Raw genomic sequence first — 55,497 nt, forward strand, 5'->3', positions numbered from 1 at the left:
GGCGTGCGCAATCTGGAGCGCGAGATCGGCAAGGTGCTGCGCAACGTCGCGGTGCAGATCGCGGAAGGCAGCACGAGCCATGTCACCATCGCGCCGAAGGACATCGTGCCGCTGCTCGGCCAGCCGCGGTTCGAGAACGAGATCGCGATGCGAACCAGCATTCCGGGCGTGGCGACCGGGCTCGCCTGGACCCCGGTCGGCGGCGACATCCTGTTCATCGAGGCGTCGCGCACGCCGGGCAGGGGTTCACTGATCCTCACCGGTCAGCTCGGCGAAGTGATGCGCGAGAGCGTGCAGGCCGCGCTCACTCTGGTGAAGAGCCGGGCCTCCCAGCTCGGGATCGATGCCGGCGTCTTCGAGAAAAGCGACATCCACGTTCACGTGCCGGCGGGCGCGACACCGAAGGACGGCCCCAGCGCGGGCGTTGCGATGTTCACCGCCCTCACCTCGCTGCTCACGGAGCGAACCGTCCGTAGCGACACCGCAATGACCGGCGAGATCTCGCTGCGCGGCCTCGTGCTTCCGGTCGGCGGCATCAAGGAGAAGGTCGTCGCCGCCGCCGCGGCTGGCCTGACCCGTGTGATGCTGCCGGCGCGCAACAAGCGCGACTTCGACGATATCCCGGCGGGGGCGCGCGCCAAGCTGGAGTTCATCTGGCTCGAGCGCGTCGACGACGCGATCGCCGCCGCATTGGAGACCGCCAAGACGACGCCCGCCGCAGCGGAGTGACGGTCACCGACGCCTGGGCGGTTTGAAGCAACCGACGGTCGCGCGGTTGCGGACATGATCCGTTTCCGTGCTCGGTTGCGATGTCAGGAAAGCGAGCTGGAGATTGACCCATCTCGGTCCGTGTCGCATTTGCGAAGACGTGCTCGTTTCGCTTCGATTTTCCACTATGCAGATACCGCGAAGTTGATAGTCTTCGACGATGACCGACGATGGACAGCAAGACCGCCAAAGAGCGCTGCTCGACAATATCCCGGACATGGCATGGCTGAAGGATCGCAAGTCGCGCTATCTTGCGGTCAACTCGGCCTATCTGAAGGTCATCGGCCGACCCGAACGCGAGGTCATCGGAAATACCCCGTCCGCAATTTGGCCGCCTGAGATCGCCAATATCTATCTGCGCACCGACCGCGCTGTCCTGAAAAGCGGCAGACGTCGGCGCTACGAGGAATCCCGTCCCGGCAACAATGGCGAACCGCGTTGGTTCGAGACCATCAAAGCTCCCATTCGCAATGAAGCGGGGCGCATTGTTGGAACCGTGGGCATATCTCGCGACATCACCGAGCGAAGGGCGGCAGAAGACGAGCTGCTTCGTTCCCGATCGCAGTTGCGCGAGCTGTCATCCTACCTTCAGTCAGTGCGGGAGGAGGAGCGCGCCAGAATCTCACGGGAGCTGCACGACGAGCTGGGACAAACACTGACGGCGATGAAAATCCAGTTGACCTGGATCCGGGACCACCTGTCCTCACCGCCGGATGTTCTGGGCCTCCACATCGATCGTCTCGTTTCGGTTGCGGATCATTCGGTGACGAACCTTCGACGCATCGCCGCCGACCTCAGACCGATCATGCTGGACGAACTCGGCCTCGTCTCCGCGATCAAATGGTTGACTCAAAACTCCGCCGAGATGAGCGGACTCGACGTTTCCCTATCCTTTGATCGGGAGGACATCGCCTACAGCAAGGATGTGAGCACCGGCGTATTCCGCATCGTTCAGGAGTCGCTTACCAACGCACTGCGCCATGGGCACGCCAGGCAGGTCGACATCAGCGCACGGCATGTCGCGAACGAGTTCCGGCTCGAGATCGTCGATGATGGTTGCGGCATCGACAATGTGATATTGCCGCGAGACGGGCTTGGCCTTGTGGGCATGCGCGAGCGCGCCTTCTCGCTCGGAGGATCGATCGACGTATCCGGTGCTGCACACGGCGGAACGCGCGTATCGGTTCGCATTCCGCTCGACACGCCCGAGGTTAGAGCTCGACGATGACGCGCCTCATCATCACCGACGATCACACCATGTTCCGCGAGGGATTGAAGCAGATCCTCGCGGACCAGACAGATATGGACATTGTCGGCGAGGCGCGAAGCGGCGACGAACTGCTCAGGCTCCTGGAAACGACAGCTTGCGAGATCGTGCTACTGGACCTTTCCATGCCGGGACTCAGCGGGATTCCGCTTCTTCAGCTTCTCAAAGCAAGGCATCGCGAGATCCGTATCGTTGTCCTTAGCATGCATGAGGAGCATCAGTATGTCATCGAGTCGCTGAAGGCAGGCGCGGTGGGATACGTCACCAAGAACAGCGCCAGTCTTCAGTTGATCCAGGCTATCAGGACCGCCGCGCGGGACGAAATGTTCGTCAGCGCAGCGACGCGAGAAGCCACGCGGCGTCCGCCAGCCGCAGCATACCCGCATGTCCGATTGACGAAGCGCGAGCGCGAGGTCTTCGATATGCTGGTTCTCGGACGCAAGATCACCGACATCGCCCGCAGGCTCAATCTCAGCATCAAGACCGTAAGCACCCACAAGGCGAACCTGATGGAAAAGATGGGGGCTGCAACGGTTGTCGATCTGGTTCACTACGCGCTCCGAAATCAACTCGTCGAGTGACCGGCCCCGCATTGCGCCTAGCCAGGTCGCCGCATTCCGATCGGCGGCCGGCGGAATGATCGAGGTTACGAGCCGCCAAGCATCATCATTCCGTAGCATCTTCTCGCACGTGATTCCCGCGCCCCAGCACGCCGGCAGGTATGTCACACATCGGCATTCTAGGATTATTCCTAGTCGCCTCTTAGGAACCCACTGATTATCCGGCGACGCTTTCTGCTTTAGGCTTCACAAGGTGTCGCTCGGAATCGTTTCCCGAAATTCATTCGACGCGTGTCGGAGAAACAAGAATCAACGCACCGACGAAGCCAAGGAGGAAACCTCAATGGAGATGGTCGTTCGCCAGGTTCGGCTTAGCGACGAACAGCCCCTCATGGATATCGGAATTCGCGGCGGACGAATTGCAGCGATTGAGGAGAATCTCGACAGGACGGGCGAAGAGGAGATCGACGCGCAGGGCCGCGTGGCCCTGCCCGGCTTTATCGAGCCGCATCTGCATCTTGAAAAGGCATTCGTTCATCGCCGACTGCCCGCCCGCTCCGGGACCCTGGAAGAAGCGATCCGGGTCACCGGAATCCTGAAGGCGAAGCAAGAGCGCAGTGACGTGCTGGAGCGATCGCGCAAGGTCCTAGACATGGCGGTCCGCAACGGAACGGTCTTCGTTCGCGCCCATCCGGACGTCGACCCGATCCAGGGACTGATCGGCGTCGAGACCGCCCTGGAACTGAAGGACGAGTACAAGGATCTGCTCGATCTGCAGATCGTGGCCTTTCCGCAGGAGGGCTTGCTGAAGACGGCGGGCGTGATCGAGCTCATGGAGCAGGCGGTGGCGATGGGTGCCGACGTGGTCGGCGGCTGCCCCTACAACGAACTGAGCTGGAACGATACGTGCGCGCATATCGACAAGGTGTTCGATTTGGCCTTGAAGCACGATCTCGACATCGACATGCATGCCGACTTTGCCGACGACACCGACGACAAGCGTTTCGCTGCGGCGGAGTACATCGCGCGAAAGACCATCGATACGGACTACCGAGGCCGGGTCGCCTTGGGCCACATGACCAGCTTGGGTGCGTTGACGCCGGAACATGCGAAACCGGTGATCGACCTGCTGAAGGAAGCGGACATCACCGTTGTCACACTGCCCGCCACCGATACCTATCTCGGCGGCCGGAAGGACGATGCCCGGCCACGTCGTGGCCTGACCCCGGTGCGGGCGTTGCATGCAGCGGGCGTCAACGTCGCCTATTCATCCAACAATATCCGCAACGCCTTCACGCCTTTCGGCAAGGCCGACCCGCTTCAGATCGGCAATCTGCTGGCCCACCTGATCCAGTTTGGCACTCCCGAGAATCAACTCGAGGTTCTCAAGATGGGCACCTCGAACGCGGCGCGCGCAGTTGGACTGTCTGATCAGTACGGGCTGGCGGTAGGCAAGCCGGCGGACATCGTCATTCTCGATACCTTCGCTTTCGCGGACGTGTTGCTGGACATTCCGCCACGCTCGTGGGTCCTCAAGCGCGGGCGCGTGACGGTGATCACCCGGCACGAGAGCCGAATCTGCAGAGAGTGCGGCCATGCCCATCCGGGATGAGCGGGCCGTAGCAGAAGCCGAAGAATAAGCAAAAGCATCAAGCGAGGAAACCCCATGACAAAGCCGCCTGCGGAAGTTGTCGCATCACTTCTGGCCGTCACGACGATCTTCATCAGCATGACCTCCTTCCATTTCCCACCGTGGGCCATCTTCATCACGTGGGCGGGAACATTCGCGGCTGGTGGGCCTTCCATCGGCTTATTGAAGAAGTTCTGGCCCACCATGATCATCGGAGGGATCTTCGCCTACATCATTGTCGTTTGCTTCAAGTTCTCTGCGCAGCACTTGACGGGGAACGCCCAGATCCTCGCCGAGTGCGCTATCTTGTTCGTATTCAACGGCACGATGATGTTGCTGGGACGCATTCCTGCTCTCAGCTTCGTGCCGGGAATGTTCTTCGGGTTCGCATCGTACTTCGCAACAGTGTTCGGCGGATTTGGACCGGTGCCGGGCGATCCGCTCGCCGCGCTGGCGGCCTCGCTCTTGATGAACCTGCTGGGACCGATCTATGCTTGGCTCACGGCGCACCTCGGAGCTCACCACCACCCACACGCCGAGACCGCAGATCGGCGCCTGCCTGAGATCGCTTCCTAGAGCATGATCCGACCCCGTAGCCGCTTTCGCGCAAGAGTGGAGGCTGGTCCTCCCTCGCAACAAGCCGCTGCGCGGAGATCACGCCCGATGAAATCGTGATGCGATCGCGTGCAATCGCATCATGATTCCGAGGGCGCCTGTCTCCTGTTTGCAAATAAGCTGAAAGGACACGATGAATCTCCATGTCGATGAAAGGTCGAGCGGCAATGTCGCCGGCCGATCCGATCGTGCGGCCGAGGCGGTACTTGGATCGCGGACACAAGCCCATTCGACCGATGGCATGGTGACAAGCCCACACACGCTGGCCACCGAAGCGGGTCTCAACGTGCTGCGTGACGGTGGAAACGCAATGGAGGCGGCGATCGCCGTCGGAGCCGTGATCACGGTCACCTGTCCACATTTCTGCGGGATTGGCGGCGATGCCATCTGGATCATCGCCGACCGCAGCGGTCGCAAGAATGTCCTTATGGGGCTCGGCCAGGCCGCGGAGCATCTGCCGAACTTCCAGGATGCGATTCCCTTCCGTGGTCCGGCCTCCACGATCGTCTCGGCAGGTGCCGTCGATAGCTGGGAGAAGGCCCACGCCTATTCGAGGGCACATTGGGGTGGGCAGTTCGGGTTCTCGTTGCTGTTGGATGCGGCGATCGGCTACGCCGAAAACGGCTTTCCGATCACCGCCTCACAGTTGTACTGGCTGGATTACCGCAAGACCGAGGTGGACGGTTGGCCGAACTTCCGGACCACGTTCATGCCGAACGGGCGTCGGCCCAGGGAGGGCGAAACCTTCGCTCAGCCGAATCTGGCGCGCAGTCTCAAGGCGATTGCTCGACAGGGAGCACGAGAATTCTACGAAGGAGAGCTTGCCGCAAGGATTGCGAGGGGGCTGGAGGCGGCAGGGTCCCCGTTAACTGCAATCGATCTTCGCAACACCCGGTCCACGCTCGAGCAGCCGGTCAGCCTCGACTACCGGGGGCTCACACTGCTCGCCCCGCCGCCGCCAACGCAGGGCATTTCGACCCTCGCGATCATGGGAATCTTACGGGAATTCGACCTGAGCAACGTTGCCGAAGGCAGCGCGGACTACTACCACCTGTGCGTGGAAGCAGTGAAGCAAGCCTTTCTGGACCGCGCGCGCATTGCGGACCCGAATTTAGTTCCACAACCTCTCGACCAGTGGCTGGCTCCCGGTCACCTCGCGCGCAAGGCCCAATCGATCAAGCTGGATCGCGCGATGAACTGGCCGCATCCGTTCAAGACCGGCGACACCGTCTACTTCGCGGTCACCGACCGATTTGGGCATAGCGTCAGCGTTCTGCAAAGCACCTATTACGACTGGGGCAGCGGGATCGTTGTCGGGGATACCGGCATTCTCTGGCAGAACCGGGGCGCCGCCTTCAGCGTCGATCCACGCAGTCCGAACGTTGTTCGCGCCGGAAAGCGCCCATTCTATACGCTCAATCCGAGCATGGTGCTGAAGGGGGATGCGCCGTACGTTCTGTGCGGCACCCAAGGAGCCGACGGACAGCCGCAGACCCTGGCGGTGCTGCTCACCCGTCTTTTGGACTATCGCCTCGATCCGTGCGAAGCGCTGTCACGCCCGCGTTTCCTGCTTGGCAAGACATTCTCGGACCAACGCGACAGCCTCAAGCTCGAGGCCAGCGTGAACGACGCGACGGTCGATGATCTGGCCAGGCGCGGCCACAGCATCGCGGCCATTCCCGCGCTGAGCCCGCTGGCCGGCCAAGCTGGAGCCATCGTGATCCATGACGACGGCTTGATCAAAGGCGCACACGATCCGCGTGGCGACGGTTGCGCCCTGGGGCCTTTAGACTGATCGCGACGTCTCGCGGCGGAGGTTACTCCGCCGCCGAGCGAAACTCGGCCTTTTCGGCGCGCACCGCGCAGAACTTGAACTCCGGGATCTTGCCGAACGGATCGAGCGCCGGATTGGTCAAGAGATTGGCCGCCGCCTCGGCGTAGCAGAACGGCATGAACACCATGTTCTCCGGTACGTCGCGATCGGAGCGCACCTTGACCTCGACCGCGCCGCGACGGGTTTGCAGGCGGATGAAATCGCCCGGCCAGAGCTCCAGGCGACGCATGTCCTTCGGCGCCATGAACGCCACGGCCTCGGGCTCGATCTGGTCGAGCACGGAGGCGCGGCGCGTCATCGAGCCGGTGTGCCAGTGCTCGAGCACGCGCCCCGTCGATAGCACCATCGGATACTCGTCATCGGGCAATTCATCCGGCGGGATCACATGCGCCGGCACGATCTTGCCGCGGCCGCTCTCGGTCGGGAAGCCCGTGGTGAAGATGATCTCGTTGCCGGGCTGATGCGGGTCGTCGACCGGATAGGTCACCGCGCCTTCGCGCACTAGGCGTTCCCAGGTGATGTTGTTCAGCGAGGGCATCACCTCGGTCATTTCAGTGAACACGTCGGCGGGACCGCTGTAGTTCCACGGCAGGCCCATGCGCTTGGCGATCTCCTGGATGATCCAGAGATCCTGGCGCGCATCGCCCGGCGGCCGGATCACCTCACGCGCAAGCTGCACGCGGCGATCGGTGTTGGTGAAGGTGCCGGACTTCTCGGCGAACGCCGACGCCGGCAGGATCACGTCGGCATGGAATGCGGTCTCGGTGACGAACAGATCCTGCACCACCAGATGATCGAGCTTGGCGAGCGCCTCGCGGGCATGCTGCAGATCGGGGTCCGACATCGCGGGGTTTTCGCCCTCGACATACATGCCGTGGATCTCGCCGGCATGGATCGCGTTCATGATCTCGACCACGGTCAGGCCGCGCACGGGATCAAGCTGCTGCTGCCAGAGCTGCTCGAACGGCGCGCGCAGATCGGTGCGGCCGACCGGCTGATAATCCGGCAGGAACATCGGGATCAGGCCGGCGTCGGAGGCGCCCTGCACGTTGTTCTGGCCGCGCAGCGGATGCAGCCCGGTGCCGGGACGGCCGACCTGGCCTGTGATCAGCGCGAGCGCGATCAGGCAGCGCGCATTGTCGGTGCCGTGGACATGCTGGCTGATGCCCATGCCCCAGAAGATGATCGACGACTTTGCCTTGGCGTAGGTCCGCGCCACCTCACGCAAGGTCTCTGCCGGGATGCCGCAGATCGGCGCCATCTTCTCCGGCGGGAAGTCCTTGATCTTCTCCTTCAGCTCATCGAAGCCTTCGGTGTAGCCGGCGATGTACTGCTCGTCGGTCAGGCCCTCGGTGATGATGGTGTGGATCATCGCGTTCAGCATCGCGACGTCGCTGCCCGGCTTGAACTGCAGATGCTCCGTGGCGTGACGCGACAGCGTCTGCCGGCGCGGATCCATCACGAACAGCTTGGCGCCCTTCTTGGCCGCGTTCTTGATGAAGGTCGCCGCCACCGGATGGTTCACGGTCGGATTGGCGCCGATCACCCAGATCACCTCGGCATCCATCGCCGCCGAGAACGGCGCCGACACCGCGCCGGAATTGAGACCCTCCATCAGCGCCGCCACCGACGAGGCGTGGCAGAGCCGCGTGCAGTGATCGACATTGTTGGAGCCGAAGCCGGTGCGCACCAGCTTCTGGAACAGATAGGCCTCTTCGTTGGAGCCCTTGGCCGAGCCGAAGCCGGCGAGTGCCTTGACGCCCTTCTCGTCGCGGATCGTCTTCAGCCCCTTGGCCGCGAGATCCAGCGCCTCCTCCCACGAAGCTTCGCGGAAGTGGGTGTAAGGATTGGCCGGATCGACCTGGTCGTTCGGATCCTTCTTGACGTTGGGCAGCCGCACCAGCGGCTTGGTCAGCCGATTGGGATGATGGATGTAGTCGAAGCCGAAACGGCCCTTGACGCAGAGCCGGTTGTGATTGGCCGGGCCGTCGCGCCCCTCCGCATAGATCACCTTCTCGTCCTTGACCTGGTAGGTGACCTGGCAGCCGACGCCGCAATAGGGGCACAGCGAATCCACCTTGCGGTCCGGATAGGTGACGCGCTCCTGCTTGTCGTCGAGCATCACCGACGGCATCAGCGCGCCGGTCGGACAGGCCTGCACGCATTCGCCGCAGGCGACACAGGTCGATTCGCCCATCGGATCGTCGAAGTCGAACACGATCTTGGCGTCGTGATTGCGATACGCCATGCCGATGACGTCATTGACCTGCACCTCGCGGCAGGCGCGCACGCATAAGCCGCACTGGATGCAGGCGTCGAGATTGACGCGCATCGCCGGATGGCTGGCATCCGGCGTCCAGCGTTCCGCTGCCGGAAAGCGGCTTTCGGTGACGCCGGTCTTCTCGGCCCAATGCCAGAACTTCGAATCCGGATCGTGCGAGGTCTCGCGCGCCGGCTGGTCCGCGACCAGGAGCTCCATCACCATTTTCTGCGCGGCGACGGCGCGATCGCTGGCGGTCTTGACCTTCATGCCGACGGAAGGCGTGCGCTTGCAGGACGCTGCCAGCACGCGTTCGCCCTCGATCTCGACCATGCAGGCGCGGCAATTGCCGTCGGGCCGATAGTCCGGCGCCGGCGAGTAGCACAGATGCGGAATCTCGCTGCCCTGACGCTTTGCCACCTGCCAGATGGTTTCGCCGGGACCGGCTTCGACCTGCTTGCCGTCGAGCTCGAACGTGATCTTGGTCATTCGGCAGCTTCCTTGAACTCGTCGGGGAAGTATTTAATCACCGATGTCAGCGGATTGGAGGCCGCCTGCCCGAGGCCGCAGATCGATGCATCGCGCATCGCCTGGCTCAGCTCGTCGAGCAGCGCCCGGTTCCATACCGGCCGTTCCATCAGTTGTGCGGCCTTCTGAGTGCCGACGCGGCACGGCGTGCACTGGCCGCAGCTCTCGTCCTCGAAGAAGCGCATCAGGTTCAACGCCGCCAGCTTGACGCTGTCCTGCTGCGACAGGATCACGATCGCGGCCGAGCCGATGAAGCAGCCATATTTCTCCAGCGTGCCGAAATCGAGCGGGATGTCGTCCATCGTGGCCGGCAGAATGCCGCCGGAGGCGCCGCCCGGCAGATAGGCGTGGAAGGTGTGGCCGTCGGCCATGCCGCCGCAATATTCGTCGATCAGCTCGCGCACCGTGATGCCGGCCGGCGCGAGCTTCATGCCGGGGTTCTTCACCCGCCCCGAGACCGAGAAGCTGCGCAGGCCGAGGCGGTCGTGGCGGCCGTGGCTCTTCCACCAGCCGGCGCCCTTCTCGACGATGTCGCGCACCCACCACAGCGTCTCGACATTGTTGATCAGGGTCGGCAAGCCGAACAAGCCGACCTGGAACGGATAAGGCGGCTTGTGCCTGGGCAGGCCGCGCTTGCCCTCGATGCTCTCCAGCAACGAGGATTCCTCGCCGCAGATATAGGCGCCGGCGCCGCGGCGCATGCGCAGCTTCGGGCCGCCGGCGGGCAGCTTGGCGATCTCGCGGGCCAGGATCTCGCGGCAGGCCGGATATTCGTCGCGGATGTAGATATAGACCTCGGACGCCTCGACGACATGCGCGCCGATCAGCATGCCCTCGAGGAAGCGGTGCGGATCACTTTCGAGATAGACGCGGTCCTTGAAGGTGCCGGGCTCGCCCTCGTCGCCGTTGACCGCCATCAGCCGCGGACCGGGCTCCCCGAGCACCGCGCGCCACTTGCGGCCGGTCGGAAAGCCGGCGCCGCCGAGTCCGCGCAGGCTGGCATCGTCGAGCGCCTTCAGCAGGTCCTCCTTCGCAAGCTCGCCCGAACGCAATCGGTTGAGCAGCCTGTAGCCGCCATCGGCGATGTAGGCGTCGTAATCGATATAGGCCGGCAGATGCGCATGCGTGTCCTCGGCCTTCGCCGCCGCCAGCACGTTGTCGACCGTGGCGTGATCGACGAAATTGTGCCCGACCTCGGCGGCGGGCGCGGTGTCGCAGCGGCCGACGCAGGGCGCGCGCACAACGCGGATGCCGGGGCCGGCCGCGCTCTGCAGGTCCTGCAACAGCTTCTCGGCACCGAGCATCGCGCAGGTCAGCGAGTCGCAGACCCGGATGGTCAGCGGCGCGATGTCGGGCTCGCCTTCCTTCACCACGTCGAAATGCGCGTAGAACGTCGCGGTCTCGAACACCTCGGCAAATGACAGCTTCATCTCGTCGGCAAGGGCGGCCAGATGCGCCGCCGAGATCTGGTGGTAGCGGTCCTGGATCAGGTGCAGGAACTCGATCAGCATGTCGCGCTGCCGCGGCCGATCGCCGAGCAACTGCTCGATCTCGTGGGCCGCGGCCGGGTCGACCTGGCGGCCCTTGGGGGTGGATTTCGCGCGCTTCCGGCCCGCGCCGGGGTGCTCGAAACTGCGGACCTGGTGCACGTCATGCGTCGTCATAGGCGTCTCGTTACCGCTGTCAGATCAATAGTCTAGCGCCTTGGCATGCCAGATGCCAACTAAATTCGAAGCGTTCCAAACAGCATTAGGGGGCATGCAGCCGCCGCTGTCACGCCCCCTGATCCAACACGCTTGCGAAGCTCCAGTTCTCACGTCTTCTCCATGCAATCGGCGATATAGAACCAGCGGTCGTCGCCGGTCAGCCCCTTGGCCTTCACCTCCCTGCGACAGGCCTTCAGCTTCGGCTTATTGGCCTTCCACTGCGCCTTCATGCTCTTCAGCTTCTCCATCGTCAGCTTGATCTTCGCTGGCTTGGCCGTGGTCGAGGTTGCCGCAGGCGCGGCCGGCGACGCGGTTTGTGCCGATGCCATATGCAGCGTGCCCGAGACGAGCAGCACGGCGGCGAGGCAGGTTCCGATGCGGAACATTGAGGAATTCCTTTTGGCCTATTCGTTGATCTGAAAATGAGACAGTCCGCGGAACGAGCGTGCTCGTTCCGCGGTGACGTTAAATCAGAGAATCTTGACGGCGCTTTCCAGCGTCTTCCAGACGCCCCAGGCCAGCGGAATGCCGACGAACAGCCAGAACAGCGCCGCCCTTCCGTCGAGGCCGCCCTTGCCGATGCCAAACGACCCATGCTGGACGGCCGCGTCGCTCTTGGCGCTTGCCGCCTGCAACTTGGCGACCTCCTCCCCGCTCATATGCCATTTCGGATCGACCGGCTTGATCAGATAGTTGCAGATCAGGCCGGCGATCAGCATGGCGCACAGGATGTACATCGTCGTGTTGTAGAGATGGTCGCGCGGCACGCCGGCGGCGAGCTGGAATTCGCGGATATAGTTCACCACCACCGGACCGATGATGCCCGCCGTCGACCACGCCGTCAGCAGTCGTCCGTGGATGGCGCCGACGAACTGGGTGCCGAACATGTCGGCGAGATAGGCCGGCACGGTGGAGAAGCCGCCGCCATACATCGACAGGATGATGCCGAAGCCGAGCACGAACAGCAGCTTCGAGCCGATCGCCGCGAAGGTCGGCGCCAGCGCGTAGAGCGCGATGCCGAGGACGAAGAACGTGTAATAGGTGTTCTTGCGGCCGATATAGTCCGACAGCGAGGCCCAGAAGAAGCGGCCGCCGATGTTGAACAACGACAGCAGTCCGGCAAAGCCGGCGGCGATACCGGCGATGGCGGTCTTCTGCTCGACCGAAAGCTGACCGAACGCCAGCTCCGGATGTCCGATCAGCTTGCCCGCGAAGATCTCCTGAAGCATCGGCGAGGCCATGCCGATCACGCCGATGCCGGCCGAGACGTTCAAGCAGAGCACCCACCAGATCAGCCAGAACTGCGGCGTCTTGTGCGCATTGTCGAGATGCACGTGATGCTCCGAGATCATCGACTTCTTCTCGCTCGGCGGCGTCCAGCCGTCCGGCTGCCAGCCCGGCGGGGTCACGCGATAGGCGAAGGCGCCGATCATCATGAATACGAAATAGATGACGCCCATCGCGACGAAGGTCTCCCAGACGCCGACCGAGGTCGGTGTCTTGAAGTAGTTGATCAGAAGGTTCGCGAGTGGCGCGCCGATCATGGCGCCGCCGCCGAATCCCATGATGGCCATGCCGGTCGCCATGCCGCGACGATCGGGAAACCACTTGATCAGCGTCGAGACCGGCGAGATGTAGCCGAGGCCGAGACCGACGCCGCCGATCACGCCGGCACCGAGCCACATGATCCAGAGCTGATGCACGTAGATGCCGAAGGCGGCGACGATCAGTCCGCCGCCCCAGCACAATGCCGCGACGACGCCCGCCTTGCGCGGCCCGGCGCGCTCCAGCCATCCGCCCCAGATCGCAGCGGAAACGCCGAGCAGCACGAAGAACAATGTGAACATCCAGCCGAGACTCGCGACCTTCCAGTCGCACGTGGTCGTGAACAATTCCCCGAGCAGCGAAATGTCGGGGCAGGCCTTCGGCGCGTTCAGCCCGATCGCGCGTGACAGCGGCAACCAGAACACCGAGAAGCCGTAGGCCATGCCGATGCAGAGATGAATACAGAGCGCGGCGGGCGGCACCAGCCAGCGGTTGAAGCCGGCGGTCGCAATCGTCCGCTCTCTGTCAAGGATACCTGCGCCTGCTCCGGATACAGTTCCGGCGCTGCTCATCGTCGTCATTGGTGCCTCCCCTGCGGCCGCCGCCTTTGGCAGCGTGTCTGCCGTCTTCGATCCCGCTTCCGCCCTGTTCGCGGCGCAACTTTGATGTCGTTGTTCCGCACAATTCCTTTGCATGCGCCGGGACCACCACGCGCATTTTGGAATTCTAACACCCGATGCGGCCGGATATGCCCGCGGTCGTGCGGCCGATCTGGAGGGACGTCTGCCCTAGCCCACCCTCATGCCGCTTCGCAGGCACGACTCCGTCTCCACACCCCAGTGGAGATTATCAATTCGCGCAGAAGCCGGAACAGGTGTCGATAGGCAAAAGGTAGATATCAAGCGGCGCCTAGCTGATACGCGGCGATGCAGCATTCGACTTGTCTATCGCTCCATTCGTCTTCTCGATCAGGAAGACGATGCGGACGTCGCTGCGTTCGGTGATCTCGACCCTGTCGCCGGTTTCGCGGATGAGGTTTGGGATGTCGATCACTGAAAGCGGGTCGGTGCAGTGCACTTCAAGAAAGTCTCCGGGTGTCACGCTCTTGAGCGCCTTGCGCGTCTTCAACGCAGGCAGCGGACATTTCAAGCCGGTGAGATCGAGCTTTGTCGTGGTCATGGCTCGACCATGGCGAAGCGACTGTGCATCGTCAACGCTCACATCAGGTTCGCATAGGACAGAAAGCCGACCGTCTGGCCCGGCTCGACGCGCGCCACCTGCTCGCCGAGCTCGACCAGCCCGTCGGTGTCGACCAGTGACGACAACAGGCCGGCGCCTTCGCGCGGAAACTTGACCGCCTCGCGCGCACCGTCGTGCGTTTCGCGGAGATTGACGCGGACATATTCGCGCCGCCCGAGCTTCTTCTTGTAGGTGAAGGCCGCGCGCACCGGCAGCGCAATCAGCGGCTCCTGCCGCGCGCCCATCAGCGCCAGCACGGTCGGACGCACCACGTGGACGAAGGTGACGAAGCTTGCCACCGGGTTTCCCGGCAGGCCGATCAACGGCGTGCCCTCGATAATGCCCATCGCGACGGGCCGCCCCGGCTTGATCGCCATCCGCCACAGCACGAGCTTACCGACCGCCTCGACACCGGCCTTGACGTGATCCTCCTCGCCGGTCGAGACGCCCCCGGTGGTGAGGATCAGGTCATGCGCGGCGGCGACGTTGCGCAGCGCCGCTGCAAGTGCTGTGCGTTCGTCGCGCAGGATTCCGAGATCGCTGACGTCACAGCCGAGTCGGCGCAGCATCGCCATCAGCATGAAGCGGTTGGAATCGAACAATTGCGGCGCCGCGCGACGCTCGCCGGGCGACACCAGTTCATCGCCGGTGGAGAACACCGCAACGCGCAGCCGCCTGACGACGGCGAGCTCGGTCAGGCCGAGCGCCGCCGCGAGCGCCACGTCCTGTGGCCGCAGCCGCTGGCCGGCCGGCAGTGCCACGTGTCCGAGCGGAATGTCCTCGCCCGCCGGGCGGACATTGGCGCCGGGCTTCAGTCCGGCCGGCAAGACGACCTTGTCGTGCTCGAGGCGGACATCCTCCTGCATGAACACGGTGTCGGCGCCATCGGGCATCGGCGCTCCCGTGAAGATGCGCATCGCCTCGCCCGGCTTCAGCGCAGCCTGCGCCGACGCGCCGGCCTGCACCCGGCCGGACAATGCAAAGGCGCGTGCATCGGTCTGCGGCAGATCACCGCTCGCCACCGCATAACCATCGACCGCGGAGTTGGTGAACGGCGGCAAAGGCAAGGGCGCGGCGATGCCAGCGGCAAGCACGCGGCCATCGGCTGCCGCAAGCCTCACCGTCTCGACGTCAGCGACGGCGCTGACGCGCGCAGCGATCAGGCGCACCGCCTCGTCCACCGACATCATCGGCCCGCCAAAGGCAAAACAATCGTCCGACAGTTGCGCCATTCAGTCTCGTCAGCTCCCGGCCGAAGCCATCGCCAGCACGTCGGCAACCGGGAGCGCCGACCGCAGCATCAATTCAGCGACCTCCTCGATGTCGTCGAGGTGGGCCATCGGCAACGCGGTTTCAACCACGACGTCGCTGACGATGCCGACCACGCTCGCATCGTCGGGGAACAGCAGCGGCTTGCCGTTGGCCGCGCGATGCACCTCGATCTTGTTGACCGCCTCGCGCTTGAACCCCTCCACCACCACCAGATCGACCCGCGCCATCTTGGCGAGCAGTTCCGGCAGCCGCGGCTCGCTCGCGCCGCGCAGCTCGTGCATCAAGGCCCAGCGCCGTGTCGAGGACACCAGCACCTCGGTGGCGCCGGACTGCCGGTGCACCCAGGAATCCTTGCCGGGCACGTCGACGTCGAACTCGTGATGGGCGTGCTTGATCACGGAGACGCGCAAGCCGCGGCCGAGCAGATGCGGGATCACCCGCGACAGCAAGGTGGTCTTGCCGGCGCCGCTCCATCCCGCGAGGCCTATCACTTTCATCTTGCTTCGCTCTCCATCACGGAACCGGCTCTAACCCCGTCATTGCGAGGAGCCCGCGACAAGATTGCAAAGCAATTTTGCGCTGGAGCGACGAAGCAATCCATGCCTCCGCGGGCGGATCGATGGATTGCTTCGCTGAGCCTGTCATCGGGCGCGCGTTCGCGCGACCCGTTGGCTCGCAATGACGGTCCTGGTCGAGGTTTCATTCAATTCCTCACATGCTTATATCGGCTGCAAGCCCTTGTCATGCTAGCCTGACCGACATGATGAAGATCGAGAAAGCGCCCGTTCCCCTGATCGTCCCCAATCCGGACGATCCTCGCCTGACCGAGCGCGTCACCGGCACCGACCAGACCGGAGCTGCGGTCGAGATCAAGGTGCCGGTGGAGCGGCCACTGACGCTCTACCTCAACGCGCAGGAGATCGTCACCATGATGACGATCGGCGACTATCCGGAATATCTGGCGCTCGGCTATCTCCTGAACCAGAACATGCTCAAATACGACGACGTGGTCACCGAGGTCGAATATCACGACGATCTTCAGGTCGTGGTCGTCCGCACCGAGCATCACACCAATTTCGAGCAGAAGCTGAAGAAGCGCACGCAGACCTCCGGCTGCGCGCAGGGCACCGCATTCGGCGATCTGCTGGAGGCGGTCGAAAGCGTCGTGCTGCCGAAATCCGAGCTGCGCACCTCCTGGCTCTACCAGATGACGCAGACGATCAACACCATGCCCTCGCTCTATCTCGAAGCCGGCGCGATCCATGGCTGCGTGCTGTGCAAAGAGGGCACGCCCCTCTGCTACACCGAGGACGTCGGCCGTCACAACGCCGTCGACAAGATCGCCGGCTGGATCTATCGCCACGGGGTCGATCCCGGCGACAAGATTCTCTACACCACCGGACGGTTGACCTCGGAGATGGTGATCAAGACGGTGCGGATGGGAATTCCGATCCTGGTGTCGCGGTCGGGCTTCACGGCCTGGGGCGTCGAGCTGGCGCGGCAGGTCGGGCTGACGCTGGTCGGCCGCACCCGCGGCAAACGCTTCATCGCATTGTCGGGGCAGGAGCGCATCGTGTTCGACCAGAACCTCGACTATGTCGAGGAGGAATCGGCGCGACACAAGCGCAAGGGTGAAGCGCGTGACGAGTGATATCCCTGGTGTCCTGCTCGCCGGCGGCCTGGCGCGACGCATGGGCGGCGGCGACAAGCCGATGCGCACGATCGGCGGCCGCACTATCCTGGAACGCGTGATCGCGCGGCTGACGCCGCAATGTGACGGCCTTGTCCTCAACGCCAACGGCGATCCGGCGCGCTTCGCCGCGTTCGGACTACCGGTGGTCGCCGACACGGTAGCGGATTTCCCTGGCCCGCTCGCCGGCATTCTCGCCGCGCTCGATTGGGTGGCGACGAACCGGCGTGACGTCTCGCTGGTGCTGAGCGCCGCCGCCGACTGCCCGTTCCTGCCGCGCGACCTGGTGGCGCGGCTTTACCGGGCGCTCACCGAGCAGGACGCGCAGCTCGCGGTCGCCGCGTCCGGCGGCCAGTCGCATCCGGTGATCGGACTGTGGAGCGTGGCCTTGCGCGACGATCTGCGCCACGCGCTGGTCGACGAGGATGTGAGGAAGATCGACCGCTGGACCGCGCGCTACCGGCTCGCCACCGTCGCCTGGCCCACCACCCCGCTCGACCCGTTCTTCAACGCCAACACGATGGACGATATCGCCGAAGCGGAACGGCTGGCGACGCTGGACGAGGCGGGTGCGCGGTAGAGCCCGGCCTTGCGAGCACTTGCGCGCCGCGCTTCCAGTGCCTCGCCTATTCCGGAGGCCCGAAACCCATAGGGTCAGCCAACCCGTTGGCTGACGGGCCGTCCTGCCTTGGCGAGCCGTGCCGATCGGTTCTCTTTCGAGGCCGGATGGCGCGCCCGGAACCTCTTCCGAAGACGCAACGGGTCGCCCGCCAGGACCTCTTCCAAGGTTGTGTTCCTGAAACGAAGCCGTCTTAGCATGGCATTGCTCCCTGATGCAGGAGCTCATGGTCTCAGTCACAGGCGCCGACGTGGGTCCTGCATGCTGAACGATAACGTGCGACGGCGCGCTTTGCTTCAAGGGACCGATGACACCGGCCGACACCCTCCTACTCGGCTGATTTACCTCAAAATTTCCAGCGAATTCCCTGCAGGGGCACCCGCAATGGAGTAAGGTTCCATACAATTCGTCGCATCGGGAAGTTCACACATGCCTCGCGCGCCTTCGATCGCGCCTCCGCAAGCGGATCATGATACCTATTTGGTGCTGAACGATTTCGGCAGACTTGGCCGCGCCTGGTGCGAAGCGGATGAAGAGGGCACCGATCGCAAAACCCTGATCCGGCGTCTGATGGACGACCAGTACAGCCGCCCGGTGCGCATTGTGGCCTTCAACACCGCCGAAGGATGGTCTCGCGATGTCACCAAGGATATTGCCGACGAGCTCCGGCGCTGCATCGCGGAGTACGATGAAGTGCCACGCTCCGTGCAGGAATTCGTTGAGGCGGCCCTTCGGTGCTGAGCCGAGCACGGCCGATGTCGGTGACAATCGACGTCGTGTCTGAACACCGGGCCAGCTCATCGCAGCACCCGGGCACGCGCTCCGCGTCTTTACCCAAGATGCGACAACTCGACACGACGGGCAACTCAGCAAAACCCGTCAAGCCCTCGCAGCAAAAATATTTCGGTTTATCGGAATGGCAACTCGGTGTATGAATAACCCGTCTCACCCGCCTGAGGGGCGCTTCGCGGTCGTCACGAGTGCTGGGTCGAGATGCGGTGGACGCCGCTTGCGCAACTGACGAGTGCGCATACGGCGGACGGCGAAGTCGTGCAGGCCTGACGCCCTAGTGGCAGGTGTCCTGTTGCAAGACGCAATTGCGTCTTGCAACAGCGGTGACAACCAAGCCCAGTCTCGCCGGGGCGAGCACGTATAAGCCGTAACCCATCGCGCAGGGAAAGCCGGGATTGCTCCGGTTACACCTGTGGTCCTACCCCCGGTGCTACTTTTATTGCACCGGGCCCATGGGTGCGATCGGCACCCGGCTTTCCCTGCGCCCTCTCTTCACGAGAGGGCGGAACGAGATGCAAAACTCGGACAGTTCATGTCGCGAGAAGGCGAAGTTGTATCCTCATCATCATCTGTCATCGCCCGCGAAGGCGGGCGATCCAGTATTCGAGGCAGCAGTGATTGATCCGAGAGGCCGCAGCGTACTGGATCCCCCGCATGCGCGGGGGATGACCACGGGGGGAGTGGCGGCCCGGTCATTGCGAGCGAAGCGGCTTGTCCGCCGAAGCCTTGGCGAAGGCGGAAGCAGTCCATCGCACCGCATGCGCGGAAGGATGGATTGCTTCGTCGCGGAGCCTGTCGTCAGGCGCGCGCTCGCGCGACCCGTTGGCTCCTCGCAATGACGGCGTGAGACATCGCGTGAAACCTACCCCCAGCGTCGTCACGGCGAAGGCCGGGACGACACGAACGTGTTGCGCAGCATGCCCACCCCTCACGCGGCCATCGGAGCCGTCCACGCATCGTACGCCGGAGATCTGCTGTCGCGGCGGAATGTCCGGCTAGGCCGGCCTGAACCCGGCCTCGGTCAATGCGGCACGGCTTTCATCGGACGCCAGCGCGTCGAGGAACGCCCGCACCGCCGGCCGCGCTTTGCGCGCCGTCACCAGCGCGAAATCATAATGCTCTTCGGCGAGTGGAATGAAACCGAGTCCGGACGCATGGGCGACCGGGGCGATGGTCATGCCCCAATCGGCACGATGCTGCGCCACGGCGGCCGCGACCGCATTGTGCGAGCGCGGCTGATTACAGTAGCCGTCAGGCCTGCTGCCACCGAGCAGCCGGTCGATCAGGATGCGGGTGCCGGCGCCCTGATTGCGGTTGACCATGATGCAGGCGGGATCGGCGAGCGCGGCGCGCACCGCATCCTGCGCGCTCAATCCCGCAAAGCGCGTGTCGTCCTTGCGGAACACGATGCCCTGCATGCGCCGCCACCCCGGCACGAGCTCGAGGCCGGCGGCGAGATACGGCGTGTTGTAGGTTTCGGTCTTGTCGTCGAACAGATGGATCGGCGCGAGATCGCACTCGCCGCGCTTGGCGGCCGCCAGCCCGCCGAGGCTGCCCACCGCGATCGACCGCACAGTCAGGCCGGCGCGCGCCAGCGGCGCGGTGACGAGATCGAGCCCCGTGCAATGGCTGCCAACGATCACGAGATCAGGCACCCGCACATACGGCGTGAACAGCGTCACCTCGGCCTCACTGCCCGCCGTCATCTGATCGGCCAGCGCGTCGATCTTCAGGAAGCCATCGGCCTGCGCGAACGACGTGATCGCGCCGGAGCCCTTGCCGCTGGGATAGGCGATCAGGCCATCGGCGCCTTCGACCAGCGAGACCATGACGAACTCGGTGCGCCCAAGCTCGGACGCGATCCGCACCGGCACCTTGGCCATCACCTTGGCATCCGAGCGCGGCGGCAGACCGGCCATCCGCCGCAGCACCGGAACGATCATGTCATGGAAGGTGAACATCGCCGAGGTTGGGAAACCCGGCAGGATGACCACCGGCTTGCCGTCACAGACCGCGAGGCAGAGCGGCTTGCCGGGCTTCAGCGCCACACCATGCGCGATGATGCCGGGCTTGCCGAGCCGGCTGATGATCCGGTGCGAGACGTCGCCTGCGCCCTTGGATGTGCCGCCCGACAGCACGAGTATGTCGCTCTCGGCCAGCGTCCTGCGCATCGTGGCTTCGAGCTCGGCCTCATCGTCCGGAATCGCGCCAAGGAAACGCGCTTCGCCGCCATTCTCGGCAATTGCCGCCGTGACGATGGCGCCGTTGGTGTCGTAGATCGCGGCCGGCCGCAGCTTCTCACCCGGCTGCACGAGCTCGTCGCCGGTCGAGAGGATCGCGACCTGCGGCCGCCGTGCCACCTGAACCTCCGCGATGCCGCAGGCCGCGAGCATGCCGATCTCGCGCGAGCCGATGACGGTGCCGGCGCGCAGCAGCGCCTCGCCGCGCGCGATGTCGGAGCCGGCATAGGAGACGAATTGTCCGGGCGACGCCGCGCGACGAACCTCGATCGCGCGATGGCTGGCGGGCTGGGTGTGCTCCACCATCACAATGGCGTCGGCGCCGCGCGGCACCGGCCCGCCGGTCGCGATTGCCGTCGCGGTGCCCGACAACACCGGCCGCATCGGCGCGATGCCGCAGGCAATGACCTCATCGTTCAGCAAGAGCCACACGGGCGCCCCTTCACCCGCGCCGGCAATATCGGCCGAGCGCACCGCGAAGCCGTCGACATTGGAGCGATCGAACGGTGGCACGTCGATCGGCGCAACCACATCCTCCGCCAGCGCGCAGCCGAGCGCGTCGGCGAGCGGACGCGTCTCGCTCGGCACCGGCCGCGGAAACAACGCGGCCTCAAAGCGCGCGAGCGCGTCCTCGCGCGAAAGGATGGTCAGGAACTGGTCCTGATCGAGGTGAGAGCCATTGTCATTCCGGGATTGTGCGCCACCACCAGACCCGGAATCTCGAGATTCCGGGTTCGCGCTATCGCGCGCCCCGGAATGACGATGCTGCTTGCTGTCGCTCGATACGGGCATCTCGGTCATCTCGGGAACTCACTCTTGCAAGATATAGGGATCGACGGAGGCGCCCGCAGCAAACCCCTCCGCCGCGCCCGGCACGATCAGCACGGCCTCGGCGCGCGCAATCGCATCGAGCGACAGTTCCCCGATCGCGAGCGTCATCCAGGTATCCTGCTGCCGCGCCAGCAGCACGACCTCCGCAATGCCGACGCTCGAGGCGATCTTGCGCGCCAGCGGCAGCGCGAGCATCTCGCGCGGACGTCGTCCCGAGAGGCGATCGAGCACGGGAACCCCAATTGCCCACCACGCCGCGAAGGCCTGATCCGGCGCACCCGGCAAGGCGATGACCGGCGTTGCATCGATCCGCCCGATCGCCGTGGTACAGCCAGGCTGCAAGGCGATACCGTGCGTGATCACTTCGCCGCGCACAGCAAGCGCGGTCACGGTCGCATCGGTGCGGCCGACGCCGCTGCCGCCGATCGTGATCAGCAGATCGCAGCCATCCGCATCGAGTGCGCTTGCGATCGCCGCCGCATCACGGCCCGCCGCGTCGATGCAGACGACATCGGCGTCAACGCTGCGCGCCACTTCCGCGATGAACGGCGCGGTCACCATGCCGCCGGGACTCTTGACGATGCGAAGCCGCGGGCGCCGGACACGCAACCTCTCCAGTCCCGCGGCTCGCGCAAGCAAGAGGTCACGCGGCCGCACGGGCTGCCCTGCTTCCACCAGCGCCCGCCCCTCGGCGAGATCGCTGCCGGCGCGCCGGACGCCCTGCCCCGGGATCGCTTCGGCAAGCACCTGCGCAAGCGGACCGGAGCTGTCGACCGCGTCGGCGTCGACCACGCAATCGGTGCCATCGGGCATGGCCTGGCCGGCCTCGACCCAGACTGGGGCCGCGGCCAGCGGCAAGGGCGCATAGGACGACGCGCCGACCAGATCATTGGCGCGCATCGCCCAGCCGTCATGGACCGCGACATCGCGCGGCGGATGCGCGCGCAGTGGCGGCATCTCGGCGGCGACGCAGCGCAAGGCATCGGCGAGCGGCAACTCGATCGGCTCGACCGGCGCGATGTCGCGCAACAAGGCGGCGAGCGCTACGTCGAGCGGAGTGAGCGAAGGCGGCAAGCGTTGGGCTGTGACCATAACCCGCTATGGACTGAATCGACGCCGAAAGAAACCGCCCCGAGCCAGTCCGAACGCCAGCCATTAGACCGAAGGCGCGTTGACGCGGACACCAAAATGGTTGCAAAAGAAACCAATATGGCCACTCGGCAAAGCCGCGGCACAAAGAATAACGGGCCAATGCGCCAATTGAGGGAGGGAGACAGAATGATCGCCAGAAGACTATCCATGTTCGGGACGCTCGCAGCCGCGCTGCTGGCCTCCTCGGCCGCAATGGCGCAGATTTCGGATGACGTGGTCAAGATCGGTGTGCTCACCGACATGAACGGCCCGGCCTCAACGCCGACCGGACAAGGCTCTGTCACCGCCGCGCAGATGGCGGTCGACGATTTCGGCGGCAAGGTGCTGGGCAAACCGATCTCCGTGATCGTCGGCGACCATCAGCTCAAACCCGACATCGGCGCAACCATCGCCCGGCGCTGGTACGACGTCGATCAGGTCGACCTCATCGTCGACGTCCCGGTGTCGGCGGTCGGGCTCGCGGTGCAGAACATCGCCAACGAGAAGAAGAAGCTGTTCATCACGCATTCGACCGGCGCGACCGATTTCCACGGCAAGTTCTGCTCGCCCTATGCGATCCAATGGGTGTTCGACACCCGGGCGCTCGCGGTCGGCACCGCCAAGGAAGTGGTGAAGCGCGGCGGCGATAGCTGGTTCTTCATCACCGACGACTACGCGTTCGGCCACTCGCTGGAGAAGGACGCATCCGCCGTGGTGACCAAGAACGGCGGCAAGGTGCTGGGCGCGGTGCGGCCGCCCTTTGCAACGCCCGATCTGTCGTCCTTCATCCTGCAGGCGCAGGCCTCGAAGGCGAAGATCATCGGCATTGCGGGCGGGCCGCCGAACAACACCAACGAGATCAAGACCGCCGGCGAGTTCGGCGTGTTCGCCGGCGGGCAGCAGATGGCGGCGCTGCTGGCCCTGATCACCGACGTCCACTCGATCGGCCTCTCTGCCGCGCAAGGGTTGTTGCTGACCACCTCGTTCTACTGGGACATGGACGACAAGACCCGCGAATGGTCGAAGCGCTACTTCGCCAAGATGAACCGGATGCCGACGATGTGGCAGGCCGGGGTCTACTCCTCCGTCATGCACTATCTCAACGCCATCAAGGAGAGCGGCACCGACGATCCGTTGAAGGTCGCGGCCAAGATGCGCGAGAAGCCGATCGAGGATTTCTTCGCCCGCAACGGCAAGCTGCGAGAGGACAATCTGATGGTGCACGACCTCTGGCTGGTGCAGGTCAAGACGCCCAAGGAGTCGCAATATCCATGGGACTATTACAAGATCCTGACCAAGATCTCGGGCGAGGACGCGTTCGGCCCGCCGGACCCGGCCTGCCCGCTGGTGAAGAAGTGACGACCGGAGGTCGTCATTCCGGGGCGATGCGTTAGCATCGAACCCGGAATCTCGAGATTCCGGGTTCGCGCTCCACGCGCACCGGAATGGCCTTTCTGTAGGGCACCAAAGACGTCTAATGCGCTCTTCACTTCACCACCCCGATCTCGCGGAAGTATCTGAGCACACCGGGGTGGATCAGGTTGATGTCGGGTGCGGCGGCGACGGTGTTGGCCGCGGTGGTTTCGCAGGCCTGCGCGAGCTTCTTGCAGAAGGCCGCCTCGGCGCCGTGCAGCGTCTTCGCGAGCCGATAGGCGACATCGTCGGGCAGGCTTTCGCGCACGAGGATGTAGCTCCAGGAGCCGACCGAGGCGATCGCCTCGGTCTGCTTCGGATAGCTGCCCGCCGGGACTGTCAACGGCTTCAGGAAGGTATGCTTGGCACGGATACGTGCAATCTCGTCCGCACTTGGCGCGATGAAGCGGGCGCCGCTCGGGCTCTCGGCCATTTTGGTGAAGCCGGGCCAGCCGATGCCGGCGCCCCACAGCGCGGCGGCGCGGCCGTCCTCCACCATCGCCGGGCCGTCGCCGGCGCGATCGAGGTAGATCGACTTGAAGTCCTCGTCCTGCTTCAGCCCGATGCCGTCGAGGACGTAGCGCGACAGGATCGGCAGGCCGGAGCCCCTGGCGCCGAACGCGACGGGCCGGCCGACCAGATCCTGGATCGTCTTGTAGGGGCTGTCGGCGCGGACCACGAACATGCCGGGGCTCGAATACATCGCGGTGAGGATCTTCAGCTTCGTCGCCGCCGGCCGCCCGATTCCCATGAAGGCCTCATAGGACGGCTCGCCCGCAACGGTTGCAATATCGATCGTGCCGGCCTCGAGCAGCGGGATGTTCTCGTTGGAGCCCTTGGTGTTGCGCGGTTCGATCGACAGCGTCGGGTCGGCGGCGTTCATGACCTCGGCGAAGGCGTTGCCATAGAGCGGAAAGCCGCCGCCCGGCGTCGCCGTGCCGAAATGGATCGTGGTCTTCGACATGGCCCTGTCCCCCGCTTGCGTCACCGCGCCGCCCGCGAGCAACAACGCGGCGGCGCAAACCATAACAGCGAATTTCATATCAGGCCTCAAGCAGCATGCGATGCAGGGCAGGCGATCGTCGCACGGCGGACGTCGTAGGCAAAGCCAGCGTTTTGTGAAACCATGGCGGCAATGCTCACAACAAAATGACGGGAGAGACAATGATCCGGTTCGCGCGTGCTGCTTTGCTCGGTTTGGCCTGCTGTCTTGCTTCGCTTGGCCCCTCGTCCGCCTCCGACTACCCGAACCGGCCGGTGCGCTGGCTGATCGGCTTTGCCGCCGGCGGCCCGGTCGACATCGTCGCCCGCATCATGGGCCAGTGGCTGTCGGATCATTTCGGCCAGCAATTCATCGTCGAGAACCGCACCGGCTCGGGCGGCAACATCGCGGCCGCCGCCGCGATCAACTCGCCGGCCGATGGCTACACGCTGCTGTTCGTCGCACCCAACAATGCGATCTCGACCTCGCTCTACAAGAAGTTACCATTCGATTTCCTGCGCGACACCACGCCGGTCGCGAGCATCATGCAGCTTACCAACATGCTGGTGGTGTCGAACGCGATGCCGGTCAAGACCGTTCAGGAGTTCATCGACTACTGCAAGGCCAATCCCGGCAAGATCTCCTATGCCTCCTCGGGTAACGGCACCTCGGTGCACATGTCGGCCGAATTGTTCAAGGCGATGACCAAGTGCGACATGCTGCACGTGCCGTATCGCGGCTCGGCGATCGCCTTCCCCGACATCATCTCCAACAAGGTCCAGTTGATCTTCGACAATCTTCCGTCGGCGCTGGAGCAGGCCCGCGGCGGCAACGTGCGGGCGCTTGGCGTCACTTCGCCGCAGCGCTGGCCGTCCGTGCCCGACGTGCCCGCGATCGCCGAGACGGTGCCGGGCTTCGAGGCGGTCGGCTTCTACGGCATCTCGGCGCCGAAGGGCACGCCGCCGGAGGTTGTTGAGACGCTCAACAAAGCGGTCGGCGAAGCCTTGAAGGACCCGAAGCTCGTGGCCCGCCTCGCGGAGGCCGGTGGCATCCCGAAGCAGATGACGCCGGCCGAATTCGGCAAGCTGGTGGCGGACGAGACCGAGAAATGGCGCAAGGTGGTAGAGTTCGCCGGGGTCTCGGTGGATTGATGCGTCGACGGCCGCGGAAACCGGCGTCTGGCCCCTGTTCCAGCAGGCCGCCGATCAGGAGATCGCGGAGCGATCGGCGGCTCGGAGCGGCATTGCCGAAACCGCGGGCACCCTGTAAACGGAGCCCCGCACCGTTGCCGACCGTACCAAGCGGCCCGCAGGCGGCGGGGCCTGTAGCTCAATGGTTAGAGCCGGCCGCTCATAACGGTCTGGTTGCAGGTTCGAGTCCTGCCGGGCCCACCAATGAAATCAACTACTCCTTATTGGATCTTGTTTGGCCGAAGCGGGATAACCGCACCAGAAACCGCACCAGATACGTGCGCATTTCGTTCGCTGTGCTCATGCATGGCGATCTTCTCGACGGCGTCGGAGAGATAATCTGGGTGATGATGACCGTAGGTGTTCAGCAGGACGTCAAGTGACATTCCGAGATAGCCAGCTGCCTGCCACGGATCTGCGCCCCTCTGCATCAGCCAAGTCGCCGCCGTGTGTCGCAAGGTATGAGGAGATATTCCGGGACCAAGCCCCGCAAGCTTGACGGCGCTCTTGAATGCGGTTTTGACCGAGGCCACCGGCCTGCCGTTGAACTCAACGAAGTGCCTTGCGTCTGGATCAATGCGGTGCCAACGCCGCAAGTGGGTGAGCAAGCGCGAGGGGATCGGGACCGTCGGTTGCCGCTTGTTGGTTTTCGCGCTGCCCTGCTTCTGACGGTAGTAGCGTCCGCGCTCCAGGTCGACATAAGAACGACCGACCGCTGGGATTGGTGATGCCGCGGCTATGGCTCCAGCCCGCGTCCCGCTGTAGATGCCCAAGAGTATGAAGCGAGCAAGATGTCGCAGCGGACGCTTGCGCGTCGGGGCCTTCACATCCTCCATCGGTCGGCGCGAATTCTTTTGCCGTTCGCGATAGCGCCAGCAAGTCCAAATCAGCTTGGCCGCGTCGCTGCGTGTCAACCACTTGTCGCGCGGCTCACCCTTCTCCGGCAACGAGACCTTGACGATTTCCCTGTGGTATCCTTCGGCTGCATGGTGACCAACAGCGGCACGCAGATCCTCAAGATCTCGGCGCGCGCCGCCCTTTCTGCGGCATTTCTTGTATGAGCGGCATGCCTCTCCGTTTACTTCGCCAAGCATTTTTGCGCCCCACCACTCGTTCAATCGCTCGATGCGCTTCTTGAACTTGCGGATAGCGGGAATGGAATCTTCGTTTTCGCCATCGACGTTAAAGCGATCGCGAAGCTTTTCAAGCTGCGCATCTAAGTAAATCGACAGAACATCCGCGACCGGAATATCGTCGATGTGCCGTATTCGTCGCTCCGGCGTGTACTTAGACGCTAAGTATTCCTCTAATTTCCTTTCCGCAGCCGCAATCTCATCTGCAGCGCAGCCTGTGCCGACATCCCGGCCGTTGTCTCTGATAATCCAGGTCGCTTGGTGGGTGATCTTTCCGCTTTTGTCTCGGCGGGCGGCCTTGAGCTGGAGCCTGGCGCCCTTGCTTCGTCGCGGCATAGCTCTCGCATCCGTTCAATGTGAGCCAGAGTGGTAAATTCCTTGCCGGCAATCTTCTCAACTAGCAGTCGGTTACGATCGCGCTCACGTCGCAGGCCGGCGACCGTCATTCCGCCCATAGGGAATGCGATCTTCACGGCATCAGCAAGGCGAAGCGGGGTATCTGGCGTAATTTCCGATTGCGTTCGATCTCTCATCGACGCCTGCGCGGTTCTTCAGCGGCAAAGCCGCACTTGTTGAATTATGGTCCTCCCAATCCTGCGAAGGAAGCCGACGTTCCCCATTATCGCACAGTGCCGTGTAACCTCGTACAATTGGCCAGATAGCTTCAAGACCACCGTCCGGGGAGTTGGCGCTTGGACACCCGAGCGGGTAGCCACGGCTTCGCGCGCTTCGGTGACACGACTGAGAAACGTTTTGTACGTTTCGGACGTTGCCATCGAGATTTCCCCATACATTTCGAAGTTACCGTCGTCGACCCTGATCGATGATTGCGCAAGATAAGCAATCTGCTGCGGCACGATCGAACATCGACACCGGTCGTGTCGTGCGTCTTGAGGACGCCCGCCGCTAATTTATGCCGCGAACGCGTCGATCCCTTATCAAATTGTCCGATTTGCACCTCGCAGCCGCCAATTGCCGCACTAGCCGAGGGAAAGGCTTCCCGAAACGCAGAATTCACATACACCTTGAACTAACGGCGGAGCCGAAGGGCTCGCTAATCCATGAGCACCCTGTCCAAGCATGCCGAAGCATAAAGTCGACAAGCTCGCCCGCGCAAAAGCGCGGCCCAATCCCGCCCAATGGGACGAGGACGAAGTGATGACGCTTGTGGAGGCTGTTGCCGTGTTCTTTCCACACGGACCGTTGACGTTATCGTCCTTGCGCAAGGCCACGGCTGTAGGGACTCTTGAAATCGCCAAAGTAGCAGGGAAGGATCTGACGACCCCTCGTGCCATCCGCAAAATGGTCAAACCATCATGCCGGGCCGCAAAGCCAAACCGCCGCGACTCTGGCTGCGAGAAGACGAAGGATGCTGGGTCATCCTCGATCAATCGGGCGGAAAGCGACGGCAGATCCGCACAGGCTGCTGCCGCGATGACACTGATGGAGCAGCGCAAGCGCTGGAAAAATACATCGGCTCGCGCCACACGTTCGCAATTGGGGCGACCGACCCTCGTATCCTCTCGATAGCGGATATCCTGACCTTTTATGAGACGTTGAAACGACCCCGGTCGCAGGACTCCCGGAAACTCGCAGACCATGAGCTATTGCTCATTCGCTTGCTCGATCTGAACGCATTTTTCGGTGCGAAGAAGATCTCAGAGCTTAAGGCGCAGCTCTGCCGGGACTTTGTCGACTGGTCGACCGGCGCTCCGAACCAGAACAATAGAGCGGCCGGTATTACACCGCGCGCCGGAACTGTCTCGGATCAAACGGCGCGGCGGCGGCTAGAAGATCTGCGTGCCGCGATTAACGCCTACCATGCCGAGCACACGCTTAGCATCGTGCCAAAGGTTACGTTGCCGCCAAAGGCAGACGGCCGGCAGCGTTGGCTAACGCGAAACGAGGCCGCTCGTCTATTCGGTGCAGCGATGGGCTACGTTTGGGATGTCGCGCGTGGTCACTGGAAGAGCACTCTGAACGGGCGCCTGATCCGCCGTGAGCGCTGGATCATCAATCGGCGTCGGCCGGCAGCACGCTTTATTCTCATCGGGCTGTACAGCGCCAGGCGAGAGGAGACGATCCGCCGGACACAATGGATGGCGACCACTACGCATCCATGGTTGAACCTCAATGCCATGATCTATCAGGGTCGAGGCAGCGACGAACAAGCCACCAAGAAGCGGCGTCCTCCAACAAAAATTGCCAATCGACTACGACCACATTTGGTGCGCTGGCGTTCTATCGACGCGCGGCGTTCGGCCAAACTGCGCGCGGCGGGGCTGATGAAGGATGGCGAGGAAATCCGCTTCGTCGTCAACCGCATGCATGACGGCCAGCCTCTCGCTGGAAAGATCCGCTCCGCCTGGGAGGGAATCCTTGAGGATGCAGGGCTTGGCGATGAAGTCGTGCGGCACTCGCTCCGACATACCGCGGCTACGTGGCAAATGCAGGCAGGTACCGATCTGTGGGAAGCCGCTGGATGGCTTGGTATGACCGTCGAGCAGCTCGAGCAAAACTACGGCCATCATCATCCGGACTTCCAAGAGGAAGCGGCAGAGGCTTTCGGGGGACGCCGCTAGCTCAACATTCGAGCTTCGACCTCAAGCGTCGACGCGCGCGTCGCGGGCCTCCCGCCACCGAATGCCGATTATCACGACTAAGAGTTCCCGGACGTCGCCCCCACACCTCAAGGGGCGAGGACCGCCACCCTGATGATACTGCCAGCACCAGAAAGAATGGCATCAAATGGCCGCGCAACGGTGTAAGATGACCCAATTCGTTGCGCATTTCGTTGCGCCATCAGACCGGCGAAACTATAAGCCATTGAAAGAATGGTCGGAGTGGCAGGATTCGAACCTGCGACCCCTGCGTCCCGAACGCAGTGCTCTACCGGGCTGAGCCACACTCCGACTAAGAGGCCCGGCTTATAGCGTCGGGTTTCAGGGACTGCAAGCTACCCAGTTGAGGATTTAGTCACAGTGGATACAGGCCTGAAAACGCTCGTTCTGCCCGCCGGCGCCGCCGCCACCGCGACGGCCGCGGGGGTGTTGGCCGAAGGCGGCCTGGTGGCCTTCCCGACCGAGACCGTCTACGGGCTTGGCGCCGATGCCGGCAATGCGGCTGCGATCGCACGGCTTTACCAAGCCAAGGGCCGGCCAGCCTTCAATCCGCTGATCGCCCATGTCGCCGATCTGGCCGCCGCCCGGCGGATCGCCCTGTTCAACGGGCAGGCCTTGCGGCTTGCGGAAGCGTTCTGGCCGGGCCCGCTGACCCTGGTGTTGCCGAGGGCCCTGTCCTGCCCGGTGGCGGAGCTGGCTACCGCCGGCCTCGAAACTGTCGCGATTCGCGTCCCGGCCCACAAGATGGCGCGCGAGATCATCAAGACCTTCGGCGGTGCCGTGGTGGCGCCCTCGGCCAATCTCTCCGGCCATGTCTCGCCGACCACGGCCGAGCATGTGAACGGCGACCTCGCCGGCCGTATCGATCTGATCGTCGACGGCGGCCCGGTCGAGGTCGGCGTGGAATCGACCATCGTCGGCTGCTTCTCGGATCCGGTGCTGCTGCGGCCCGGCGGCCTGCCGCGCGCCGAGATCGAGCGTGTGCTTGGCCTTCCCCTGCAATCACCACCACCAGGCGCGGAGGGCGAGGATGGCCAGCCAGTCGCACCGGGCATGCTCGCCTCGCACTACGCGCCGCGTACGCCGGTCCGGCTCAATGCCAGCGACGTCCATGTCGGCGAAGCGCTGCTGGCGTTCGGGCCGACCAAGGTGGCGCGGGCCGCATATGCCTCCGTCGTGATGAACCTGTCCGAGCGCGGCGACCTCGCCGAGGCTGCCGCCAACCTTTTCGGCTACCTGCGCGCGCTCGACAGAATAAACGCCGATGCCATCGCGGTGATGCCGATTCCGGATGATGGCCTCGGCGAGGCCATCAACGACCGGCTGCGCCGCGCGGCCGTCGGCCGGGCATGATTCGAGCACGGAACCGCCGCACAATCATGGAGATCAGCGCGTGATGCGGTCGCCGCAATGGCATCATGCTCGATATCGGGAGTGAAAGACCAAGAACAATGAATATCGTCCAGCCTGCCATGCCCCCGCTTCCATCAGACCTGATCCAGAAATTCCGCACCATCGTCGGCGAGAAATATGCGGTGACGGATGCCGCCGATATCGCGCCTTATCTCACCGAGGAACGCAACCTGTTCCAGGGCCGCTCGCCGCTGGTGCTACGCCCGGGCTCAACCGCCGAAGTCGCCGCGATCTGCAAGCTTGCGAGCGAGCACCGCATCGCGCTGGTGCCGCAGGGCGGCAATACGGGCCTGGTCGGCGGCCAGACTCCGCACAATGGCGAAGTGGTCGTCTCGATGCGCCGCATGGACAAGATCCGCGAGGTCGACACCGAATCCAACACCATGACCTGCGAGGCCGGCGTGGTGCTGCAGGTCGCCCAGCAGAGGGCCGCTGAGGTCGATCGGCTGTTTCCGCTTTCGCTCGGTGCGGAAGGCAGTTGCACCATCGGCGGCAATCTCTCGACCAATGCCGGCGGCACCACGGCGCTGGCCTATGGCGTTGCGCGCGAGATGGCGCTCGGGGTCGAGGTCGTGCTGGCGGACGGCCGTGTGCTGAACGCGCTGTCGAAGCTAAAAAAGGACAATACCGGCTACGACCTGCGCAACCTCTTCATCGGTGCCGAGGGCACGCTCGGCATCATCACCGCGGCGACGCTGAAGCTGTTTCCGAAGCCACGCGCGATCGAGACCGCCTTTGTCGGGTTGAAATCGCCGGCCGCGGCGCTCAAGCTGTTGTCGATCTCGCGCAACGAGGCCGCCGGCGCACTAACCAGCTTCGAGCTGCTCGCCGACATCGCAGTCGAGTTCTCGATCCGCCACGGCATCGACATCCGCGATCCGCTTCAGAGCAAGCATCCCTGGTACGTGCTGATGGAGCTGTCGTCGTCACGCGACGACGCCCGCGACACGCTGGAGGCTATCCTCACCAAGGGCATGGAGGACGGCATCGTCGACGACGCCGTGATCGCCGCCAATCTGAGCCAGCGCCAGGCGTTCTGGAAGCTGCGCGACGAGATGTCGGGCGCGCAGAAGCCGGAAGGCGGCTCGATCAAGCATGACGTCTCGGTGCCGGTCGCCGCGGTCCCCGCCTTCATCGAGGAAGCAAACGCCGCGGTGGTGAAGCTGATCCCGGGGTCGCGGCCGGTGCCGTTCGGCCATCTCGGCGACGGCAACATCCACTACAATGTCAGCCAGCCGGTCGGCGGCAATGCGGCCGATTTCCTGGCGCGCTGGCACGACGTCAACGCCGTGGTGTTCGAGATCGTGCTGCGCATGGGCGGCTCGATCTCGGCCGAGCACGGCATCGGCGTACTCAAGCGCGACGAGCTTCCAGACGTGAAGGACAAGGTCGCGATCGAGCTGATGCGGTCCATCAAGACGATGCTCGATCCGCTCGGCATCATGAACCCGGGCAAAGTGCTGTGACTGCGGCCGCACCATCGCCCGCTCTTTCCATTGCTCTGATCACGGACCACGACGTCGCCGACGTCGTCGCGCTGTGGCAGGAGTGCGGTCTGACCCGGCCGTGGAACGATCCCACAACCGACATCGCGCTGGCGCGGCGCGGGCCGAATTCGGCCGTGCTGGTCGGCCGCGACGGCGGCGCGCTCGTGGCAACCGCGATGGTCGGCCACGACGGTCATCGCGGTTGGGTCTATTACGTGGCGGTCGATCCCGGCCGGCAGGGCAAGGGCCTTGGCCGCACCATCATGATGGCGGCGGAGGACTGGCTGCGCGAGGCCGGCGTGCCGAAGCTGCAACTGCTGGTCCGGCGCGAGAACGCCAAGGCGGGCGCATTCTACCAATCGCTCGGCTTTGAGGAATCGACCTCGGTGATGTTCGCCAAATGGCTCGACGGCCGCGAAGCGACATGGTGAGGAAGCCAAAGGTTTGCACATGAGCATTGCCGACCGCGTTCGCGTCAAGGAGGTTCAGCTTCTCTCGAAGCGTCGCTACGAGCTGATGAGCGCGACGCTCGACTACCGACGCGCCAATGGCGAGTGGCAGACTCAGGTGCGCGAGGTCTACGACCGCGGCAACGGCGCGGCGCTGCTGCCCTACAATCTCAAGACGCGCACCGTCGTGCTGGTGCGGCAATTCCGCTACCCCGCCTTCGCCAACGGCTATGACGACCTCTTGATCGAGGTCGCCGCCGGCATGCTCGACGACGCTGAGCCGGAGCTGCGCATCCGCGCCGAGGTGGAAGAAGAGACCGGCTACCGGCTCGACCACGTGCGCAAGGTGTTCGAGGCCTTCACAAGCCCGGGCGCCGTGACCGAGAAGCTGCATTTCTTCGTCGCCGAATATGACGCCACGATGCGGATCGGCGATGGCGGTGGGCTCGCCGACGAGGGTGAGGACATCGAGGTGCTGGAGCTATCGATCGGCGAGGCGCTCGCCATGATCAGCGACGGCCGCATCGTCGATGCCAAGACCATCATGCTGCTGCAATACGCAGCGCTGCATCTGTTCGGGTGAATGCCGGATTGCCGGAGCAGCGTCGTCCCGTCTGTGGCGAGACGACATCACACCCGACGAGCGACGGCGTTGCGTTATCGCATCGTGATCGCGAGGCCGCTCAGATCGGCGTTCGCCATCAGGCCCACCTGCTGGCCGGTTAGCTCGAGCACCGCTCCCTTCTGGTTGGTGAGCACGATCGCGCGGGCGCCGCGGCCGAGCGCCAGCCCGGCTCCCGCCGCGCCGTAGACGCCGGCGACGTCGGAAGGACGGTTGATGTTGCTGACGCGGCCGCGCAGCACGGTCTTCGAGCCGCCGAACACCAGGCCGTAGTCGAGCCCGCCGGTGGAGAGCGGATAGCTGCGGCCGCGGAAGGTCAGCATGCCCGTGCCGCCGGAGCCGCCGATGAACCATCCGGCCTTGTAGATCGTGAGCTGGATGAAGCCGCTATCGGCATGCGCGGCGGAGGACAAAGCGGCGCCTGCGAACGCCGTCAGTGCAACCAGCGCGGCACGAAGGACGGATGACAATCTCATTGTGCGCACTCCCCAAAGTTGGCTCAGGTCGCGACGCGGATACGAATCACCACGCGCCAACTGTAGCAATCGCGCGTGGCGGCGCAATTTGGCAAGGCAGCCGCGCCTGCGTGCAAACCGCGTTGAACCTGTCTTTCGGGGTTGCAACACCCCAATGCGAGCACACCGGGCGGGCGTACGGCAATGCCGCCTGCGCGTGCATTGTCCGGCATGAAGATGCCGCCTCAGTGATGCTTGATCAGCGCGTCGCGCGCGGCGGCAAGCTCGAGGAACGCCGGGCCGTTGCCGCCGCCATCGGGATGCACCGTCTTGGCAGCGCGCTTGAAGGCCTGATGAATTTCCGTCGCGGCCAGGCGCCGGCCGAGCGGCAGGCCGAGCAATTGCCGATACTGGTCTTCCTGGGTCAAAATCTTCGGCGTGAGGCCGCGCCGGCCGAACTGCGGCGCGGACAGCATGTACAGCGCATCGCTGATGATGCCGAGGCGACGTCGCGCCATCTCCTTGGTGCGGCGATCGGCCGATCTGGCCGCGGCGTGGCGCAGCACGGGCAGCACCTGTGCGGCCGCCTGCCGCAGCGTCTCGTCGCTATCAGTCGCGGCGATCTCGGCCACCATCCGGGCCATCTCGCCGTAGTCGGGATCGGACGCTGCACAGAAGCGTTCGATCGCAAGTCTCCACTGTCTGATACGCGGGTCCATGTTCGGGTCCGTGATGTCATCCGAATCTGGATGACAGCAACGCGCAAACACGGCTTGGCGTTTCGATTGGCGCAGTTTTGAATAGTGTTGTCGACAACGCACAACAAACGAGGAACGCCATGCCCCTACTCGACAATCACATTGCCGTCGTCACCGGTGCGGGCTCCGGCATCGGCCGCGCGATCGCCGTGGGCTACGGCCGCGAGGGCGCGCGCGTCGTGCTGCTCGACATCGATGGCGACGCGGCGGCGGAGGCGGCAAAGGAGACCCGCGACGCAGGCGGCAAGGCCGACAGCTTCGCGCTCGACGTCACCAATCGCGACGCCTGCATCGCGATGGCACAGCAGGTGGCCGACAAGATCGGGCCGGTCTCCATCCTGGTGAACAATGCCGGCATCGCCCGCCGCAATGGCATGCTCGGCACGAACGAGGCCGTGATCAAGGATTGGGAGGACATCATCTCGATCAATCTCACCGGCGTCTTCAATGTGACACACGCCTTCCTCGCGCCGCTGCGCAAGAACAGAGGACGCATCGTCAATATCGGCTCGATCCAATCCTTCGTGCATCTGCGCACGCCGAGCTCGCCCGCCTATACCGCCTCCAAGCACGGCGTGCTCGGCTTCACGAAGGCGCTCGCTGCCGAGCTCGGCAAGGATGGCGTGCGCGTCAATGCAATCGGCCCGGGCTTCATCGAGACGCTGCTGAATGAGAAGGTGCGCGCCACCAATCCGGATCTGGTGAAGGTTTTCATGGATCACACGCCGCTCGGCCGCGCGGGCAAGCCAGAGGACATTGTCGGGCCCGCGATCTTCCTCGCCTCCGATATGTCGGCCTACGTCTCCGGGTCGATCGTGATGGTCGACGGCGGCTATCGCACGTTGTGACGACGGGAACCCAATCGTGGCGATTTCGAGGTATTTTCCATGACGCCGCAGACGCTTAGTGGGTATTAAGGAGTTGTTAACCAAACTGGCACACCGTGAAATTACGGGCTTTGGGGTAGTTCGATTCTCGATGTTTCCGCTTCATCGGTGAGGCGGGCGTTGATCGGGAGGTGTCAATGTCCTACGCGTCCACCCTGCCTGCGCCGGAAGCTATGCTGCTGCCGTCGCTGGCTCCAAATGAAATCGTGCCACTGCTGATTGGTGCGACCGTCGACGAGGTCGAACGGGAGCTCGTGCTGCAGACGCTGGCACGCTGTGACGGCAACCGCACCCGCGCCGCGCGCGTGCTCGGGCTGTCAGTCCGGACCTTGCGGAACAAGATCCGCGAATACTCTGCCGAAGGCATCGACGTGCCGCCGCATTCCGACAACGGGGCGGGATAGCGGCTCAGATCGGCAGATCGATCGCAAGGCGCCGCCAGCGCGACAGCAGCGGGCTGTCATCGTGTCCGAGATAGCTTGCGAGGCAGACCTCGGTCGCCGCGGTCTGTTGCAGCGTCCGCGTCACCAGCGCGGTCGCGTAGTCCCAGTACGCCTGGCGGCCGCGAGGGTCCTCTTCGATCAGCGATTTTGCGAGGATCTCGATGTAGATCGTCGTAACGGTCTTCTGCCAGAGGCGGCCTGCCTTCATCGCAGGGCGAAGCACGCCGTTCCGGGCATGCCACATCAGCCAGTAGTCTTCTTCCACGCCCGCCCAGGCCGATGATGGTAACGACGGATCAAGGCACGGCGAGCGGCATGGCAGCGGCTGCCTCGTGCGCGCATCACAGAAGAACGAATAACCAAGCTTGTGATACCAGCCCACCCGCAGGAATTTTCGGATCGTGGCCTGTTCATGCGCCTCTAGCAATCGTCCGCCCGAACGTTCGAGATCGGTGATGATCGACTCCAGCCTGTCGCGATCGAATGGTTCGACTTCGAGCACCACGCCGATATTGCGCGGAAACAATTCGCCGAGCATGTCGACCATCTCGCGATAGAATGTTCGCGCCAGGCCGCCGCCACGCCACGCCCTGTGCACGCCGACATGATTGCAAAAGATCAGGCGGCTTGCATGGTCATAAGTGAAGAAGCCGAACCCGATCGCACGCTGCACAGCGCGCAGGATGAAGAAGCGTGAGTCGAGACGGTACGACATCCTTCGACCGCCAACCACAAAGCTTCGCCGCTCGCCGATATCATCTGATAACACCCAGCGCACGATATCGTCCGAATCGTCGCGCTCGCTCGCGGGAAACAGCTCTTCGTAGAGATCGAGGACACCGCTGTCGCGGAAGGTCGAGTCGTCGACCACATCGTGTCGCGTGACCACGATATCGAGCGCAGGTCCGCCTGCGGCTTCGCCGGGCGCGTCGTTCAGAATTCGCAACGTGTCCTCCGCTACCGGCACACCGAATTATGACTGTTGATCGCTTGCATCAGCATCGGCCGCCAGAATTGAAGCTGTCATCCAACCTCTGTTACAACCGACTTGAAATCGCGACGGAGCATATCAGTGGCTGACGACACGACCTCCCGCCAGGGGCCGCGGGGACCGCAAGGCCGTCAGGGTGAGCCGGGACGTCCCGGTCCACAGGGACACCCGGGGCGGCCGGGACCGGGAGGGCCACGCGGCAAGCCGGGTCCACAGGGAAAGGCCGGAGCAGTCGGCAAGGCGGGACCACAGGGTAAGCCCGGGGCACCAGGCAAGGCAGGTCCGCAAGGCGTCCGCGGCGAGCCCGGCCCGCAAGGTCCGCAGGGCCCCGCGGGTCCGCGCGGCGAAGCCGGTCCGCCCGGTCAGTTGCCGTCGATTGATCAGGTGATGCCATGGCTACACATGATCTTCGACGCCTGGGAGGACTACAAGCGCACCAAGGAGCGCGAAGCGGCCGAGCAGGCCGAGCACGACGCAGCCGAACGTGCCGCTGCTGAGGCGATCGCCCTCGACGTCGACGCCGGGGATTTCGGCGACGATGATGACGACGACGATCGCAAGAAAAAGAAGAAGCGCCGCAAGGATAAGAACAAGTAACACGTCTCGTCCCCTAAAGCGCGATGAGATTGGGAATCGTCATCGCGCTTTAGCTCCTTGTTTGAACATGATCTCCGCGCAAACGCTCCGCGTTTGTCGCGAGGGGAAACCGTTTCGCACCCTTCCGGATCATGCTCTAGCTTCGCGGGCACTCCTTGTAGCCGAACCGGTCGATGATCATCGCGCCCGGAATCGCGTGGAATTCCAGCGTCTCCATGTAGTGATGCGCCAGCACGTACTGCCGCAGCGCGGGCTTGTGGGCATTCAGCATCCGCTGGGTCGATGTGGGATTGATGTTGCGCTGGCGATCGTGGCCGGCGTGAAATAGCAGCGTCGCGCTGCGCTCGACGCAGACATTGCGCAGCCCGAGGAATAGCGTGCAGTTCGACTGACAATGTCCCTTGATGCGGAATAGCTCGCCGGTCGCGTTGGCCCGGTCGATCTCGGGCTGGAATTTTCCGATCCAGCCGCCCATGCCGTAACCCTCGGACGTGCCGGCACAGGCGGCCGACGACGCCAACGCAACGACCAGTGCAATGATGATGCGCATAGCGTGCCCTCTGTTCGCAACAGACAACGCCCGTTGGAGCCGCTTTGCAAGCTCGCCGTGGCGCCCGCCCCCATGGCGTAGTGCCCGGCGATGCTTGCGAACGCTCCGCAGATCGGGATGAATGCCCGTGGATCGTCGCCTCAACCGAACCGCAGACGGGAGCGCTCCCTCGCCTTTTCCGCCTCGACCTCGCGGTCGCGCACCGGCGCCGTAGTCTGTAATGAGATCAAAAGCTTTCGCGCGGCCTCGGAGACCTCAGCCACGGCAAGATTGAACGCAGCCTCGTTCGCCTGCGACGGCTTATTGAAGCCGGACAATTTGCGCACGAACTGCAGCGCCGAGGCGTGAATCTCCTCCTCCGTGGCAGGCGGCTCGAAATTGAACAACGTCTTGATGTTGCGGCACATGATGGTCTCCCTCACCCCGCAAGCTGCGTGGGCGACTGCCTAAGGACGATCGGCTGCTGCAAAATACGACATCGTGGTTTATTCTGGCACCCCTCATCGTCCACGGCGTAGCGAGGTTCCCGATGAGCCACGTGATCTATAAGGTCGTACAGCACGACGGCGGCTGGGCCTATACCGTCAACGGGGTGTTTTCGGAGCCGTTTCCAACGCGTGCCGCAGCGCTCGCCGCCGCGCGACGCGCCGCGACAGAACAGCGCGTCCCCGGGCGCACCGAGGCAATCCAGTACGAAACCTCTGACGGCAAGTGGATGACCGAGACTGCTGCCGGCAATGATCGCCCCGAGACGGATGTCGAGGAGGGTCGCTAGGGCATGTACGCATCTTTAAAACGGAACCTGCACGCCAAGCCGATCGAAGAACGCCCGCCCCCGATCCGTGACCCGTAACGCACGTGGAATGCGATGCGGTGCGACACAGCGCGCCTCGAGCAGTCGCGCGAGCACTGCATTGGCAAAGGGACCTGCGAGGTGTGGCACCCGCTCGGTCCAGTCGTTGCAGAGCCGCAGATGCGGCTGCCGCGCGGGATCGAAATCGATCTCCTCGGCTCGACACCAGGCCAGCCCCTGCTCCGTGACCTGTCCGCTTCGACCTTCGACGATGACGAGCCGGCGGCGGATCAGCGCGTTCGACAGCAGCACGCCGAGCTGACCCGCCAAATGATGGTAACAGGTGCGAGATTGCCTGAGCTGCTCGGCCGGCATTGCACGTCGGCGTGTGGCACTGGTTCTGGCGGCCAGATCGACCAAGGTCTCGATCAGCGCCGCCACGTCGTCGTCCCTGATCCGGTAGTATCTGAACCTGCCCTGCGCCCACACCGACAGCACGCGCGCATCGACCAGCTTCTGGAGATGCGCGCTCGCGCTTTGCGGTGAGATGCCGGCAACGACGGCCAGTTCGCCTGCGGGCAACGCCTTGCCATCGGCGAGCGCACTGACCATCGCCTCGCGCGCCGGATCGCCGAGCGCCTCCGCGATCCGCGAAAATCCCGTCTGCACGGATTGCGATGAACCCATGGCATCGTCCTCCAGTTCACTCAGCGTCCTAACCATATTCAGGACGATATGAAACTCATTTCAGATTTTCCTGAAACATCGGGGCCGCGTCCTGGCCGAAATTGGTGCCGTTCAACAGAACTGCAAGGGAACAATCATGACAGCCGACAAGAACGACGCGGAACGCATCTACCGGCTCTGGGACGAAGCCCTCGGCAACAAGGACCTGGAGGCGGCGCTGGCGCTCTATGCACCGGACGCTTCGATCGAAAGCCCGCTGGTTCAGCACCTGATGCAGACGGACGAAGGGATCGTCCGCGGCAAGGACAGGCTGCGCGAGTTCATCGCACGGGTGTTCCGGACCAACCCGCCGCAGCGCAGGCGCTTCAAGCAGGGGTTCTTTACCGACGGCCGAGTCATCACCTGGGAATATCCGCGACAGTCTCCCGACGGCGATCAGATGGATCTCGTCGAGGTCATGGAGATCAGGGACGGCCTGATCCAGTCCCACCGTGTCTACTGGGGATGGTACGCGCTCAACATCTTGAAGGGAGGCTAGGTCGATAATTCTCGCCCGGTCGCGCGGCGCGCCACTCGGACAGATGCTTCCGCCATGATAGACTTGCGCCCACGCGGCTGGACAAAGACGCCGCGCCCGGGGAGAAGCACGATGATCCGTTTGCGCGCGGCGCTTCTGGCCGCTCTCGTCTCGATGTCGGTACCGGCCATGGCTGCAGAGTATCCCACGCCGCAGGACGGCGAGTGGATCGCGAGGGACTTCAAGTTCCACACCGGCGAGATCATGCCGGAGCTGCGGCTGCACTACACCACGATCGGCGCGCCGAGCGGACAGCCGGTACTGGTGCTGCACGGCTCCGGCGGCTCGGCCGCCAGCATGCTGACGCCCACTTTCGCCGGCGAATTGTTCGGGCCCGGCCAGCCGCTGGACGCATCGAAATATTACATCATCATTCCCGACGGCATCGGGCACGGCAAATCGTCGAAGCCGTCGGATGCGATGCGGACGAGTTTTCCGAAATACGACTACAACGACATGGTCGACGCGCAGTACCGGCTCGTCACCGAAGGGCTCGGCGTCAAGCATCTGCGGCTCGTGATCGGCAATTCGATGGGCGGCATGCACACCTGGATCTGGGGCGTGCGCTATCCCCAGATGATGGACATCCTGGTGCCGATGGCCTCGCAGCCGACGGCAATGGCGGCGCGCAACTGGATCCTGCGGCGGACGATGCTGGATACGATCCGCAACGATCCCGACTACAACAACGGCAACTATGCGAGCCAGCCGCGAATGATGAAATACGCGATCGCGGCCTACCGCTTCGCGAGCGCCGGCGGCACGCTTGCCTACCAGGCGCTGGCGCCGACCGCGGCGCAAGCCGACAAGATGGTCGATGAGCAACTGGCGCAGCCGGTGACATCAGATGCCAACGACTTCATCTATCAATGGGAAGCCTCGCGCGACTACGATCCGTCCGCGGGAATGGAGAAGATCGAGGCGACGCTGCTCGCGATCAACGCCGCCGATGACGAACGCAATCCGCCGGAGACCGGCGTCACCGAGGCCGCTGTGAAGCGGATCAGGCACGGCAGCATCTATCTGATCCCGGCAAGCTCCGAGACGCGCGGTCACCTCACGACCGGCAGCGCCAGGTTCTATGCCCGGCAGTTGCAGGAGTTGCTGCAGACTGCGCCGCAGCGGACGATGTAACGATCGCGATCAGTCGATGATCGTAGGACCGCTTGCGCCAAATCGCGCGCCTGACGCGATCGAGGTGGCCGGCGGGCCACGCCGGATTCGGCTTTGTCCGCGGAGACTGGAATCACTCAAGCGCAGGATGACGCGGGCTGGTTCGGGTGTTACGCTGGGCTCAACATCACATCGGGAGAGCGCCGTGACCGACCTTGCCGCAGCCGACCTCGCCGCGATCTATCCGCAGCCGACCGCGCGCGTGATCGCCAAAGCACGTCCCGGGATCGACGCGCATGCACGAAAATTCATCGAGATGTCGCCGTTCTGCGTGCTGGCAACGTCCGGCTCCGATGGCAGCGTCGATGCATCGCCGCGCGGAGGCACGCCGGGATTCGTCAGCGTGACCGGACCAAACCAGCTCCTGCTGCCGGACCGCTCCGGCAACAACCGCATCGACAGTTTCCGCAACATCGTCGAAGGCTCGGGTCTGCTACAGTTGATCTTCTTCGTCCCCGGCATCGACGAGACGCTGCGCGTCGGCGGCACGGGCCGGCTGTCGGCCGATCCTGACCTGCTGGCGTCGATGATCGAGTTCGGCAAGCCGCCGCGTGCGGTGCTGCGGGTCGACGTCAAAGAAGCCTATTTCCACTGCGGCAAGGCGTTGATGCGCTCGAAATTGTGGGCGGCGGAGACGCGCGTCGAGCGCAAGGTATTCCCGAGCATCAGCCAAGTGATCCATGAGCAGACCGCGCTCGGCGAACCGGAGACCCAGGAGGCGGTCTACGAGCGCTACAAGACCCAACTCTGACGCGACACGGGTCGCCTTTCGGGATTTTGAGACAAGTTTCCGTATTAAGATTACTTCTTAACTAATAATTAAGGATCGGTTTGCGGACGCAACGGGGCACGGCTTAGCGTCCGCACGAGTTCGTAACGCAAGAGCTGGTGCGTGCCATGACCTATAGAATCTACCGGGCGCTGGTTGCGTCCGCCGGCGTTGCCGCGCTGATGTTTGGATGCGCGACCGAGACTTTCGCAAGGTCAGGAGCGGCGGCGCGCGGCGCGTTTGCTGCACCCCATCCGGCCTTCCGTCATCATGGACGTATCCCCGGCGCGTTCTGGCCGGCCACGGTCGGCTTTGATTCCGGTCCAGCCGGAGAGCCACTCGTCGAGACCGCGCCGCCGATCTCGAATGACGTCCGTTATACCTACACCTATGACGTTCCCTGGGACTGGGCACATCGCTATCCGCCGGCCGTGGTGCCATCGGACCGCCCCTACGTCTCGAGTTGCCCGACCGAGAGCGTCACTGTTCCCGGACGCGGCGGAGACCAGACTGTCAACATCACCCGGTGCTACTGACGCGAGGGGATCGAGCCGGCATCACAAGCCAAAAAGGCCGCCCCCTGGGCGGCCTTTCGCAATTCTGAGAATGGTGTCGGATCCCGAGGATGCCGGTCAGGACTCGTCGCCCTTCAGATGGCCGACGTGCTTCTGGGTATAGAGCTCGAGGCCGATGCGCTTGATCAGGTCGAGCTGGGTCTCGAGGAAGTCGATGTGATCCTCCTCGTCCTTCATCAACTCCTCGAACAGGTCGCGGCTGACATAGTCCTTGACGCCATGGCAGTGGGTTGCGGCCTCCTGGTAAAGCGCGCGTGCAGCGATTTCGGACGCGAGATCGCACTCGATGATTTCCTGGACGTTCTGGCCGATCTTCAGCGGATCGAGCACCTGGAGATTCGGAAAGCCTTCAAGGAATAGGATGCGAGCGACGAGTTTGTCGGCGTGCTCCATCTCTTCGATGGATTCCTTGCGCCAGACCTTGGCCATCTCCAACAGGCCCCAGTTGTCCAGCATCCGATAGTGCAGCCAGTACTGGTTGATGGCGGTCAGTTCGCTGCGCAGCCCCCTGTTGAGATAATCGATGACCTTCGGGTCGCCTTGCATGATCCACTCCACCTGTCGCGGCCAAATCGGCCAGAATCCAGTTTAGAATGCTTCTAAGTCAGATCGCTGGCAAGGGCAACCCTCCACAGAAGCGCGTGGATAATCGTGATTGCAGGCGATTTGGCGAGGGATCAGCAGGCCGCGAGCGCGAATTCGGTCGGCTCGGTGGTCTCGTCGTTGGCCGCATGCGGGCAACCGGCACAGCAGGCCTTGGCGCAGGGCCCCAGCGCCTCATCGATGATGGCCTTGATCGTGCGGGCACACCGGCCGCATTCGGCGCTGCAGCCGAGACAGCCGTACATCTGCTTGGCATTTCGCGTCAGGGACCCGCCGGCATTTACGGCGTCGCGGACATCTTGGTCGCTGAGGACGTTACAGGAACAGACAATCATCAGGAAAGGCAGGTCCATCGGTGATGCTTACCATTATCGATATTGTCGGCTCCCGCCGGATGCAAAAGGAAAAAGCGCTTTTTGAAGCAATTCCAAACTGATGCGGGATTCATATTGGAACGAGTCTAAAACCGGGCGCGGCCTCCACGAGCTTCATGGCAATCGCAAGGGCTCAGCGCGCTCAATCGCTGCTTTCGCCGCTCCCGCCATCGCCACCAATTGAATCGCCGCCTGTGCCAGCGGCGCCCCAGTGACTAACGCCCCCTCACCGTCCGAGCATCTCAACCCGTCGAACACGTATTCGTGGCCAAATGAGGCGGCTCCGTTCATTGATCGTTCAAGCGAAATATGGAACCTTTGAGCAGACAGATCACTCACGCGCTGTCCTTGCTCCCGAGAGGAAAGGTGAGGCCATGAAGAAGACTTTGCTGGCGCTTTGCGCCGCCGCCACCCTTGCGGTTTCGGCCGTGGCGGTCCCCGCCCCTGCCCAGGCACAACGCGGTGTCGCCGCCGGCGTCGCTGCGGGCTTGATTGGCGGCGCCATCGTGGGCGGCGCGATCGCATCGCAGAACGGCTACTATTACGGTCCCGGCTATTACGCGCCACCGGCCTATGTCGCAGGACCGGGATACTACGGCCCTGACTGCTATTGGCAGCGCCAGCGCTTCTGGGATGGCTACGGCTGGCGTGTTCGCAACGTCAGGGTCTGCGATTAATCCCTGTTCATCTCGATTAAATCGAACCAGACGTCCCGGACAGCCGACTGTTTTCCGGGACGTCCGCTTTATGGGGCCCGAAAAAACCGCTTTCTGGGCCGATAGAGCACCGGACGTTTACTTTCGATTGACTGTTCTGCGCTGTTTAGCAAGACAGCAGTTCGAACCAGCGTGTGAGTCACCTCAAACCCGGCGTCGGACCACGGCGCCACCCCTTCCAGGAGAGCCAAAGACATGAAGAAGACTTTAGCTGCCCTTGTCGCCGTCACCACGATTGCCGGTTCGCTGGCCGTTGCTCCGGCCGCCAAGGCCGGTGACGGCGGCGCGATCGCGGCCGGCGTTGCCGGCGGCCTGATCGGCGGCGCCCTGCTCGGCGGCGCTATTGCGGGAGCCCGTCCCGCCCCGGTCTATGTCGCGCCGGCGCCGGTTTATGTCGAAGAAGCCCCGTGCCGCTGGGTTCGCGAGCGGTTCTGGGACGGCTACGGCTGGCGCTTCCGTCGCGTCCAGGTTTGCGACTGATCCACAGCGCGGCATCCACTCGCTTTCGAAACCCGGCCTCCTCTGGCCGGGTTTTTCTTTGGTCACGGATGCGGTTCGGGAATTCCGTGCCGGAGGCTCAACACCCGCAGGATAGCGTCCTTGCCTTCGACGAACCGGTGGCCATTCGCGCGGCCGGTTTCCAACCCGGCCTCGGCATCGTCGCCAAGCACGAGCACCGGAAGCGACTGGTTCTCGCCGCCGATCAGTTCGGCAACCTCGCGCCGCGGTCGAGGCCACGCGATCCGCTCGACGTCGATCGCGGCGGCCAGTTGCGGAAACGATCCAAGCACCCCTTCCAGCAGCGCGCAGTGCCAGCAATAGAAGCGTTGGCCCGGGAAGGCCGGATCCTCGAAACCGGGCTTGAGAAGAAACAGCCTGTCGCGCACCGTGTTTCCCTTCGGATCGACTGCTAGTGTTGCCCCCGCATCGCGCGCAGCACCGTGTCGCTCGGCCAGCAATCGACCTTTAGTCCGGCCTGCTTCTGATAGGCGCCGAGCGCGGCGCGGGTCAGCATTCCGGCCTTGCCGTCCAGCTTGTCCTTGTAGAGGCCGATCCGCGTCAATTCGCGCTGCATCGCCTCGACATCGGCGGAGCGCAGTTGCGTCGACGCCGACCACGGCGTCGCAAACGGCAGCGGGCTGGTCATGCGGTCGGCCAGATGGCCGACGAACAGCACGTAGAGGTCGGAGAAATTGTACTCCTTGATCACGAAGTAGTTCTTCGTGGTCAGGAAGGCGGGGCCGTAGATGCCCTCCGGCTGCAGCAGCGAGGCGGGCTGCGCCTGTTCGGCGGCGCTGAGCTTCAGGCCGCGGACCGGCACGAAACCGGCGCGGAGCCACTGGCCGATCGGCTTGGTCACCTCGGGCACGCCCGTCGTGCAATCGACATCGGCCGGCGCCTTGACCTCGTAAGCCCAGCGCACGCCAGGCTGCCAGCCCTTGTTGACGAGCTGCTGCGCGGCGGAGGCGAGCGCGTCCGGCACTGAATGCCAGATGTCGACGCGGCCATCGCCGTCGAGATCGACGCCGTGCTTGTAATATTCGGACGGCAGGAACTGGGTGTAGCCGGTCGCGCCGGCCCAGGAGGAGGTCAGTTCCTTGCGCTTCACCACCCCCTCGCCGAGGATCTTCAGCGCGAGGATGAATTCGCCGCGGTACTGATCCTTGCGGCGGCCGACATAGGCCTGCGTCGCGACTACGCGCAGCGTGTCGTAAGGCAGCGAATAGCGGCCATAGTCGGTCTCGCGGCCCCAGATCGCCAGCACGACCGGAGCCGGCACGCCGAAGCGCTTCTCGATCGCATCGAGCGCCGGGCGATACTTCTGCAGCAGCTTCTGCCCTTCCGTCGCAAGCCGCGCGATCGAGGCTTCCCTGACGTAATCGGCCGGCACCTGCACGAACTCAGCCTGCGCCGGCGCACCAGTCTTGGGACGCCCGGGCAAAATGAGGTCGGGCAGCTTGTAGTCGGGCTCGAGCCCGCGGGTCTCGCGCTCGAAGGTCGCGCGCGACACGCCGGCGGCCTCTGCTTCCGGCCACAGCGAGGCAATGAACTGGGTGAAGGCAGCGTCGGCGGCGCGCGCGGGCGAGACGATCAACCAGGAGAAAAGCAGAAGCCCGAAGGCAAGCGCGCGGAGAAAGGTCAAATCCAACAGCCTGTTCACGCAGCGGTCCAATGGGCACGCCGTCCGGCAACACCCGTTCGTGCCGTGAGCCTTATCACGGCACCGGATGGCTGTGAACCGCGGGCCGGCCCGAGGACTGCGCTCAATGCGCGGCCTGCTGCTTGGCTCCCTCGATCGAGTCGTTCGACAGCTTGTCGACAATGGCGATGCCAATGGCCGACAGGATGAAGACGCAGTGGATGATGGTCTGCCACATCACGCCGGTCTCGGTGTAGTTGCCCTTGCCCGAGGTCAGCGCGCCCGCCTCGATGAAGGTGCGCAGCAGATGGATCGAGGAGATGCCGATGATCGCCATCGCCAGCTTGATCTTCAGCACGCTGGCATTGACGTGGCTGAGCCATTCCGGCTCGTCGGGATGACCCTGCAGATTGAGGCGCGACACGAAGGTCTCATAGCCGCCGACGATCACCATCACCAGCAGGTTCGAGATCATCACGACGTCGATCAGGCCGAGGACGGCCAGCATGATCTGCTGCTCGCTGAAATCGAAGGCATGGGCGAACAGGTGCCACAGCTCCTTCAGGAACAGCACGACGTAGACGCCCTGGGCAATGATGAGGCCGACATAGAGCGGCAATTGCAGCCAGCGCGATCCGAAGATCAGCATGGGAACAGGACGCAGCGACCGGCCCTTCAGGGGCGCGCGCACGTCGGAAATGGCGGACATGTTGGATAGCTCGCGGAATTTGGATTGCGGTGCGCTCTATCTACGCAATCGCGGGCGGTTGAAAAGCGACAACTGGCCGCAGATTGCGCCGCGATCCGGTCACGATCTTACCGCTGCCCTTTCCGCCGGCCACAGGTCGGCAGCACGGCATCGTCTTCGGTTGTCGAGCTCAGCTCTGTGAACGAACGGCAACGACCATGTCCAATTCGATGGGAGCGCCTCGCGGCAGCTCGGCAACGCCGATCGAGGTGCGTGCGTGGCGCCCGCGCTCGCCGAGACGTTCGATGAGCCGATCCGACGCGCCATTCACGACTTGTGATTGCTGGGTGAATCCTGGCGCCGAGGCGACATACCCCACGACCTTCAAGACTTGGACGATCTTGTCCTCGCCGCCCACGGCATAGCTGACTGCGGATATGCAGAGATCAGCGCACAACGCGGCAGCTTCCTGGGCGGCCTTAATATCGACGGCGGCTCCGACCTTGCCCGAGTAAAGGAGATCTTCGCCGCGGCGAGGCAACTGACCACTCACATAGGCAAGTCCGCCATGGATCACGACGGGGACGTAGTTTCCTCCGGGCTTGTTCACGCCTGCAAGGCCATCCGTAGACATTCTGTGTCACCCTTCTGCCTCGCGCGAGGCATTCCTCGACAGGTTCGACGACCGTCGCGGCCGCCCGTTCACCGCGTCAGCTTCTTGTACTTCACGCGATGCGGAATGATGCTGTCCTGGCCGAGCCGGCGCATCTTATCCTTCTCATAGTCCTGGAAGTTGCCCTCGAACCATTCGACATGGCTGTCGCCCTCGAAGGCCAGGATGTGGGTCGCGATGCGGTCGAGGAACCAGCGATCGTGGCTGATGATGACGGCGCAGCCGGCGAAGTCCTCCAGCGCTTCTTCCAGCGCGCGCAGCGTATCGACGTCGAGATCGTTGGTCGGTTCGTCGAGCAGCAGCACGTTGGCGCCCGACTTCAGCATCTTGGCGAGATGCACGCGGTTGCGCTCGCCGCCGGAGAGCGCGCCGACCTTCTTCTGCTGGTCCGCGCCCTTGAAGTTGAAGGCCGAGCAATAGCCGCGTGAATTGACTTCCTTCTTGCCGAGCAGGATCAGCTCATTGCCGCCGGAGATCTCCTCCCACACGGTCTTGCTGCCGTCGAGCGCGTCGCGCGACTGGTCGACGTAGCCGAGATGCACGGTCTCGCCGACCGTGATGGTGCCCTTGTCCGGCGTCTCCTGTTCGGTGATCATCTTGAACAGCGTGGTCTTGCCGGCGCCGTTCGCGCCGATTACGCCGACGATGCCGCCGGGCGGCAGCTTGAAGGTGAGATCGTCGATCAGCAGGCGATCGCCGAACCCCTTGCTGAGGCCCTCGAAGTCGACCACGTTGGCACCGAGCCGCTCGGCAACCGGAATGATGATCTGCGCGGTCTGGGTCTGCTTCTCGCTCGCCTTCTTGAGCAGCTCCTCGTAGCGCTGGTAGCGAGCCTTCGACTTGGCCTGACGCGCCTTCGGCGAGGAGGCGACCCATTCCTGCTCGCGGGCCAGCGTCTTCTGGTGCGCGGCCTCCTCGCGGCCCTCCTGCTCGAGCCGCTTCTGCTTCTGCACCAGCCAGGACGAGTAGTTGCCCTCATAGGGAATGCCGCGGCCGCGGTCGAGCTCGAGAATCCAGCCGGTGACGTTGTCGAGGAAGTAGCGGTCGTGGGTGACGATCAGGATCGCACCCGGATAGTTCCGCAGATGGCTTTCCAGCCACGACACCGACTCGGCGTCGAGATGGTTGGTCGGCTCGTCGAGCAGCAGCAGGTCCGGCTGGTCGAGCAGGAGGCGGCACAGCGCGACGCGGCGGCGCTCGCCGCCCGAGAGCTTGGTGACGTCGGCATCATCAGGCGGACAACGCAGCGCATCCATCGCTTGGTCGACCTTGCTGTCGAGATCCCACAGGCCCTGGGCCTCGATCTCGTCCTGCAGCTTGGTCATCTCGTCCGCGGTCTCGTCGGAGTAGTTGACCGCGAGCTCGTTGTAGCGGTCGAGGATCGCCTTCTGTTTGGCGACGCCCTGCATGACGTTTTCGCGAACCGAGAGATTAGGGTCGAGATGCGGCTCCTGCTCGAGATAGCCGACGCGGGCGCCATCGGCGACCCAGGCCTCGCCGGTATATTCCTTGTCCAGGCCAGCCATGATCTTGAGCAGCGTCGACTTGCCTGAGCCGTTGACGCCGAGCACGCCGATCTTGGCGTCCGGATAGAAGCTCAGATGGATGTTATCGAGCACCTTGCGGGTCGGGTAGCTCTTGGTCAGACCCTGCATGAAATAGATGAACTGGCGCGCCATCCGCTGTCCCTGGAATTGATCCGATTTGTGGAAATTTTGCTGCCGCCGATGTAACGGCCAGCCCCCGAAAGCGCAACCGCGGGCTGGCGTTTTCCGCTCCGTCACGACGAGCGGTTACCGGTTCGACACCATGTCCGGCGGACCATGACAATTGAAACTATCTTTTAATAAATCAGGCCAAAACTCGTTCTCAGGCGCTGGAAATGGCGTTTTTCGCGGCGAAACCGCGATCGAAAGAGTAGAGGCCGCGTCATGGCTACCATAACTTCGGCATCTTTCCGGCATCCGGCGACCAGAAGCGAGACCGGGCCGTTCAACGAATTCCGCGCCTTCTGGCGCGCCTTCATTGCCAAGGCCTTCAATCCCTATCGGCCGGAACTGCACTATATGCGCGGGCCCGGTCCAGCCTGGCGCGCCAAGCACGTCGCCGTGTCACCGGCGGTGCAATCGATGCTTGCCGAAATCCGGACTGCGAAGGCGCAGAAGTCCTCTCCATCAGCATAACAGCGGTCACCGCGGCCGCTTGCGCGCCCGCCGATTGCGCGCAACCATGGCGATCTCCCGACGGTTCATCCCTGCCGTCGCTCTCGCCATGAACGGACCTGCCAATGACGCGGCTTAGCTGTGCAATCCTCGACGACTATTTTGATCTCGCGCTTTCGGTGGCCGACTGGCCCCGGATCAAGGATCGCGTCGACGTCGCCGTCTTCAACAAGCCGTTTGCCGGCGAGGCCGATGCGGCGGCGAAACTGAAGGAATTCGACATCATTTGCGCGATGCGCGAGCGTACCCCGTTTCCGCGTTCGCTCATCGAGGCGCTGCCGAAGCTGAAGCTCCTGATCACCTCCGGGATGCGCAACGCGTCGATTGACATCGAGGCTGTCAAGGATCGCAAGATCACGCTGTGCGGCACGCAGTATAATCGCGATCCCACCGCGGCCCTGGCGATGGGCCTGATCCTGGAACTCACCCGCGGCATCGGCCGCGAGAATGCGCGGATGCACGCTGGCGAAGCCTGGCAGACCTTTGCGGGCACCGAGATCGAAGGCAAGACGCTGGGCATCATCGGCCTTGGCAAGCTCGGCAGCAAGGTTGCCGCCATGGCCAAGCCATTCGGCATGAACGTCATCGCCTGGAGCCCCAACCTCACGCCCGAGAAGTGCAAGGAGGTCGGCGTCGGCTACGCCAGCAAGGATGAGCTGTTCGCGACGGCAGACATCATCACCATCCATGTCGTGCTGAGCCCACGCTCGCGCGGCCTGGTCGGCGCCGCCGACCTCGCGCGGATGAAGCCCTCGGCCTATCTCATCAACACCGCGCGCGGACCGATTGTCGATGAGGACGCCTTGCTCGCGGCGCTGCGCGGGAGGAAGATCGCGGGCGCCGGCATCGATGTGTTCGCGGTCGAGCCGCTGCCATCAGACCACCCACTCCGCAAGCTCGACAATGTCGTGATCACGCCACATCTCGGCTACGCCACGCGCGAAGGCTTGCAGACGCACTATCGGCAAATGGTCGAGTGCATCGACGCCTTCACCAGGGGCAGCGAGCTGCCGCGGCGTCTGGCCTGAGAGCCAGGGGGCCTTGCCGCGGCAGAGTTGCAAGAGCCGCAGCTCCCTCTACGACTTCAATATCCAGCGAAATGCGCGTTGAAGCTCGGCAGTCCCGTCACGGTCGTACCAGCGGCCGTGGGCGAGGATGATCCGTTCGGGATTCCATTCGATCATACGGGCAACGGCGGCCTTCACCACGGCATGATTCTTCGCGAAGGTCAGCCGCATATCGCGCGGCGTGCTGCCGTCGGGATCGCGCACGCCGCCGATCCAGATCAGAAATCGCATCAGTGGTGAGTTGATCCGGTCCGCCTCGAAGTTCTCGATCAGGTCGGTCAGCACCAATGTCCGCGACGGGCGATGGAAGAACACGACCTCCGTCATGTACGTCCCTGCGACCGGCAATGTCGCGATCGTGTCATCCCAGGGATAGCCAGATGGCCGATCCAGCGTCTCGCCATCGCAAGCCAGCCGCGCGCCGGCCTGCTGCCTGATCCCCGGGGCGAGATAGACGCGGGCCTCGGGATAGGCGGTCTGCCAATCCGGTATCCACCAATAGTGCAGCCGGTTTGGTCCGACGATCCAGCAGGGCTTGCCGAGGCGTGCAATCTCGGCCTTAAGCGCGTCATCCAGCGGCGTCGGCGAATGAATGAACAGCCTGCCCTCGTCGAGACGAATGATCGTCGCACGCGTCGGAAACGGCATCTCGAGCCAGCGCGGGCCGAACCGGATCACCGGGCCGTCGACGACCCACACATCGTCGACAACCGGCTTCGGCGTATTCAGCGGCGGATAGATGAGGTGAGCTTCGTGCATCGCATTGCCTCGCGGCCGCAACGTCGAGATGCCCAGCTTGTTACAAAAAAGGCGCGCTCTTCGCGCGCCTTTTCCGATGAATTGTGCGCCGGCCTAGCGGACCGTGACCGGTGCCGGCAGCGGCTGCACCGAGGTCGGCTGCGTGCCGGGAAGCGGTGCGGCCTGTGGGGCCGCAGCGGCCACCGACGTGCTGTCGGGCGTCGGCGCAGCGGATGCCGTCGCCGTTCCCGCCGGCGGGTTGCCCGGCCAGACCACCACGCGAGTGCCGACCTTGACCCGATCGAACAGGTCCGAGACGTCTTCGTTCAGCATGCCGATGCAGCCCGACGACACGAACTTGCCGATGGTGGACGGCTGGTTGGTGCCGTGAATGCGGTACACGGTCGAGCCGAGATACATCGCACGGGCGCCGAGCGGGTTGCCGGGTCCGCCGGCCATGAAGCGCGGCAGATAGGGCTGACGCTCGATCATCTCCGGCGGCGGATGCCAATCCGGCCACTCGGCCTTACGGGTGATCTTCTGCACGCCGGTCCAAGTGAAGCCGTCGCGACCGACCCGGACGCCGTAGCGGATCGCCCGGCCGTTGCCGAGCACGTAATAGAGGTAGGTGTGCGGCGTATCGACCACGATGGTGCCTGCCGGCTCCTTGGTCTGGAACGCCACTTCCTGGCGCCGCAGGTTCGGCGCCAGTTGCGCCGGGCCGTCTTCCGGCTGCTCCTCCGGCGGCAGGGCAGCAATCTGCACCGGCTTGCCGTCGGCGCCGATCGGAGCCGACTGCGGCGGCACCGTTCCGGTGACGCCGGCCGCATTGACCGCGCCCGGCGGACGCATGCCGCTGCGATCATCCCCGTTCGGATTGGCGGGATAGACGACGTTGGCGGCGGGAACGCCGCCGTCACCATAAGGCTGCTGCTGCGATCCGCTCTGTGGGCGATCGGCATAGATCACCGGCGGCGGGCCCATCGGGCGACCGTAGCGCGGATCATCCGGCGACATCACCGGGCCTGTCGGCGCCCGGTCGGAGTAAGCCGGCTGGGCATTCATCGGGCGGCCGTAACGCGGGTCGTCCGGGGACATCACGGGACCGGGCGGCGGCAAGGCGGCCGAACTCTGCGGCGCATCGTCGTCGTCGATGGCGTCGAAGTTCGGCATGTTGCCCGGCGAGTAGGGCTGGGGCGTCGCCGAATAGGCGGGACCCTGCGGCGCCGGATAACCCTGCTGTGCATGCGCAAACGAGGTTCCTGCCACGCCAAGAGCCGCGGCAGCGCAAATCGTCAGAATGCGGTTGATCATCATTGCTCTTGTATAGACCCCAAGCCACACCGGACCGTTAACGGCCCAATGACGGAAGATAGCGGCGCATTCAAGACAAATCCGCGAAACCCGGCTCAATTCGGGCATTTTGTGATCCCGTGTGACTACGGCCACGGTCTCTCATGACATGGGAAAGACCGTCTACGTGCCCAAAGTCATCGATCGCCTGCATTTTGTAACAAACAGTCTTCAAGCGTTGCGATATCCTCGAATCAGCCTGATTCGCGCTCGCGACACGGGCTTTCTCGAGTGGTCACCGCGTTCCCCGTTCATCAAGACCTCCCGCAGAAGGGGGAACCCGCGTCCATGCTTCCCGGCCTCCGTTTCCTGTTCGCTGCGATCGTGCTGGCGACGTCGCTCCTGGTGTTCGGGTTGGGTGCCGCAGCGTTGCTTCGTGCCGCGCATGAGGAATTCGCCAGCATACCCGCACGCCAGGCTCCGCCCGAGCCGCAGTTTGCCCAGCAGCCGGAAACCTCGCCGGTGCTGGCGATGGCCCGCGTCGACCCGCCACCACCCGCGAACGAGCCATTCGCCGACACGGTGACAGCCGATAGCCCACCGCCATCGCTTCCGGCCGCGTCCGAGCCGATCATCACCGCGGAGCCGTCGCCGGCCGCTGAGCCGGAGAAGGTCGCCACCGTGAAGACGGATGATCCGCCTCCGCCGGCCGCCCCCGCGCCTGACGCGCAGACCATGGAGAGTCCCGCGCCGGTGCAGGCCGCTGAAGCCACGCCGCAGGCTCCTGTCATGGACCTCCCGCCGCCAGCCGAGGCCGTGCCACCGCGTGCGGATGCTTCGCCGCCGCCCTCGCCTGCTCCGGCGGCCGCCGAAGCCGCGCCCACTCCCATCGAGCCGAAGGTGGCCGCAGTGGCCGAGCCTCCTGCCGCAACAAGCGAGCCCGCGCCCGCGGCATCAGCACCTGCCATGGTCGCACCAGAGCCCGCGCCGCCGCCGTCGCCCGAAACGATCGCGGCCGAGAGCAGGATTGCGACACTGGGTGGACCGGAAGTCGTGATCGAACAGCCCGCTCCACAGAAGCCTGCCGGGACGAAGCAAGCGACCGTCGAGACGAAGCAGAAGCCGGACCACAGCGCGAGTAGCAAGCCGGCGCCTCGCAAGCAGCCCCGTCGGGCGAGCCGCGCGCGACCCGCCCGGCAGGCGGTGGTTCAGCCGCAGGTGCTGGATCCGTTCGGCAACCCCGTGCCGGTGACCCGGCGATAGCGCCGTCGTCAGGCCGGCCCGGTTGCGATCGACGGGCCCCCAGCCTGTCCCCATTCGGACCACGAGCCGTCATACAGCGCAGTGTCGGTGACGCCGAGCCGGTAGAGCGCGAGCGTCAGCACGGCGGCCGAGACGCCCGAGCCGCAGCTCGTCACGATCGGTGAATCGAGTTTCACGCCGGCCCCCGTAAACGCCGCGCGCAGATCGTCGAGCGGCTTCATCGCGCCGGTCGCAGCATCGAACAAGAGGTTGTAGGGGACGTTGCGGGCGCCGGGGATGTGGCCCGCGCGGATGCCCGGCCGCGGCTCCGGCGCGCGGCCCTCGAAGCGGTCGGCGGCGCGGGCGTCGATCACCTGCTCTTTGCGATTTTCGACATTGGCGATCATCTGCTCGATGTTGCGCACGCGGTTCGGATCGTAGCTCGCCTTGAAGCTCGCAGGCTTGGGCTTGACCTCGCCGCTCTCGACCGGCCGGCCCTCGGCGCGCCACTTCTTCAAACCGCCATTGAGGATGCGAACATCGCGGTGGCCGTAGGAGAGGAACATCCACCAGGCGCGTGGCGCGGCGACCCAGCCGCCTGCATCGTAGATCACGACGGTGTCCGCATTGCTGATGCCGAGCGCACCGA

Annotated in this window: 56 protein-coding genes and 2 tRNA genes (2 of these 58 only partly in view); 30 read left to right on the forward strand and 28 right to left on the reverse strand. The window is 64.1% G+C overall.

Going from position 1 to position 55,497, the window contains the following annotated elements:
• The 6 genes from lon to P6U25_RS28835 form a co-directional block, all read left to right on the forward strand.
• Window positions 1–729, forward strand: partial view of an endopeptidase La gene (gene lon, locus P6U25_RS28810; RefSeq protein ID WP_407148146.1) — the final stretch only. The gene continues 1,665 nt to the left of window position 1, outside the view; only the last 729 of its 2,394 coding nucleotides appear in the window; its start codon lies beyond the left edge, outside the window; its stop codon occupies window positions 727–729.
• Window positions 730–928: 199 nt separating this feature from the next.
• Entirely contained in the window at window positions 929–1,996 is a 1,068-nt protein-coding gene (locus P6U25_RS28815) for a PAS domain-containing protein (RefSeq protein ID WP_407148147.1), read from the forward strand.
• Window positions 1,993–2,616: a response regulator gene (locus tag P6U25_RS28820; RefSeq protein WP_407148148.1), complete on the forward strand. Its 624-nt coding sequence runs from the start codon at window positions 1,993–1,995 to the stop codon at window positions 2,614–2,616. Before P6U25_RS28815 ends, P6U25_RS28820 begins: the two co-directional genes overlap by 4 nt.
• Window positions 2,617–2,938: 322 nt before the next feature.
• Complete coding sequence (locus P6U25_RS28825) at window positions 2,939–4,207, forward strand: amidohydrolase family protein (protein ID WP_407148149.1); 1,269 nt, start codon at window positions 2,939–2,941, stop codon at window positions 4,205–4,207.
• Between the two features lie 54 nt (window positions 4,208–4,261).
• Window positions 4,262–4,801 (forward strand): DUF1097 domain-containing protein, encoded by a 540-nt coding sequence (locus tag P6U25_RS28830; RefSeq protein ID WP_407148150.1) that lies wholly within the window; start codon window positions 4,262–4,264, stop codon window positions 4,799–4,801.
• 280 nt (window positions 4,802–5,081) lie between these two features.
• The gene (locus P6U25_RS28835) at window positions 5,082–6,635 is read left to right on the forward strand and encodes a gamma-glutamyltransferase family protein (RefSeq protein ID WP_407152637.1); all 1,554 of its coding nucleotides are present in this window, start codon (window positions 5,082–5,084) and stop codon (window positions 6,633–6,635) included.
• A 22-nt stretch (window positions 6,636–6,657) separates the two neighbouring features.
• On the opposite strand, the gene fdhF is transcribed toward P6U25_RS28835, so the two are convergent.
• The 7 genes from fdhF to mobB form a co-directional block, all read right to left on the reverse strand.
• Window positions 6,658–9,423: a formate dehydrogenase subunit alpha gene (gene fdhF / locus P6U25_RS28840; protein WP_407148151.1), complete on the reverse strand. Its 2,766-nt coding sequence runs from the start codon at window positions 9,421–9,423 to the stop codon at window positions 6,658–6,660.
• Complete coding sequence (locus P6U25_RS28845; protein WP_407148152.1) at window positions 9,420–11,126, reverse strand: NADH-ubiquinone oxidoreductase-F iron-sulfur binding region domain-containing protein; 1,707 nt, start codon at window positions 11,124–11,126, stop codon at window positions 9,420–9,422. The genes fdhF and P6U25_RS28845 overlap by 4 nt, the downstream gene beginning before the upstream one ends.
• Before the next feature lie 149 nt (window positions 11,127–11,275).
• The gene (locus tag P6U25_RS28850; protein WP_407148153.1) at window positions 11,276–11,554 is read right to left on the reverse strand and encodes a hypothetical protein; all 279 of its coding nucleotides are present in this window, start codon (window positions 11,552–11,554) and stop codon (window positions 11,276–11,278) included.
• A gap of 84 nt (window positions 11,555–11,638) precedes the next feature.
• Complete coding sequence (locus P6U25_RS28855; protein WP_407148154.1) at window positions 11,639–13,294, reverse strand: OFA family MFS transporter; 1,656 nt, start codon at window positions 13,292–13,294, stop codon at window positions 11,639–11,641.
• Window positions 13,295–13,622: 328 nt separating this feature from the next.
• A complete protein-coding gene (locus P6U25_RS28860) occupies window positions 13,623–13,892 on the reverse strand; it encodes a sulfurtransferase TusA family protein (protein WP_407148155.1) in 270 nt (89 codons plus the stop codon).
• 38 nt (window positions 13,893–13,930) lie between these two features.
• Complete coding sequence (gene glp / locus P6U25_RS28865) at window positions 13,931–15,184, reverse strand: gephyrin-like molybdotransferase Glp (RefSeq protein WP_407148156.1); 1,254 nt, start codon at window positions 15,182–15,184, stop codon at window positions 13,931–13,933.
• Between the two features lie 9 nt (window positions 15,185–15,193).
• The gene (gene mobB / locus P6U25_RS28870; RefSeq protein ID WP_407148157.1) at window positions 15,194–15,721 is read right to left on the reverse strand and encodes a molybdopterin-guanine dinucleotide biosynthesis protein B; all 528 of its coding nucleotides are present in this window, start codon (window positions 15,719–15,721) and stop codon (window positions 15,194–15,196) included.
• A gap of 263 nt (window positions 15,722–15,984) precedes the next feature.
• On the opposite strand from mobB, the gene P6U25_RS28875 reads away from it, so the two are divergent.
• The 3 genes from P6U25_RS28875 (at window position 15,985) to P6U25_RS28885 (ending at window position 18,274) form a co-directional block, all read left to right on the forward strand.
• The gene (locus P6U25_RS28875) at window positions 15,985–16,875 is read left to right on the forward strand and encodes a formate dehydrogenase accessory sulfurtransferase FdhD (protein WP_407148158.1); all 891 of its coding nucleotides are present in this window, start codon (window positions 15,985–15,987) and stop codon (window positions 16,873–16,875) included.
• Complete coding sequence (gene mobA / locus P6U25_RS28880; protein WP_407148159.1) at window positions 16,856–17,494, forward strand: molybdenum cofactor guanylyltransferase MobA; 639 nt, start codon at window positions 16,856–16,858, stop codon at window positions 17,492–17,494. The genes P6U25_RS28875 and mobA overlap by 20 nt, the downstream gene beginning before the upstream one ends.
• Window positions 17,495–18,016: 522 nt before the next feature.
• A complete protein-coding gene (locus tag P6U25_RS28885; RefSeq protein WP_407152638.1) occupies window positions 18,017–18,274 on the forward strand; it encodes a hypothetical protein in 258 nt (85 codons plus the stop codon).
• Between the two features lie 1,046 nt (window positions 18,275–19,320).
• Here the strand turns inward: P6U25_RS28885 and P6U25_RS28890 are convergent.
• Together P6U25_RS28890 and P6U25_RS28895 are read right to left on the reverse strand one after the other, a co-directional pair.
• Complete coding sequence (locus P6U25_RS28890) at window positions 19,321–21,357, reverse strand: molybdopterin biosynthesis protein (RefSeq protein ID WP_407152639.1); 2,037 nt, start codon at window positions 21,355–21,357, stop codon at window positions 19,321–19,323.
• Window positions 21,358–21,375: 18 nt separating this feature from the next.
• The gene (locus tag P6U25_RS28895) at window positions 21,376–22,488 is read right to left on the reverse strand and encodes a molybdopterin-binding protein (protein ID WP_407148160.1); all 1,113 of its coding nucleotides are present in this window, start codon (window positions 22,486–22,488) and stop codon (window positions 21,376–21,378) included.
• A 186-nt stretch (window positions 22,489–22,674) separates the two neighbouring features.
• On the opposite strand from P6U25_RS28895, the gene P6U25_RS28900 reads away from it, so the two are divergent.
• Window positions 22,675–23,886: an ABC transporter substrate-binding protein gene (locus P6U25_RS28900; RefSeq protein ID WP_407148161.1), complete on the forward strand. Its 1,212-nt coding sequence runs from the start codon at window positions 22,675–22,677 to the stop codon at window positions 23,884–23,886.
• Window positions 23,887–24,013: 127 nt separating this feature from the next.
• On the opposite strand, the gene P6U25_RS28905 is transcribed toward P6U25_RS28900, so the two are convergent.
• The gene (locus P6U25_RS28905; RefSeq protein ID WP_407148162.1) at window positions 24,014–24,982 is read right to left on the reverse strand and encodes a TAXI family TRAP transporter solute-binding subunit; all 969 of its coding nucleotides are present in this window, start codon (window positions 24,980–24,982) and stop codon (window positions 24,014–24,016) included.
• A gap of 122 nt (window positions 24,983–25,104) precedes the next feature.
• On the opposite strand from P6U25_RS28905, the gene P6U25_RS28910 reads away from it, so the two are divergent.
• Together P6U25_RS28910 and P6U25_RS28915 are read left to right on the forward strand one after the other, a co-directional pair.
• On the forward strand, window positions 25,105–26,073 hold the full coding sequence (locus tag P6U25_RS28910; RefSeq protein WP_407148163.1) for a Bug family tripartite tricarboxylate transporter substrate binding protein: 969 nt from the start codon (window positions 25,105–25,107) through the stop codon (window positions 26,071–26,073).
• 167 nt (window positions 26,074–26,240) lie between these two features.
• Window positions 26,241–26,316: transfer RNA gene (locus P6U25_RS28915), tRNA-Ile, on the forward strand.
• Between the two features lie 17 nt (window positions 26,317–26,333).
• Here the strand turns inward: P6U25_RS28915 and P6U25_RS28920 are convergent.
• Complete coding sequence (locus P6U25_RS28920; RefSeq protein WP_280976145.1) at window positions 26,334–27,581, reverse strand: site-specific integrase; 1,248 nt, start codon at window positions 27,579–27,581, stop codon at window positions 26,334–26,336.
• Window positions 27,582–28,561: 980 nt separating this feature from the next.
• Between P6U25_RS28920 and P6U25_RS28925 the strand changes: the two genes are divergently transcribed.
• Complete coding sequence (locus tag P6U25_RS28925; RefSeq protein WP_280976143.1) at window positions 28,562–29,827, forward strand: hypothetical protein; 1,266 nt, start codon at window positions 28,562–28,564, stop codon at window positions 29,825–29,827.
• Window positions 29,828–30,080: 253 nt separating this feature from the next.
• On the opposite strand, the gene P6U25_RS28930 is transcribed toward P6U25_RS28925, so the two are convergent.
• Window positions 30,081–30,157, reverse strand: a tRNA-Pro gene (locus tag P6U25_RS28930).
• Window positions 30,158–30,226: 69 nt separating this feature from the next.
• Here P6U25_RS28930 and P6U25_RS28935 point away from each other — a divergent pair.
• From P6U25_RS28935 to P6U25_RS28950, 4 genes are all read left to right on the forward strand, one after another.
• A complete protein-coding gene (locus tag P6U25_RS28935) occupies window positions 30,227–31,219 on the forward strand; it encodes an L-threonylcarbamoyladenylate synthase (protein ID WP_407148164.1) in 993 nt (330 codons plus the stop codon).
• A 98-nt stretch (window positions 31,220–31,317) separates the two neighbouring features.
• Window positions 31,318–32,745 carry an FAD-binding oxidoreductase gene (locus tag P6U25_RS28940; protein WP_407148165.1) on the forward strand — a complete coding sequence of 476 codons (1,428 nt, stop codon included), beginning with the start codon at window positions 31,318–31,320 and terminating at the stop codon, window positions 32,743–32,745.
• Window positions 32,742–33,197, forward strand: coding sequence for a GNAT family acetyltransferase (locus tag P6U25_RS28945; RefSeq protein WP_407148166.1), 456 nt, complete (start codon window positions 32,742–32,744; stop codon window positions 33,195–33,197). The genes P6U25_RS28940 and P6U25_RS28945 overlap by 4 nt, the downstream gene beginning before the upstream one ends.
• Before the next feature lie 19 nt (window positions 33,198–33,216).
• The gene (locus tag P6U25_RS28950) at window positions 33,217–33,798 is read left to right on the forward strand and encodes an NUDIX domain-containing protein (RefSeq protein WP_407148167.1); all 582 of its coding nucleotides are present in this window, start codon (window positions 33,217–33,219) and stop codon (window positions 33,796–33,798) included.
• A 74-nt stretch (window positions 33,799–33,872) separates the two neighbouring features.
• On the opposite strand, the gene P6U25_RS28955 is transcribed toward P6U25_RS28950, so the two are convergent.
• Complete coding sequence (locus P6U25_RS28955) at window positions 33,873–34,313, reverse strand: hypothetical protein (protein WP_407148168.1); 441 nt, start codon at window positions 34,311–34,313, stop codon at window positions 33,873–33,875.
• Between the two features lie 224 nt (window positions 34,314–34,537).
• Complete coding sequence (locus tag P6U25_RS28960; RefSeq protein WP_407148169.1) at window positions 34,538–35,011, reverse strand: hypothetical protein; 474 nt, start codon at window positions 35,009–35,011, stop codon at window positions 34,538–34,540.
• A 119-nt stretch (window positions 35,012–35,130) separates the two neighbouring features.
• Here P6U25_RS28960 and P6U25_RS28965 point away from each other — a divergent pair, with 119 nt between their 5' ends.
• Together P6U25_RS28965 and P6U25_RS28970 are read left to right on the forward strand one after the other, a co-directional pair.
• On the forward strand, window positions 35,131–35,898 hold the full coding sequence (locus P6U25_RS28965) for an SDR family NAD(P)-dependent oxidoreductase (protein WP_407148170.1): 768 nt from the start codon (window positions 35,131–35,133) through the stop codon (window positions 35,896–35,898).
• Window positions 35,899–36,074: 176 nt separating this feature from the next.
• A complete protein-coding gene (locus P6U25_RS28970) occupies window positions 36,075–36,341 on the forward strand; it encodes a helix-turn-helix domain-containing protein (RefSeq protein WP_407148171.1) in 267 nt (88 codons plus the stop codon).
• A gap of 4 nt (window positions 36,342–36,345) precedes the next feature.
• Here P6U25_RS28970 and P6U25_RS28975 read toward each other — a convergent pair whose 3' ends face one another.
• Window positions 36,346–37,326, reverse strand: a complete 981-nt coding sequence (locus tag P6U25_RS28975) for a GNAT family N-acetyltransferase (RefSeq protein WP_407148172.1) — start codon at window positions 37,324–37,326, stop codon at window positions 36,346–36,348.
• Window positions 37,327–37,446: 120 nt separating this feature from the next.
• On the opposite strand from P6U25_RS28975, the gene P6U25_RS28980 reads away from it, so the two are divergent.
• The gene (locus P6U25_RS28980; RefSeq protein WP_407152640.1) at window positions 37,447–37,968 is read left to right on the forward strand and encodes a collagen-like protein; all 522 of its coding nucleotides are present in this window, start codon (window positions 37,447–37,449) and stop codon (window positions 37,966–37,968) included.
• 136 nt (window positions 37,969–38,104) lie between these two features.
• On the opposite strand, the gene P6U25_RS28985 is transcribed toward P6U25_RS28980, so the two are convergent.
• Complete coding sequence (locus P6U25_RS28985; RefSeq protein ID WP_407148173.1) at window positions 38,105–38,518, reverse strand: hypothetical protein; 414 nt, start codon at window positions 38,516–38,518, stop codon at window positions 38,105–38,107.
• A gap of 140 nt (window positions 38,519–38,658) precedes the next feature.
• Complete coding sequence (locus P6U25_RS28990) at window positions 38,659–38,925, reverse strand: DUF2277 domain-containing protein (protein WP_407148174.1); 267 nt, start codon at window positions 38,923–38,925, stop codon at window positions 38,659–38,661.
• A 122-nt stretch (window positions 38,926–39,047) separates the two neighbouring features.
• Here P6U25_RS28990 and P6U25_RS28995 point away from each other — a divergent pair, with 122 nt between their 5' ends.
• On the forward strand, window positions 39,048–39,293 hold the full coding sequence (locus tag P6U25_RS28995; protein WP_407148175.1) for a DUF2188 domain-containing protein: 246 nt from the start codon (window positions 39,048–39,050) through the stop codon (window positions 39,291–39,293).
• Between the two features lie 15 nt (window positions 39,294–39,308).
• Here the strand turns inward: P6U25_RS28995 and P6U25_RS29000 are convergent, their stop codons facing one another.
• Entirely contained in the window at window positions 39,309–39,998 is a 690-nt protein-coding gene (locus P6U25_RS29000) for an ArsR/SmtB family transcription factor (protein WP_407148176.1), read from the reverse strand.
• A gap of 136 nt (window positions 39,999–40,134) precedes the next feature.
• On the opposite strand from P6U25_RS29000, the gene P6U25_RS29005 reads away from it, so the two are divergent.
• From P6U25_RS29005 to P6U25_RS29020, 4 genes are all read left to right on the forward strand, one after another.
• The gene (locus tag P6U25_RS29005) at window positions 40,135–40,536 is read left to right on the forward strand and encodes a nuclear transport factor 2 family protein (RefSeq protein WP_407148177.1); all 402 of its coding nucleotides are present in this window, start codon (window positions 40,135–40,137) and stop codon (window positions 40,534–40,536) included.
• A 111-nt stretch (window positions 40,537–40,647) separates the two neighbouring features.
• A complete protein-coding gene (locus P6U25_RS29010; protein WP_407148178.1) occupies window positions 40,648–41,709 on the forward strand; it encodes an alpha/beta fold hydrolase in 1,062 nt (353 codons plus the stop codon).
• A 184-nt stretch (window positions 41,710–41,893) separates the two neighbouring features.
• Window positions 41,894–42,499: a pyridoxamine 5'-phosphate oxidase family protein gene (locus tag P6U25_RS29015; protein WP_407148179.1), complete on the forward strand. Its 606-nt coding sequence runs from the start codon at window positions 41,894–41,896 to the stop codon at window positions 42,497–42,499.
• 146 nt (window positions 42,500–42,645) lie between these two features.
• Window positions 42,646–43,053, forward strand: a complete 408-nt coding sequence (locus P6U25_RS29020) for a hypothetical protein (protein ID WP_407148180.1) — start codon at window positions 42,646–42,648, stop codon at window positions 43,051–43,053.
• A gap of 96 nt (window positions 43,054–43,149) precedes the next feature.
• On the opposite strand, the gene bfr is transcribed toward P6U25_RS29020, so the two are convergent.
• Both bfr and P6U25_RS29030 read right to left on the reverse strand, forming a co-directional pair.
• On the reverse strand, window positions 43,150–43,638 hold the full coding sequence (gene bfr / locus P6U25_RS29025; protein WP_407148181.1) for a bacterioferritin: 489 nt from the start codon (window positions 43,636–43,638) through the stop codon (window positions 43,150–43,152).
• 131 nt (window positions 43,639–43,769) lie between these two features.
• Window positions 43,770–44,030: a bacterioferritin-associated ferredoxin gene (locus P6U25_RS29030; RefSeq protein ID WP_407152641.1), complete on the reverse strand. Its 261-nt coding sequence runs from the start codon at window positions 44,028–44,030 to the stop codon at window positions 43,770–43,772.
• 413 nt (window positions 44,031–44,443) lie between these two features.
• Between P6U25_RS29030 and P6U25_RS29035 the strand changes: the two genes are divergently transcribed.
• Window positions 44,444–44,746, forward strand: a complete 303-nt coding sequence (locus P6U25_RS29035; RefSeq protein ID WP_407148182.1) for a hypothetical protein — start codon at window positions 44,444–44,446, stop codon at window positions 44,744–44,746.
• Between the two features lie 234 nt (window positions 44,747–44,980).
• Window positions 44,981–45,265 carry a hypothetical protein gene (locus P6U25_RS29040; protein ID WP_280976119.1) on the forward strand — a complete coding sequence of 95 codons (285 nt, stop codon included), beginning with the start codon at window positions 44,981–44,983 and terminating at the stop codon, window positions 45,263–45,265.
• Window positions 45,266–45,327: 62 nt separating this feature from the next.
• On the opposite strand, the gene P6U25_RS29045 is transcribed toward P6U25_RS29040, so the two are convergent.
• The 5 genes from P6U25_RS29045 to ettA form a co-directional block, all read right to left on the reverse strand.
• Window positions 45,328–45,672, reverse strand: a complete 345-nt coding sequence (locus P6U25_RS29045; protein ID WP_407148183.1) for a DUF3088 domain-containing protein — start codon at window positions 45,670–45,672, stop codon at window positions 45,328–45,330.
• A 23-nt stretch (window positions 45,673–45,695) separates the two neighbouring features.
• Window positions 45,696–46,895 (reverse strand): lytic murein transglycosylase, encoded by a 1,200-nt coding sequence (locus tag P6U25_RS29050; protein ID WP_407152642.1) that lies wholly within the window; start codon window positions 46,893–46,895, stop codon window positions 45,696–45,698.
• A 154-nt stretch (window positions 46,896–47,049) separates the two neighbouring features.
• Complete coding sequence (locus P6U25_RS29055; protein ID WP_280976116.1) at window positions 47,050–47,634, reverse strand: TIGR00645 family protein; 585 nt, start codon at window positions 47,632–47,634, stop codon at window positions 47,050–47,052.
• A gap of 169 nt (window positions 47,635–47,803) precedes the next feature.
• Entirely contained in the window at window positions 47,804–48,247 is a 444-nt protein-coding gene (locus P6U25_RS29060; RefSeq protein ID WP_407148184.1) for a RidA family protein, read from the reverse strand.
• 68 nt (window positions 48,248–48,315) lie between these two features.
• A complete protein-coding gene (ettA, locus tag P6U25_RS29065; RefSeq protein ID WP_407148185.1) occupies window positions 48,316–49,965 on the reverse strand; it encodes an energy-dependent translational throttle protein EttA in 1,650 nt (549 codons plus the stop codon).
• A 252-nt stretch (window positions 49,966–50,217) separates the two neighbouring features.
• Here ettA and P6U25_RS29070 point away from each other — a divergent pair, with 252 nt between their 5' ends.
• Together P6U25_RS29070 and P6U25_RS29075 are read left to right on the forward strand one after the other, a co-directional pair.
• Window positions 50,218–50,469, forward strand: coding sequence for a hypothetical protein (locus P6U25_RS29070; RefSeq protein WP_407148186.1), 252 nt, complete (start codon window positions 50,218–50,220; stop codon window positions 50,467–50,469).
• A gap of 104 nt (window positions 50,470–50,573) precedes the next feature.
• Entirely contained in the window at window positions 50,574–51,536 is a 963-nt protein-coding gene (locus P6U25_RS29075) for a D-2-hydroxyacid dehydrogenase family protein (protein WP_407148187.1), read from the forward strand.
• Between the two features lie 48 nt (window positions 51,537–51,584).
• Here P6U25_RS29075 and P6U25_RS29080 read toward each other — a convergent pair whose 3' ends face one another.
• On the reverse strand, window positions 51,585–52,334 hold the full coding sequence (locus P6U25_RS29080; RefSeq protein ID WP_407148188.1) for a DUF4336 domain-containing protein: 750 nt from the start codon (window positions 52,332–52,334) through the stop codon (window positions 51,585–51,587).
• Between the two features lie 93 nt (window positions 52,335–52,427).
• On the reverse strand, window positions 52,428–53,627 hold the full coding sequence (locus P6U25_RS29085; protein WP_407148189.1) for a L,D-transpeptidase family protein: 1,200 nt from the start codon (window positions 53,625–53,627) through the stop codon (window positions 52,428–52,430).
• 327 nt (window positions 53,628–53,954) lie between these two features.
• On the opposite strand from P6U25_RS29085, the gene P6U25_RS29090 reads away from it, so the two are divergent.
• Complete coding sequence (locus P6U25_RS29090) at window positions 53,955–54,869, forward strand: hypothetical protein (protein ID WP_407148190.1); 915 nt, start codon at window positions 53,955–53,957, stop codon at window positions 54,867–54,869.
• Window positions 54,870–54,877: 8 nt separating this feature from the next.
• On the opposite strand, the gene sseA is transcribed toward P6U25_RS29090, so the two are convergent.
• Window positions 54,878–55,497: the 3' portion of a 3-mercaptopyruvate sulfurtransferase gene (gene sseA, locus P6U25_RS29095; RefSeq protein ID WP_407148191.1), read on the reverse strand. Its footprint extends 238 nt past the window's final position; only the last 620 of its 858 coding nucleotides appear in the window; the start codon falls outside the window, past its right edge — the gene reads right to left on this strand; the stop codon is at window positions 54,878–54,880.

The sequence above is a fragment of the Bradyrhizobium sp. ORS 86 genome, assembly GCF_045571475.1.
Lineage (GTDB): Bacteria > Pseudomonadota > Alphaproteobacteria > Rhizobiales > Xanthobacteraceae > Bradyrhizobium.

What these genes read in the sequence shown, in the direction of transcription:
- P6U25_RS28970 (WP_407148171.1), top strand. Translation starts at nt 36,075, where the DNA reads ATGTCCTACGCGTCCACCCTGCCTGCGCCGGAAGCTATGCTGCTGCCG.
- P6U25_RS28860 (WP_407148155.1), bottom strand. Translation starts at nt 13,892, where the DNA reads ATGACCACGACAAAGCTCGATCTCACCGGCTTGAAATGTCCGCTGCCT.
- ettA (WP_407148185.1), bottom strand. Translation starts at nt 49,965, where the DNA reads ATGGCGCGCCAGTTCATCTATTTCATGCAGGGTCTGACCAAGAGCTAC.
- P6U25_RS28940 (WP_407148165.1), top strand. Translation starts at nt 31,318, where the DNA reads ATGAATATCGTCCAGCCTGCCATGCCCCCGCTTCCATCAGACCTGATC.
- P6U25_RS28920 (WP_280976145.1), bottom strand. Translation starts at nt 27,581, where the DNA reads ATGCCGCGACGAAGCAAGGGCGCCAGGCTCCAGCTCAAGGCCGCCCGC.
- P6U25_RS29005 (WP_407148177.1), top strand. Translation starts at nt 40,135, where the DNA reads ATGACAGCCGACAAGAACGACGCGGAACGCATCTACCGGCTCTGGGAC.
- P6U25_RS28875 (WP_407148158.1), top strand. Translation starts at nt 15,985, where the DNA reads ATGATGAAGATCGAGAAAGCGCCCGTTCCCCTGATCGTCCCCAATCCG.
- P6U25_RS28965 (WP_407148170.1), top strand. Translation starts at nt 35,131, where the DNA reads ATGCCCCTACTCGACAATCACATTGCCGTCGTCACCGGTGCGGGCTCC.
- P6U25_RS29075 (WP_407148187.1), top strand. Translation starts at nt 50,574, where the DNA reads ATGACGCGGCTTAGCTGTGCAATCCTCGACGACTATTTTGATCTCGCG.
- P6U25_RS29020 (WP_407148180.1), top strand. Translation starts at nt 42,646, where the DNA reads ATGACCTATAGAATCTACCGGGCGCTGGTTGCGTCCGCCGGCGTTGCC.
- P6U25_RS28855 (WP_407148154.1), bottom strand. Translation starts at nt 13,294, where the DNA reads ATGACGACGATGAGCAGCGCCGGAACTGTATCCGGAGCAGGCGCAGGT.
- glp (WP_407148156.1), bottom strand. Translation starts at nt 15,184, where the DNA reads ATGGCGCAACTGTCGGACGATTGTTTTGCCTTTGGCGGGCCGATGATG.
- P6U25_RS28850 (WP_407148153.1), bottom strand. Translation starts at nt 11,554, where the DNA reads ATGTTCCGCATCGGAACCTGCCTCGCCGCCGTGCTGCTCGTCTCGGGC.
- P6U25_RS29000 (WP_407148176.1), bottom strand. Translation starts at nt 39,998, where the DNA reads ATGGGTTCATCGCAATCCGTGCAGACGGGATTTTCGCGGATCGCGGAG.
- P6U25_RS28955 (WP_407148168.1), bottom strand. Translation starts at nt 34,313, where the DNA reads ATGAGATTGTCATCCGTCCTTCGTGCCGCGCTGGTTGCACTGACGGCG.
- P6U25_RS29010 (WP_407148178.1), top strand. Translation starts at nt 40,648, where the DNA reads ATGATCCGTTTGCGCGCGGCGCTTCTGGCCGCTCTCGTCTCGATGTCG.
- P6U25_RS29080 (WP_407148188.1), bottom strand. Translation starts at nt 52,334, where the DNA reads ATGCACGAAGCTCACCTCATCTATCCGCCGCTGAATACGCCGAAGCCG.
- P6U25_RS29040 (WP_280976119.1), top strand. Translation starts at nt 44,981, where the DNA reads ATGAAGAAGACTTTAGCTGCCCTTGTCGCCGTCACCACGATTGCCGGT.
- P6U25_RS29060 (WP_407148184.1), bottom strand. Translation starts at nt 48,247, where the DNA reads ATGTCTACGGATGGCCTTGCAGGCGTGAACAAGCCCGGAGGAAACTAC.
- P6U25_RS29085 (WP_407148189.1), bottom strand. Translation starts at nt 53,627, where the DNA reads ATGATCAACCGCATTCTGACGATTTGCGCTGCCGCGGCTCTTGGCGTG.
- P6U25_RS29070 (WP_407148186.1), top strand. Translation starts at nt 50,218, where the DNA reads ATGGCTACCATAACTTCGGCATCTTTCCGGCATCCGGCGACCAGAAGC.
- P6U25_RS28985 (WP_407148173.1), bottom strand. Translation starts at nt 38,518, where the DNA reads ATGCGCATCATCATTGCACTGGTCGTTGCGTTGGCGTCGTCGGCCGCC.
- P6U25_RS28820 (WP_407148148.1), top strand. Translation starts at nt 1,993, where the DNA reads ATGACGCGCCTCATCATCACCGACGATCACACCATGTTCCGCGAGGGA.
- P6U25_RS28890 (WP_407152639.1), bottom strand. Translation starts at nt 21,357, where the DNA reads ATGCCCGTATCGAGCGACAGCAAGCAGCATCGTCATTCCGGGGCGCGC.
- P6U25_RS28925 (WP_280976143.1), top strand. Translation starts at nt 28,562, where the DNA reads ATGCCGGGCCGCAAAGCCAAACCGCCGCGACTCTGGCTGCGAGAAGAC.
- P6U25_RS28960 (WP_407148169.1), bottom strand. Translation starts at nt 35,011, where the DNA reads ATGGACCCGCGTATCAGACAGTGGAGACTTGCGATCGAACGCTTCTGT.
- fdhF (WP_407148151.1), bottom strand. Translation starts at nt 9,423, where the DNA reads ATGACCAAGATCACGTTCGAGCTCGACGGCAAGCAGGTCGAAGCCGGT.
- P6U25_RS28845 (WP_407148152.1), bottom strand. Translation starts at nt 11,126, where the DNA reads ATGACGACGCATGACGTGCACCAGGTCCGCAGTTTCGAGCACCCCGGC.
- P6U25_RS28825 (WP_407148149.1), top strand. Translation starts at nt 2,939, where the DNA reads ATGGAGATGGTCGTTCGCCAGGTTCGGCTTAGCGACGAACAGCCCCTC.
- P6U25_RS28910 (WP_407148163.1), top strand. Translation starts at nt 25,105, where the DNA reads ATGATCCGGTTCGCGCGTGCTGCTTTGCTCGGTTTGGCCTGCTGTCTT.
- P6U25_RS28835 (WP_407152637.1), top strand. Translation starts at nt 5,082, where the DNA reads ATGGTGACAAGCCCACACACGCTGGCCACCGAAGCGGGTCTCAACGTG.
- P6U25_RS29030 (WP_407152641.1), bottom strand. Translation starts at nt 44,030, where the DNA reads ATGATTGTCTGTTCCTGTAACGTCCTCAGCGACCAAGATGTCCGCGAC.
- P6U25_RS29055 (WP_280976116.1), bottom strand. Translation starts at nt 47,634, where the DNA reads ATGTCCGCCATTTCCGACGTGCGCGCGCCCCTGAAGGGCCGGTCGCTG.
- P6U25_RS28995 (WP_407148175.1), top strand. Translation starts at nt 39,048, where the DNA reads ATGAGCCACGTGATCTATAAGGTCGTACAGCACGACGGCGGCTGGGCC.
- P6U25_RS28990 (WP_407148174.1), bottom strand. Translation starts at nt 38,925, where the DNA reads ATGTGCCGCAACATCAAGACGTTGTTCAATTTCGAGCCGCCTGCCACG.
- P6U25_RS28905 (WP_407148162.1), bottom strand. Translation starts at nt 24,982, where the DNA reads ATGAAATTCGCTGTTATGGTTTGCGCCGCCGCGTTGTTGCTCGCGGGC.
- mobB (WP_407148157.1), bottom strand. Translation starts at nt 15,721, where the DNA reads ATGAAAGTGATAGGCCTCGCGGGATGGAGCGGCGCCGGCAAGACCACC.
- P6U25_RS29035 (WP_407148182.1), top strand. Translation starts at nt 44,444, where the DNA reads ATGAAGAAGACTTTGCTGGCGCTTTGCGCCGCCGCCACCCTTGCGGTT.
- P6U25_RS28830 (WP_407148150.1), top strand. Translation starts at nt 4,262, where the DNA reads ATGACAAAGCCGCCTGCGGAAGTTGTCGCATCACTTCTGGCCGTCACG.
- P6U25_RS28895 (WP_407148160.1), bottom strand. Translation starts at nt 22,488, where the DNA reads ATGGTCACAGCCCAACGCTTGCCGCCTTCGCTCACTCCGCTCGACGTA.
- P6U25_RS28950 (WP_407148167.1), top strand. Translation starts at nt 33,217, where the DNA reads ATGAGCATTGCCGACCGCGTTCGCGTCAAGGAGGTTCAGCTTCTCTCG.
- P6U25_RS28900 (WP_407148161.1), top strand. Translation starts at nt 22,675, where the DNA reads ATGATCGCCAGAAGACTATCCATGTTCGGGACGCTCGCAGCCGCGCTG.
- bfr (WP_407148181.1), bottom strand. Translation starts at nt 43,638, where the DNA reads ATGCAAGGCGACCCGAAGGTCATCGATTATCTCAACAGGGGGCTGCGC.
- P6U25_RS29090 (WP_407148190.1), top strand. Translation starts at nt 53,955, where the DNA reads ATGCTTCCCGGCCTCCGTTTCCTGTTCGCTGCGATCGTGCTGGCGACG.
- P6U25_RS28815 (WP_407148147.1), top strand. Translation starts at nt 929, where the DNA reads ATGACCGACGATGGACAGCAAGACCGCCAAAGAGCGCTGCTCGACAAT.